Origin of the sequence: Kluyvera sp. CRP (genome assembly GCF_019930565.1) — a bacterium.
Lineage (GTDB): Bacteria > Pseudomonadota > Gammaproteobacteria > Enterobacterales > Enterobacteriaceae > Kluyvera > Kluyvera georgiana_A.
In genome coordinates this window covers 4,995,268-5,050,969 of record NZ_CP082841.1, presented here as the reverse complement: position 1 = coordinate 5,050,969, position 55,702 = coordinate 4,995,268, and the positions used below count along the sequence as shown (strand labels likewise).

Genomic DNA, 55,702 nt, shown 5'->3' with positions numbered 1-55,702 from the left:
CGCGTCGGTCTGCGGCTGGTCAATCAGGGAGAACAGCAGCGACCCATAATCGCGGCGCATCACGCGAGAGCCGACCGGCGTACGCAGAATGTCGCCACAGCTCTGACGGATATGCTCAACGTCTGTGATAGCGCGCCCGGTCTCGCGACTCATGCCGATATAACGGGTCGTCATTTCGTGCCCTCCGTCCAGTCGTTACCGCGCTGAATGCCGCCGTGGTTGTGGTCATCGACCGCTATGCCGTTTGATTTGAACGTGCCGCCGGTGTGCTCGATATCGCCGCTCATCTTCCCGCCTTTGGTGACCTCGAGCGTTGCGGCCGTCAGTTTGTTGGTGCAGACCACTTCCGGGGTATCGAGGGTGATGCGGGTCTCGGCTTTCACCGTCACCAGCGGCACCGTCGCGGTGATAGAATCCGACGCCGTCACGTCTGCGGTTTTGATGCCGCTTACGGTCAGCGCGCCGGTCTCCGGCTCGTATTCGATAACCGCGCCATCAGGAAAGGTGATGTGAAATGCATCAGCCGACGCCGACGGCGCGGGATGGTCATCAGAGAAAATACCCGGCAGCACAAAGGCGGTGTCGAGCTCGCCGCCCACGGCCAGCAGTAAAACCTGCTCGCCCACAGACGGAGCCCACCAAGTGCGAGAGCGACCGGCGCGCGTCGTCAGCCACTGAAGCCAGTCGGTAACGATGCCGCCAGTCTGGACGCGACAACGCCCGTCATCGAGGTCGACTTCGACGATGACGCCAGTGCGTATCATGTTACGCAGGAGGCGCAATACATCCTGAAGAGTTGTGAGAGTATTCATACACTGGATGATGTTGCCTGGGGTACGGAACAGCAACCTAGCAGCGTTTTACCATGGACAGCACAACTTAAGTTAGGCATGCTGATACACATAAATTATGAATAGGAATGTAGGAGTCTTTATTGTGATAAAAGCAATAAGCGATACCCAAATTGATCTGGAAGCAAGTGCAGGATATAAACCCCCAACTATAGAGTCTGGTATAGCCCCATTACCATTTACTGATTTAGGCGATAGGGAGTTTGAACTACTTTCTTATTTGTTGGTGAAGCGTGAAATAGATGAGGGGAAACACCCCCTATTCACAAAAATAGTTTTAATGCAAGGTGTTGGGGAACGAGGTCGGGATTGCATTCTGTATCGTAATGACATTGTTTGCGGAGTTATTCAGTGTAAAAAGATAACCAGCCGAATTAGCAGGCCTGTAGTCATCAAGGAAGTAATAAAATTCTTGCTTTTTTACCTTCTTGATAACTCATTAATGCCTACCCCAGCAACTCATCAATACCACCTCTATGCTGCAATGGATCTATCTGAGCCCGCTGCTATTTTTCTTAATTCTCATATCAGTGAATTAGATGTAGAGGTCAATGAAGGTAGGTTTGACAATTATGTCAAACAAGTCACTGATGATTACGAGTCATTTTCTTGCTTCAGGGAAAACCCACCAGTTGACAATGTGTTGAATTTATTTAAGGGGTTGTCTTTTTCCTTTTCAAACTCTATAGACTTAACTGCTCGCGTTTATAATTATAGCAACCTAGTTTCTTTGTTTTTTAGAACGGTAAGCATAGTGGATATCGAAGGGGCTGATAGAGTATTCAGAAAAGCACTGGATGATTATGGGATTAAATATTTAACAGATGACGATCTTAAATCCGTGCAAGGAAGAATTGGTAATATAGATAAAGAGCATAGAGTTAGTCTTGGAATTGCTGACTTTTACGGTCTTAGTCGGGATTTCTTTAGCCATATGGGAGAAGAGGATTTTAAAGCTGTACTCAGTTCCATTGCAGAAGTTCAACGACTGTTTGACAGACTCATAATAAATATTTCACAAAAAAAGATGAATGAGCTTGTTTTGTCAGAGATTACCGAAAATCTTTTAAATAAAGGTCGCATTCATCCTTTCAGCGTCATTATTGCCCCGCCTTATCTTATTCGTCGAATCTTCCAAGAAACGTTAGGCAAGTCAATATCTAATGAATTTAAATCAAAAGATTTTATGAGAGCGTTGACTAAAAAAGAAACTTTAGAGTTAGTGATAACAGAAACACTCAATAGTAGCAATAGAGTAATGAATGGTGATCTTTCTCATCTTACAGGAAACGAAGATGACATTAATTTCAAAATGAGAATTTTTGAGCGAATACATCAAGGCTTTAGTACAATTACTGATGCTGAGAAACAACTAAGAAAAGATCTTGAAGTCCTACAGCCTATACTCGATGATATTGAAATGAGAGTGACCAAGTTAATTTGTCCACAAAGAACTATTATTATCAATGATACTGCATTTATTGATGACGCGGAAAAATTCAAAAAAGTCATCAATGATTTGATATCCTTTATGTAAAACCAAACATTCAATGATATTTTAATGGGAATGCCGCCAGTCATGCCTGCGGCATTTAATAACTAACGACGTGTTACACATATCTTAAATAGATAATTTGCAGATAATAATATTTTCTATACTTTGTCGGTCTTCAACGTTAAACCCGATGAGCGGTCGGGCGGCGTACTGCACCGGCGAGCTGTTTCGCCCTGGCTTATCCTTCAGACCGTACTGATGCACATTCACCATCCTTTGCACCTTGCCGGTAAATTCCACGACGGCAGCGTCATTTCCCGCCGTGGCTTTCATAAAGCGACTGGTGCGGAGCTTTGCGAACATTTCCCGCTTAACCCGGCCTTTCTTCGCTTTCACCGGCTGGTGTTTTCGTGCGGCGTATGGGGTGCCGTCGGGCGTTTTCTGCGTTTTAATCCGGCGCTGTTGTCGGGCTCTCAGGGTCTTCGCGATATCTGCGGCCATCTTGCGCCGGGCGGTCGGTGACAGCGCCGCAATCAGCCCGGCGAGCTTATCGTCGAACGGTTTAAAGTCATTCATACGAGCGGCTCAGGTGGCTGAGGTTCCGGCACGGTCTCAATATGCAGCTTATTCCCGTCTTCCCTGACGATGGTGCGCTCGGTCAGCATCAGGCTGATACTGATATCGGCGCTGTCGTTGTCGTTGATATCGGCGAAATAGGTGAAGCCTTTTTTACGCCCCTCATCGGTCGTCATGATGTCGGCCTGATGGATGCGCAGCCATGCCTGAATCGGTACGAGCAGCAGCTCGATATCGCCGGTGAAGTCGGTTACCACCACATTGAGCGTGTACTGATTCTCGAAAGACAGTGACGCCGCCAGCGTCGAGGCGAGTTTCCCGTTATCGATAAAGATGCGCATCATTTCGGGATTGCGCGCCAAATCAGGCACGGCGTCAGTTAAGGCTTTTCGCAGACTCTTTGGCTTGTACATCGATTTTGTCCTGGCAGTTTTTTACCGTTCTGACCTGAAGCGCGCAGCGCTCGAGGGCACTTTCGAGCTGGCGTATATCCGCACTCAGATCGCCATTGGTAGTCGGGTCACTTCCCGGCATCGGGCAAAGGCTGACCCTCGGGCAAGCGTTGTAAACAATCACCGGCGTCGGCACAGGCGGCGCGCTGGTGCAACCGGCGCACAGCATCAGGCAAATCAGCACTGTACCAGCGGCGAAGCTGTTCATTCTCATTGAGTAACCTCGTTATAGTCTGTTCCCGGCGTTGCGCCCGAGCCCCGGCATCGATGAGCTCACCACGCAGTAAGACCTGAGCGGTTTCGTTTTCACCACTGATGCGGTGGGCGGTTTTGAGCTGGCTTTTCAGCATGCTGATAACCGTTTTTTGCTCACCCGCGACTTTATTCGCCCGTTCAAAAGAGCGGCTCAGGTTGGTGTTTTCGTGACGCAACCACAGCAGCCCGGCCACGGCCAGCACTAACAGCACAATCAGCGTTTTCATTGCGCCCCCTTCAGGCAGTGAGTACGCTCGCGAAAGCGACGGTTTTCGAGCCCGGTACTACGGACGCCGTTCACATACACCCAGCGGGTGAGCTGGTTACAGGCTTGCCACCATTGCTGGTGCTTCAGGTGATAAACCAGCGTTGAGCGACAGGCCGCGCCGGTGCCGACGTTAAAGGCGAAGCTGACCAGCGCGTCATACACGGCGGGGGGCATTTCCATCGGCACACAGACCGCGAGTCGTTTCTCGACGTTCAGCACGTCGGCAACCAGATTCACGGCGGCTTCTTTCTCGGTGATATCCCGTTTCGGTACCACCCCGGCAGTGTGGCCGATGCCTGACGTCCACACCCCCGCGCTGCACTGGTAAGGGCGCAACCGGCAACCCTCGAGGTCGGCAATCAGCGCGAGCCCCTCCGGCGAGGTGTGAAGCAAACGAAAATCAGGCACCAGTGCCGCCAGCGCCAGCACGACGGCCACACTGCAACGTTTAACGATTGAGGCCACGAATCACCCCCTTATCGATACCCATTGAAACGAGATAGTTATACGTCTTGCGGCGATACCAGAAATTCACCAGCGCGGTGAAGATGGCACAGCCACCGCCGATAACAATCGCCAGCTTTTCGGGCGTCTGCGTACCGAAATACGCCAGCGCCACTGACAGCCAGTAGGTCAGAAAGGTCGTGATTTTTTCCATCGTCAGTCCCATAGGTTCACGGTCTCCGATACCGGCGCGGCGTCGACTTCAGGCAGACTGACCGCCGTGCCGTGCGGCAGGACGACGCCCAGCTCGGCGAGACCCGGATTAGCCAAAAGCACCGCCTCGACCACGCCCTCAGTACGCCCGTAATGGCGCTGACATAACATGTCGAGCGTGTCGCCCTGATGCGCGATGACGTTCATCAGATTTGCCCCACGATGCAGCGCGCTTTGTCCTGGATACGGGCAACCGACCAGCGCATGTCTCGCCACATTTCGTCGATGGTGTCCTCGATGCTGTCGGCCTTTTTGTCACCTTTGGCGCTGGCATCGACGCCGCGATATTTCTCGTACAGTGTCGCGGTTGTCATCGAACAAACGGCGTTGAAGTAGTGGAAGACCCGGACGCTTTCGCCGTCGATTTCATCCGTTGGCACATCCTCGAGCCGCGCATATCCGGCGGCGAGCTGAAGGTCTCGCCAGTCGGTCAGCTCGGCGTTGGTCTCGGCCATCGCGGTTTTAATTGCCCGGCGCAGACGCACCGGCGTCACGGTCTGCTCGAGGCGCATCTCATCGCGTATACGCTTCGGATCAACGTCAGGGAAAAAGGCGTTGTTTTTTATCACCGGCTCTTCAACTGGCACCGGCGGGATGACCATCTGGTCGCGCGGTTGCGTCGGGTTGTTCATCACAATCGTGCTCATGACTACCTCAGTAAATAGGTGGGCGGTGGTCGCCGGTCGCAGTTGCGGTAAATTACCGACATTGACCAGCGAGCCGCCCGGCGCGGGGCGCGTTCGGTTAACCGGCGACTTTCTTCGGGCGTCCTCGCCCTCGTTTCACCGGTGAATCTGGTTTTTTAGCGGGTGCCTTTTTCGCGGCGGTTTTCTTTTCCGCTTTTTTGGTGGCGACCGGCTTCGGGAATACCTCGCGGGTGAGCGTCTCAATGTCCTTGCGAACACCGGCGTTAGTGTCGAGCTGTAAGGCGCGTTTCAGATGTCCTAACGCCTCAGGAAGCTGACCGGCATCACGCAGGGCCAGCCCGGTAACCTTATGCAGTCGGGCGCGGACTTCGTCGGGCATGTCGGCGGCTTCAGTCATGCCGATGACCTCGAGCAACTGAGCGGCGTCGACGGGCTCACCGGCGATACGGGCGCGGGTTGCCGCGAGCGCGACCTCTTCGGCCAGCATGTAAGGCGCGGGGCGGGAATGGTTTTCCGGCATCGAGAGACCGAAGCGCAGCGCATAACGCGCAATCTCAATCGCGCCGGTGATATCCCCCGCATCAAGACGCCAGAGCATCACCGTCATCAGAATGTCATCCTGTGCGCCGGTGCCGCTTTCCAGTACGCCAGCGACCCACGGCAGGTACAGCGGGAGTAATTCGCGTTTTTTATCCGCTTTGCGTTCTTTCGAGCGGATATCTGAAAGCGTCCGGCGGTCTGCGGCCAGCTTAACGAGCATTTGCTCGTAAGCTGAGGCATGACGCAGCGGGGCGTTTTCCCGCTGCGATGCCCTGATAGCCGAGACCCGCATCGCGTGACGCTGTGCGGGGGTTGCCATCGGTTAAGCCTCCGTGCCGTCAGGGGTGTCAGCGTCAGCCGGTGCGGTACCGGTCAGGGACTGCATCGCCTTGACCATTGCCGCCGCGAAGATTTCCGCGCTGGCCGCTTCCGGAGTGTCGGTTTCTTCCGGCTCGAGGATCTCGATATTTTCAATCAGACACCCGGCCTCGTAGTCCTCGATGACGAAATCGACTTTGACCTGTTCGTAGTTTTCCACCTGGTCGAGTTTCGGGTTCTCGACGATGTGGCGGCGGTGGCCGTCCTCGTACAGATAAATCGAAATGTTATCCAGCGTGGTGATGAAAATGCTGTTCGCCGGGAAGAACGGCGCGCGCACCGCCTGAAGCTGGCCGATGGTTTTCTGGCTGATAATCAACTCACCGGCGAGCTGTTCACTGTTCGCCTGGAATTTATTAATCATCGGGAAGTATTTGTCGGTCAGGATGCGGCGACCACAGATGACAACCATTTCCGGGTTTTCGCGGTGAATTTCCGCGACCAGCGATTCAAACGCATCCATGACCAGCGCGTCGAGGTTGGCGTAATGACCGCCTTTGCCCACCTTGATGGTGTTCGAAATCACGGTACCGTCATCGTCGGTGATGCTGGACATCACACGCTCAGGCGCGTCTTCACGGTATTTCTGCAACCAGCCGACGGCCACGTCCTGAAGTAACGGGTTTTTGGTACGGTCAGAGGTCGCCGCGCGGCTCACCCCGTTAAAGCCGATGGTGATGTAGTCCAGCGCCTGACGCTTGATGATGGCGTTGCGAATGCGGATCTGGAAATCCTGAAAACGCGCCCACAGGTCGAGCTTGTTGTATTTCAGGTGATAGTCGAAGTTCACCGGGTGGCAGAAATAACGGTACGCATCCATTTTCGAGAAATCGGCGGTTTTACGCTCGACGCCGCCGTCAGTGTCGGCGGTGCTGGCAATGGAGCCGGTCACATCGATGCCGACTTTCTCTTCGGTCAGCTCGGAGACGGTCACCATGTTGATGAGCTTCAGGAAGCTGGACGACTGCTGGATTTTGTCAAACAGGGTCTGAGTGACCGACGGCTCAACGGTGAATTTCTTGTTCAGGTCGCTGACCTCAATGCCGTTCAGCTCGGCGATACGGCTCAGGTACTGATTGAATTTAAAACGGGTCTCTTTACGCATGGGTTTTGTATTCCTTCGGGTTTATCAGGGGTTAGCAGTCGGTCAGCGTGGAGCCAGCCGCATCACCGTCGCCACCGGCGCTTAATTTGCGGCGCGGCTGCGTTTTGTCTTCGGTGTGTTCCAGCGTGGTTTTGATGGTGCTGAATTGCTGCGTGGTGGCTGCGGCCTGTTCGGTCAGCGCCTTTTTGACGTCGGCGAGCTCGGTTTCAAGCTGACTGAAACGTACCTCGACACTCTCGCCGCCGGTCTGCACCTGCTCGGCGATGGCGGTCACGGCTTCGTGCACGTCACCGAATCGCGCGTCGTCACTGGCCTGTTTACGGCTGAAGATGCTTTTCACGGTGTCGCTCAGCTTGGTGATGATGGTCTCGGGCTGGTCTTCGAATTCCAGCGCGGCGAAGGTCGCCACTGAGAACAGGTCATCAGGCTGGTCTTTCTTCCCGGCTAGTGGGTTTTGGTTGGCACGGGAGCAGAATTGCAGGTATTCGGTACCGAGGCTCGCCGGGTCGTCGGTGACCGCCAGCCCGATGAGGCCGCACTTGCCGGTGTTGGCAAAATTCGGGCGAATTTCCATCGAGGTGTAAACCTTCTGACCTTTCGCCAGCAGCGCGAGCAGGTTGTCGAGGGGGGCGATTTTGCCGAACAGCGCCAGCTTGCCATTGAGCGCCGAATCGTCGTCGATCACTTCCGCTTTCAGCTCCACCACATCGCCATAACGGCAGAACGGACTGTCGGGGTAAATACCGCGAATATGCTCGAGGTTGATGCGACAGCCATAGACGCGCGGGTCAAAGCCGTCGGCCATGTCCTGAATATCGGTCGCACTGATTACGCGACCGTCGCAGGTGTCACCCTCGACGCCGATGCGAAACCATTTCGAAATTTTTTTAGCCATTTTGTCAGGTGTCCTGAGTTGGGTTATCGGGTCGGTTGTAGTTTCCCGACTCAGCCCCTCAGCAGCCACCGGTTACAGAAGTGCAACCCCTGACACAACAGGGGTTTAGCGATTCATCCCCCCTGAATCTTTAGCCTTGCCGTGTACTCATCACGGCGAGGTTTTATGACCACTACAACCGACACAACATTACTCAGCGACCCGCGACGACAGGCCGCGCTTTTGTTCTGGCAAGGGTTCTCCGTGCCGCAAATCGCGGAGCAATTGCAGGTTAAGCGCCCCACGGTGCAGAGCTGGAAGCAGCGTGATAAATGGGAAGAGACCGCCCCACTAACCCGGGTCGAGTTCACGCTCGAGGCGCGACTGATTCAGCTCTACGCAAAGCCCGACCTGACGCCGCACGACTTCAAAGTCGCGGATTTTCTGGCGCGCCAGATGGAGCGCCTCGCAAGGGTTAACCGCTACGGCCAGACCGGCAACGAGGCCGATTTAAACCCGAAGGTGGCCAACCGCAACAAGGGGGAAAAGAAGAAGCCGAAAAAGAATTTTTTCAGCGAAGAGGCTATCGAGAAACTCGAAGAGATTTTTCTCGAGCAGTCTTTCGACTATCAGCTCGAGTGGTGGCGCGCTGGACTGGCGCACCGTATCCGGCACATCCTCAAATCACGCCAGATTGGCGCGACGTTCTACTTTGCGCGTGAGGCGTTACTACAGGCGCTGAAGACCGGCCACAACCAGATATTTTTGTCAGCCAGTAAGACGCAAGCCTATGTATTCCGTAAATACATTATCGCTTTTGCCCGACAGGTGGGCGTCGAGCTCACCGGCGACCCGATTGTACTCGGCAACAATGGCGCGGAGCTGATGTTTCTCGGCACCAACGCCAACACCGCGCAAAGCCACAACGGCGACCTGTATGTCGATGAAATTTTCTGGATCCCCAACTTCCAGAAGCTGAAGCGCGTCGCCGGTGGCATGTCGTCGCAGGAGCATTTACGCACGACCTACTTTTCGACCCCGTCGTCGCTGGCACACGGTGCCTATCCGTTCTGGTCGGGCGAACAGTTCAACCGTGGACGCTCGGACAAGAGCGAGCGGGTCGATATCGATATCAGTCACGCCGCACTCGCGAAGGGTGTCGCTTGCCCTGACGGCCAGTGGCGGCAGATTGTCACCATCGAGGACGCACTCGCCAAAGGGTGCACCCTGTTTAACATCGATACGCTGAAGCGTGAGAACAGCGTCGACGAGTTCCGCAACCTGTTTATGTGCGAGTTCGTCGACGATAAAGCGTCGGTCTTCCCGTTCGAAGAGCTTCAGCGCTGCATGGTCGACAGCCTCGAAAAATGGAGCGATTACGCGCCATTTGCCGACCGGCCATTCGGTCACCGCCCGGTGTGGATTGGCTACGACCCGTCATTACGGGGCGACAGTGCCGGTTGCGTCGTCATCGCGCCGCCGGTTGTCGCCGGGGGTAAATTCCGCATCCTCGAACGTCACCAGTGGAAAGGCATGGATTTTGCCCAACAGGCCGAATCCATTCGCGAGCTCACACAGAAATACACCGTCGAATACATCGGCATCGATGCGACCGGGCTCGGTCAGGGCGTCTTCCAGTTGGTGCGCTCGTTCTACCCGGCAGCACGGGAAATTCGCTACACGCCGGAAATGAAAACCGCGATGGTGCTGAAAGCTAAAGACACCATTCGCCGCGGATGCCTCGAGTACGACGTCAGTGCGACCGACATCACGCAGTCGTTTATGTCGATTCGTAAAACCATGACCAGCAGTGGCCGCAGCTCGACCTACGAGGCCAGCCGCACCGAGGAAGCCAGTCACGCCGATCTCGCGTGGGCAACCATGCACGTATTAATCAATGAGCCGCTGACCGCCGCGACCGGCGAACAGTCATCCAGCATTATGGAGTGGAATTAATGAGCAAAAAACGCAACAAGCGCCAGCAGCAGCCGCGCACCGAAAACCACACCGCCGCACCGGCACAGAGCATGGAAGCGTTCACCTTCGGCGAGCCGACGCCGGTACTCGATCGTCGGGATATCCTCGATTACGTGGAGTGTATCGACAACGGCCAGTGGTACGAGCCGCCGGTGAGCTTCTCCGGGCTGGCGAAGAGCATGCGCGCCGCCGTTCACCACAGCTCGCCGATTTACGTGAAGCGTAACATTCTGGTGTCGACCTACATTCCGCACCCGCTGTTATCGCGTCAGGATTTCAGCCGGTACGCGCTCGATTATCTGGTCTTTGGTAACGCCTTTCTCGAAGAGCGTACCGGCATGACCGGCAAGCCGTTAAAGCTGGAAACCTCACCGGCGAAATACACCCGCCGTGGAATCGAGGATGATGTGTACTGGTACATTCAGAGCTACACGCAGCCGCACAAATTCAGGGCCGGTTCCGTCTTCCACCTGCTCGAGCCTGATATTAATCAGGAGCTTTACGGGATGCCGGAATACCTGAGCGCGCTTAATTCAGCCTGGCTGAATGAGTCGGCGACGCTTTTTCGCCGCAAGTATTATCAGAACGGCGCCCACGCCGGGTACATCATGTATGTGACTGACGCCGCGCAGAGCAGCACCGACGTCGAGGCGCTGCGAAAGGCGATGCGTGATTCGAAAGGGCTCGGGAATTTTAAAAACCTGTTTTTCTACGCGCCGCACGGCAAGCCGGACGGGATTAAAATTGTGCCGCTGAGCGAAGTCGCGACAAAGGATGACTTTTTTAATATCAAGAAAGTCAGCGCCGCTGACCTGCTCGACGCGCACCGCATACCGTTCCAGTTGATGGGCGGCAAGCCGGAGAACGTCGGCTCAGTGGGCGACGTTGAGAAGGTGGCAAAGGTCTTTGTGCGTAACGAGCTGACCCCGCTTCAGTCGCGCTTCATGGAGCTGAACGAGTGGGCGGGTGAAGAGATTATCCGCTTCGAAAAATACACGCTCGGCGACGACGAATAACCCCACCCATAGCCGCCCGTCGTGGCGGCTTTACCCCCACCGCACACAACGCCCTCAGCGCCACGACACGCCGTCGTCACACCTCAACACCTTACGACTCACCCACGACCGTTTAAACGCCACAGCGACGCGCTCAGGCGCTGATAAATAAAAATAAATACCACGCTCAGCGCGCAATGCTATCCCCGCCACGCCTGCCCGCTTTATGGGGCGGTTTTAATGCAGTTGCACAAACTCGCCGGAGGCGCGCCAGCACTGGCGGTGCTCAGGCGCGACAGGGGTGGAAAACGCATGCAATTCGATGCAATAGCGCATGCAGGGCTAAAAATTGCTGGAAATAGGGGAAAAACGCATAAAAAACCGGCATCAGTGTGCCGGTTTGATTAGTCTCTTAACTTTGCTCATCTGATTACAGCCAGTTACGAATCCATGGTTGATAATGGTCCCTGATTCTTCTCAAATAAATGTCTACATCTGTTGTAGTTAGCCCATTTTGATTCGTTAAACAAGAGTTTATTAAGTCCGTTGCAACGGTACGATCAGTCATATGAGATGATGGTGTACCGCTTGGAACAATAAGAAATGCATCTCTTTTTATAATGCGATATACATCCCTGAACTCATCACGGTTAACCCTATGTGTAACCCCCTCAATATTCACATATTTATTTCTGACGTCGTTAGGGTCTAAACAATATCCATTCCATTGAATACAGTAATCTTCATTTGATTGTAATTGATTCCTTGCCTTTATCTTTGATAAGTCCGCTATGTCGTTAAATTCGAAAGGGGGCATCTCATCAGTGATAACGATGAAGAAATTCTTATGTTCATAATGGGGGTCGTAATAAACATTGATTGAGTCTATGCTTACTTCTGTGATGAATCCACCGTAATTTATGGCAAACTCCTTGTCTTGTTTTAATTTTGCTCCGCGATAGTTTAGATCTCCACCATCCGATTTAATCATCCATAGCGCGTCACTTGTGCTTTCTGAGCTAATTGTGTTGTCAATGCATGAAAGGAATAATGCGATATCTATACTTGATGTTAATTTTTCCACTCTGTTGATGTGGGGGACAGACCTTGCTATTGCATCATCAAATGAATGCAGAAAATCCCAACTTTCAGATTCTTCTTTATGTCTGGCGTGGGCCTCTATTAGTCTTTTGTTAGATTCAAGTTTTGATTTGTAATACTCAGATATATCTTCCAATGAAGAGAACCGGTCGTTTGGATTATGCATGATACACTTTCCAATTATCTCATCCAGAATGGCAATGAATTCACTATCATTAATGTAAGATAACTTTTCTCTTCCGTTGCCCTTACTCACATCCCCAGTGCTAAAATATTGCATAATCTGACCAAGAGCGTAAATATCGCTACGAATTGTCACCTCATGATTTCCAGAAGACTGCTCAGGTGCGGAAAATTTATAGTTTGCCAGTCGTTCGCTTTTTCTGGTTTGTGATAAACGAGCAAAGAATTCATCATCGAATCTAGATATTCCAAAGTCTCCGATGACATAAGCATCAGTTCCACTATCAATAAAAATATTTTCGGGCTTAAGATCTCTATGTATAACGCCATGATTGTGAATATGCTTTAAACCATTAAATAAATCACTGAATAATTTTCGAACATCTTTTTCATATTCTTCCACAGAGTTTTTATTGGCAAAGTCATTTTTTAATGATCGACTATATCGCTTCATTATGATAATGAAATAATCAACGTCATCGATTTGTATTTTATCTAAGTGATAGTATTGGACAATGTTTTCGTTGGATGGCATTTGAGACACGCAAAAAAACTCATCTTTAAATCTATCTGTTTTACTATGGTCACTGCTAGGTTTTAAGAATTTTATTGCAAAATCATGATCTGATTTAGAAAAAAGAAATACATTGCTATTACCACCTTCACCAATTTCTTTTTTAAATTCAAATCTCCCTACATTAGTATCAATCCATTGTTTAGCCTTCAAAAGGCTTGATATGCTTTGAGCAGACATGCGAATCAAATTCCTTGTTAAAGTTTAGACCTCAACCACATGCTAACAAACATAGGGCTGAGGTTTGAACATTTTTCAGCAGCTAACGCCAGCTTTCATCTTCCCAGACTTCTTGCAGGATACTATCCAGCGCTTCACGGTCTGAGTCTTTATCGAAAATAGTGGTCGAGTTGAGTTTTTTATCCTCCTTCAAACCATGCCACAGCTAACGTCTTGCGGTGCTTACTGTTAGACCGCGCCGACGCAAAAAATTAATTCTTGCACCAACGCAGTCAATCTATTCGGCCTTGTAGAAAATTTCCTTGCTCTTTTCGTTGTCGTTTTCGCTGTGGGCAAGGTCAGCGATTATAGTCAGTGCGAGCTTTAGATCCGCTGGTTTGCAGTTCGCAATCAAAGACACCTCGGCAATGAATTGTACACATGCCCACTTTTGCTGCGTCCGGGTGATATGTTCCCCAACCATGAAACCCTCCGAATAAACACTGTATATTCATACAGTATCACGTTATGAGAAATAATTGAAAGCAAAAAATCTCTCATTCGTTTTAGGTATGTGCATGATATAGATGTAATTTAGCAATCCACACGTCTTGCGGTTGCAGACAATTCCTCAACACGTTTAAGGATTTTCTCTGTTTTTTCTCTCTGAATGCTAGTCTTTACCTGCCGGGATGGCGCAGAAGGGAAGATCTCACCACTGGCCGAACCTTTTCGCCATTTGCCATTAATGCAACTCGTGCCGCCAGCCATTAAATGCAGAGCTTCACCCCGGCTTATGGTTATTCCGGTGGTCAGGCGAATCTCATCGACAGTCTTCTCTATAGCCGTGTGTTTCTCTTCAGAACCGTGGATGTACGGCGGCTTTTTCGCTGGTTTTGGCTTCCTTAACCGCTTCGTCAGTTCACGCTTTTCATGTCGACTTAGTGGTTTCGATAAATCAAGTACTGGCGGCTCGCTTTCGCTCCCCGTACAGTTATTGACAGAACTCCGAGGGACGGCAAAGCCGTCCTGAAGGTCAACGGCCAAATCAACGACGCGCTTCGGAACAATCTTCCATTGCGTGAGTCTGGTTAAAATTGGAGTGCCGGCACCGACGAGGGAATCGTAAACACCACGGATGGCGACAGTTTCCTCGCCGTACTGATTAAACTCGGCTCGTGGCTCGTACAATGTGCGTACCTGCAAGTCATCACGGCGCACGAATGGCCCACCCTGAGCATTGACATAACCAGCCCAATCACCAGCGTCAGCCGCATCATGAACAGCAGCAAACTCAACGCTGAGGCCGTGCGCGGTCTCGGTATCAGCAAGGCGGCGCAACTCGCGGTAGACAGTCACCGGCGCACCACCGATAAACTGAAATTGACGAATGTGCCACCGTGCAGCCCATGCGGAAACCGCCGGTGCAGTCTCTTTTAACAGCTCGCCGCTTTCATCATCGGTTTCACCATCGAGTGCATAACCATCGATATTTTTCGAAATATATTTCGCGACATAGCCGGTCGCGCTGCCTTTTTCCGGGTCGATAGCTTCAGCGTGAAAGCGCGCTTTTTTGGCTTTATCACTCTTCAGTTCGTGGCGGTCTTCTTCCCACGCATAATGGCGAATGATGAGGCGAACACGTTCGACATCTTCAGGCAACATAAACATCAGCATATGCCAGTGAGGGGTTGCATCATGGTGTGGCTCAGCTACACGGATCCCGAAAATACGGATTTCTTCACGGTGCAGCTTTGCCCGGATTCTCGCCCACAGACCAGTAAGATATCTTTGCGTGTCTGACGGGCTGGAGCCGTTCCATTTACTGTTACGGTAACCCGCTTTAATCGTGGCGTGATATTTAGACGGCGCAGTCAGGGTGTAAAACTCCCCGACATAACCGAGCTCATTACAGATATTTTCAAACCCGCGAATGCGGGTCATGAGTTCACATCGGCGAATAGCAGGGTTAGCAACGGAGCCATCATATTTTTCAATCAGGCTGATGCGGTTGCCGTCTTCGTCTTCGAGCTCCAGCCCTTTGAGAAATTCACGGGTGCGGCGCTTCTGCTCGCGCCAGTCGGTGACGCAGTTTTTACTCGCATACGGGCGTTTTTTCTTGCTGACATTGCCGACGGCAATTTGCAGATGTTCGCGCCATGCAGCCGCAACGCGACGCAGACGACCGCGCCACCATGACTCAGTAAACATACGAATAACGGCGGGAGCGATGTCGTCCTGATTGAAAACTTTGCTTGTCACCCGTTCCCAATGGGGAGGGGTAACATTGAACTGGCGTGAGATATATCCGGCGCGCATATACCAGGTATAAAGCGTTTTGAGCTCGCCGAAATCACTGTCATCAATATTGGCAAGCTCACCACGAATGAAGTTCGCTATATCAGCGGCGAGTAAATCAATGTCGGCACGCGCCATATCTGGAAGGCGGTTGTATCGCGCCACCATATTGACCATACGTGATGCCAGATACTGAATTAACTGCGTATCAAACTGACCACCAAAAACATCATCAGATACATTTTGGTTAATGCCAGCACACTCATATTTTTTTGCGACCAGTTCTAGGCGCGGCAATGTCTTTTTACAGAAGCTGATTAAAAAAGCATTGGCTCGCTGACTACCCTGATTTTGCTCCAACATCGCAGCGGTGCGGTAAACGTCAAAGCGCACACTCTCGGGCTGAAGAGAAAGTGCCTTTCGCGCATGCAGCAAAGCCGCGAACATACGATCGCGGCTTTGTTGTTGGTCATAGGTCAGGTATGGGCTTGCTATTGCTGACCGTGGAGTGTTCCACGGGTAAGCGTAAGCCAACTGAATACTACTCACTACCAACCTCGAGAAGCACAGCTCGTTCGTCAGCTTCCCGGCGCTGTTGCAGCTCTATCAACCCGACCAGCAGACGAGGGTGAAAACCTTCCGCTTTTAGCCCCCAAATCAGGCGAGTCAACTCACTTGCTGTAAGCTGTTGGGTATCATCAGCCATCAGTGCAGCTCCTGAGATTCGTTTTCGTAGCGAGCGGCCTCGCGGCGCAGAAGTTCAGCTGCTTCCTTGCCACTCATATTCATCTTGGTAATGTGAACGGCCAGAGCCTCGAGACGGATGGAAACGGCTAAAGCGCGATCTTTGCGCTCTTCTTTTCTGGCCTCTTCAAACAATGTCGCCAATACGTCTTCGCCAGTACTGCTCGGCGTTGATAAGAAAATAGTTCGACTCATAAAGCCTCCTGAATTTGGGCAAAAGAATGCCCGACGGGTTTACGCCATTAATTTCTGTTGTGGGTTAATTCGGCATGGTTAGCCGTTTTGGAAATAAGCTCACCACTGCACGAAAATGATTCATCGCTGTAATAAGCGCTTTTTTCTCGTCAGTCGTCAGCTCACTTAATTCGAGCTCATGACGAGCTGTCGATATTTTTGCCAGAAAGAATATTGCGGCTAGTGCGCGGCCATTCTCTTCAAACAGTGGATCACGTTTATTACGCATGTCGCGGATAAACTGCTCGACCTCTTTCCAGCCATCACCCCAAAACCGGGCGCGTAACTCAGCGATATGATTCAAACCGGCCAGTCGTTCACCGGCGGTCAGTGGCGCAGACAGTTCAACAGCTTCGAGAGCCATGATTCCCCCTGCTTATTGGTCGACAATCCAGCTAGTAAATCAGCTTGCGAACGGCTCGGATGCCAGCGCTTACCGTTCTCACCTGCAATCCAGCCGTGGCCGTAATGCATCGATGGGCTTTGCTTAACGAGTAGTGATGCAAAAGATGGCTCTTTAGTCAGCATAACCACCTCACACCAAACCAAATGTTGCGCCGATGCCGGTCATGGTATCGACAACGCTCGACATGGCCGGGTTAGCCTGTAGGCGAGCTTGTAAAGCTAGGGCCGAAAGCGACAACATGCGAATCCCTGAATTTACACTCTCAACCATGCTGTATTTGCGGTCAGAGGTCATACGCTCTGTCGACACAGCACCAGTTGCCAGCTCACCGAGTTCGCTCATGGCACGCATGACATAAGTCTGCAGCTTGTCTTTTGCTAATTCATTCACCGGCACACAAGGCAGACAATGAATCTGCGCCAGAAAACCATCAACAAGGGTTGAGTCTTCTGTCAGGTCAGTCAGTAGCCACAATTCAGGTGGCGTAAACTGGTGAGGCTGTTCTGGGTTGAGCTTGTTACGTAACGTTTGAACATTCATCCCGGCGCGCTCTGCCAGTTTTGCCATGTTGTGCCGCTTAGCAAATGCCCGGCACGCTTCGTCATAGTGAGAATGTTTGGAAACTTGAAAATCAAACATGTGCTTTCCCTTCAAATCTTAAATAATCGAGTTTTCAAGCAGTCACATAGCGGCAGTTGAGGCCTTGCGCCAGAAGGCGAGCGCGAAAGGCAACCATATTGATACGTGCAGCACCTCCATCTTTTTTACGAGGCATGAGGAGTAAGTCACCATCGGCAACCATCTGTTTTACTGTGCGAAGGCTGTAGCCATAGCGTTCAGCAAATTCGTCATATGTCATGAGGTCCGCGCCTGACGGGATTGCAATTTGTGGAGTCATAAGTGATTATTCTCAGTTGAGTGTAAGTACAGTGCATTGGCGTGCATTTTTCAGTTTTAAGCAAAATCTAATCTTATTTATTTGAGGTGTCAAATTGGATTTTTGCGATAACTTGGATTTTTAAGATGAAATTGGACGAACTAGAAGGTGGAAAGGCAGTGTTGCAGCGCATGCTAGACGCTTATGGTTTTACTATGCAAAAGCAGCTTGGCGATATGCATGAACTATCATCTGGCACGATCAGTACATGGGTAAGGCGAGATTATTTCCCCGGCGATGTGGTGGTAGCTTGTGCTCTGGATACTGGGGTTTCGTTGCGTTGGTTGGCGACAGGGAAGGGGAGTAAGTTTGATGCCGACTACACACAAAGTAGGATGAAGACGTTAACCCGTTTTGATATTTTGGCGGGCAACTTGATTGAGAATGACAAGTGGATTGTTGATGCATCGCTACTCTCGGATGTTATAACGAGCCCTAAATACATCTGTAAGGGCCAGGATTCTTGGGTTGTCGATTTTGATAAGACTGATATTTCTAATGGTCGTTGGCTGCTCAGTATCGATGGTGATCATGATATCTATGACGTTGCTAGAATCCCAGGCAACAAAATCAAAGTAAGCAACTCGGGCACTGATTTCCAGTGTGCTGTATCAGAGGTTGAATGTATTGGTCTGGTACACCTAACCCTAAGCAGAACTTACTAAAATAATTATGGCAATAAAGAAACTAGCCTCTGGTGATTGGCTTTGTGATTTCCGTGTCGATGGGGCTGATAGCCGTCGTGTACGAAAGAAGTTCACTACTAAAGGGGAAGCTGTTGCCTTTGAGCAGTATTACCGTGAGGAGGCTCAAAATAAGCCCTGGATGGGTGAGAAGGAAGATCGTCGACGCCTGAGTGAACTGATTGAGCTCTGGCATAACCTACACGGGCAGTCACTTGTTGCCAGCAAATCGAGATTGGCAAAACTGCATATAGTTTGTCGGGGTCTTGGTGATCCAATTGCGATCCAACTTACAGCGAAAGATTTTGCACACTATCGCGATAAACGTCTCAAAGGTGAAATTAATAACGGCTATCACGCTAACCCTGAAAAGTGGATTGCCAAGCCTGTCACTGTGAACCGGGAGCAGCAGTATCTTGAGGCCGTGTTCAATGAGCTAAAACGCTTGGGTGAATGGAGTCTGCCTAATCCTCTCGAAGGCGTTCGAGTTTTCAAAGAAGCTGAAAAAGAAATGTCGTGGCTTACCCAGCCGCAGATTCGCGAAGTGCTCAACGCCTGTGAATCCTATGGGAAAATTTACTTAACTCGCATCGTCAAAATATGTCTTGCGACTGGAGCTCGCTGGAGCGAGGCAGAACGTCTTACGCGTTCACAACTTTCACCCAACAAGCTGACCTTCACGAAAACGAAGGGCAAAAAGAACCGTACGGTACCCATCCCTCAGTGGTTATATGATGAGCTTGCTCCTTTGCAGGGAAAAATGTTTCATCCTTGTTATCAGGAGTTCAAAAAAATGCTCGCGCTGACCGATATACAGTTAGCCGAAGGGCAGAAAACTCATGTTTTACGCCATACATTTGCTAGTCATTTTATGATGAATGGCGGGAATATTTTAGTCTTACAACAGATTTTAGGACATGCGAATATCCGAGAGACGATGCGATATGCACATTTTTCCCCTGATCATCTTGAAGATGCTGTAAGTCTAAACCCATTATCAAATTTAAGTTAACTATAAGGTGAAAATATGGATATCGAATCTGTCTCTGATTTTGTTAAAATTGCATTATCATGGCGAAATGAAGGAAAGAGTCCAACTTCATTTAGAGGGCAAAAATATTCAGGTTGGTCTATGCTTCCAAAATTATTTAGACCAGATGTAAGACTTTATGAGCATGAAAATTATACTGTCCGAGACATTGTATCTATTCATCCTGAAGAGTTTTCGAAAGATCAAACTATGTTCGATCGTCTCGTCAGAATGCAACACTTTGACTTACCGACTAGATTACTGGATGTGACTATTAACCCGTTAATAGCATTATGGTTTGCTACTGAAGACTTTAAAAAGGATAGACGGTTACAAGATGGATTGGTTTATGCTTATTTTGTTCCTGAAAGCAGAAAGAGATATTATGACAGTGACCGTGTCAGTTGTATGTCAAACTTAGCAAATCTCAAGATAAAAGATAAATCTGAAGTTTTTGAAATTATATCACGAGATATTGGGAAAGATGCTTTTAATAAAAATAAATCTGTTGATCAGCTTTTATATCATATAAAAATGGAGAAGTCTCATTTTCGAGATATAATAAACCCATATGATCTCGTACATCCAATATATGTTAAGCCAAAAATGTCAAATAAAAGAATAATTGCTCAATCGGGCGCGTTTTTTTTATATGGTGCAAATGGCTTCAAGGGGACTAAACCAGAGGAGTGGATAAAGCGAGAGTATGTAATCATCCAGGCAAAGCACAAGAAAAAAATAAGAAAGGAATTAGAGTCATTAGGTGTCCATGCCAGTTCACTTTTTCCTGAAATTGATAAGACTGCAAATTTTTTAATTCAAAAATATCAAAATGATAGTGCTGTTACCGAATGATCTTTTTTCTGTCTTGAAAATAATATTTTTATTGCCTCATTTTAAGAGGCAATAAAAATAACGTGCTTTAATCTAATTTCTAATTCATTTTGAATAAAAGGTGTGTGTTATTTTAATGAAGATATTAGGGTTTTAATATGCTAATGATACTTTCACCAAAATGAATGTAAAATGTATATATAATAGTTATACTTGGAGGAATGAAATTAGTCAAAGTTGTAATCCACCATTGTTTTTTGTAAGATTTAGAAATCAAATACAAACTTTTAATGTGTAAACCTGATATATCTGTTAATCTGCTTAATTCCTTTATGTCTTCATCGTTTTTTAAATTGTTTTTTTGAACTTTTAATAAGATATGGTTGTATTTTTTTTCATGAAAATCTCTTATTCTTTTTTCCTGAGGTGATGTTTTCAGTGAGGGATTGTGGTTGTTCTTTTTATCTTGGGCCTCATTAAGTTCTTGATTTAATTTTTCTCGCTGCTCATTCATTGATGAGAATGTTGATTTGGTATCATCCATCAAAGAAATATGTTTTCCAATAATATCTCTGCTTAATATTCTAAGCTTATAAGCATTTAATGCACGTTCATATCTATTGTTTTTAATATCGCCAAGAAAGCTTACTATTGCTTTTATAAAAATTGCAACAGCAGAAATAAAAATCAATTTACTCAGTTGATTCGGAACCACACCAAAACTAAAAAAATAAATACTAAGTTCTTTTAAAGTTATTATTTTTGTGTGTAATAATATATAAATTGAGTTTAGAGCGAAAAAAATCCATATTAATTTCGAAGTTTTTTCTGATATATATGATGTCGTGTAAAATCGAGATATGGGTATAATTCGCTCCAAAAATATAACATTTTCTTCTTCTTCTTTCATTTGATTACCTATTTATCAATTTTATCAATTTTATCAATTTTATCAATTTTATCAATTTTATCAATTTTATCAGTAAAATAGCTTCAGAAAAAGATGCTGTAGATTGTAATGAGAAATGACCATAATTTGCCCATGCAGCATGTTTTTGGCTGCACTTCATTGCCCTGTAGATGACTTTAATAGTATGTTTTTAAAGAAATATTTTTAAATATCAATAGCATTAGATAGAAGCGTCTTAACTAAGATTCGCGCAAGCGACATCCTGTTAGAAAAGGGCTGGCCGAAAGGCTGGCCCTTTTTTTATCCTCAAACGCACCATTCGTTAACATTTAGTTGTTAAATCATTTACAATGCCCTCATTCATTGGAGGGTAGTGTGAGCGGCAGAGCATCCAACATCACAGCACTGAAACAGTGGGCCGCCAGGCTTGCGCTGTTAGCTATGGCGCTGATTATCTTTGCTCCGCTGGTCTCTGTATCGCTACAGCAATCGCCGATGAGCGCGATGCCTGGTATGCACCATGACATGACCATGCCGATGCCCACTCATCATTCGATGCCGGACAGCATGCCCATCGACCACGGTGAGGCCTGTGGCTACTGCGTGCTGTTGGCCCATGTTCCCGGCATGATGCTGGCGCTGTGCGTACTGCTGTGCGCGCTGTTGCTGCGCGTGACGATTACCGCTTTCCCGCCTCTGGTGACCCACTGGCGCTATTTCCCCTGGCTCTTCCCCGATACCCGCGCGCCGCCGCGTTTGTCTGCTTTACCTGCTTAAAAATGATAAATGACGCCTTAGCGTCACACCTCTTTTCGCATGTATGAAGGAAGAGTATGACAACCTGCACCTCGCGGGCGGCTTGGGTGCACCTGCTGCGCCGTCTGCATTTTTTTATCGGTCTGTTTGTTGGGCCATTTATTTTCGTCGCGGCCCTGACGGGCACACTGTATGTCGCCACGCCGCCGCTAGAGAACCTGCTATATCGCGATGCGCTACACGGCACCGTTGGCGGAGAGCGGCAGCCAATAGCCGTGCAGATTGCGGCTGCGGAACGCGCATTGAATACGCCGTTGCGTCTGAGCGCCGTTCGACCTGCGTTGGAAGCGGGTGAAACCACACGCGTGATGTTTGCCGATCCGGTGCTTCAGGCCTCGGAAAATCGCGCCATCTTTGTTGATCCGGTAACGTTGGCGGTGAAAGGCGATATGACGGTCTATGGCACCAGCGGTATTTTACCGCTGCGTCAGTGGATTGATTATGCGCATCGCTCGCTGCTGCTGGGGGATATGGGGCGTTTGTACAGCGAGCTGGCCGCCTCGTGGATGTGGGTAGCGGCGTTGGGGGGAATCGCTCTGTGGGCCTTTACCCGCCCTAAGCGGCGCATTAAAAATCGTCTGCAGAATACGCGCCGCGTTCATGTCACCCTTGGCTGGTGTCTACTGGTGGGGATGCTGCTGTTCTCCGCCACCGGCTTAACCTGGTCGCAGTGGGCCGGAGGGAATGTCGATAAGCTGCGCGCTGCTTTTGGTTGGCTGACACCGCAGGTCAATACCCAACTGCACGGTGGTGAGATGATGGCGATGGATCCTCATGCGGAGCATCGCGGCCATGCTGACGAGATGATGCCGCATGCCTCGCCGATCGCCTGGGATCGGATCGATGCCGTCCTTAACGTTGCTCAGCGCGGCGGCATCGATGCAACCCATCTGGAGATCCGCCCGCCGCGCAGCGCCGATCGCGCGTGGACGGTAACTGAGATCGACCGACGCTGGCCCACGCAGGTCGATGCCGTAGCGGTTGATCCGCACTCTCTGGCGATTATCGACTACACGCAGTTTGCTGATTTCCCGCTGATGGCAAAGCTCACGCGCTGGGGTGTTGATTTCCATATGGGGATCCTGTTCGGTTTACCAAACCAGCTTTTGTTGATCGCCTTTGGGCTGGCGCTGTGCGTGGCGATTGTGATGGGCTATCGGCTCTGGTGGATTAAACGTCCTGCTCAGATATCGATCAGCCCGCTGCAAACGCTGACGCAAAGCTGGCTGGCATTGGCGCTGCCTGCGCGTACTGTAACACTCGTCGTCACCGTGGCACTTGGTCTGGCGTTGCCGGTGATGGGGGCAAGTTTGCTGCTGTTTGTTGCCATTGACTGGGTGCGCTGGCGCAGCAGGGTCGCACAGGGATTATCGCGCGTAGCTGAGTAGCGCGCTTAACTCAGGGTGAACGCATTGGCGTTCGCCCTTTTTTATACCTCTTAATTAAAAGTGTAATTATTATTGTACACTTTAATGGCGATTATTTTGCCATTAATAGGGTGGTGTAAATAATAATTTACGTATTTTGGATTGATATCTTTACTCGTTGTGATATTGTGAGTTCACCTCATTGAGGAAACAACTATCGCAAACGAGCCATAACAGGTAATGCCATCATGCAAAAAGACGCGCTGAACAACGTAAATATCGCCGATGAACAGGTTTTGATCACCCCGGATCAGCTGAAAGCTGAATTCCCGCTCACCGTTGAGCAGGAAGCGCAAATCGCCCAGTCACGTAAAACGATTTCTGACATTATCTCCGGTCGCGATCCGCGTCTGCTGGTAGTGTGTGGGCCTTGCTCCATCCACGATCCTGAAGCTGCCATCGAATATGCGCGTCGATTTAAAACACTGGCGGAAGAGGTCAGCGATAGCCTCTACCTGGTGATGCGCGTCTATTTTGAGAAGCCGCGTACCACCGTCGGCTGGAAAGGGCTTATCAACGATCCGCACATGGATGGCTCGTTTGATGTGGAAGGCGGACTGAAAATTGCCCGTCGTCTGTTGGTTGAACTGGTCAGCATGGGGCTGCCGCTGGCAACCGAAGCGCTGGATCCGAACAGCCCGCAGTACCTGGGCGATCTGTTCAGCTGGTCAGCGATTGGCGCGCGTACCACAGAATCACAAACTCACCGCGAAATGGCTTCTGGCCTGTCAATGCCGGTCGGTTTCAAAAACGGCACCGATGGCTCGCTGGCGACCGCCATCAACGCGATGCGCGCAGCGGCGATGCCGCACCGTTTCGTGGGTATCAACCAGGCCGGTCAGGTTTGCCTGCTGCGCACTCAGGGCAACCCGGATGGTCACGTAATTCTGCGCGGCGGTAAAAAGCCGAACTACGGCCCGGAAGATGTCGCGCAGTGTGAAAAAGAGATGGAACAGGCGGGACTGCGCGCATCGCTGATGGTAGATTGCAGTCATGGTAATTCCAATAAAGACTACCGTCGTCAGCCTGCGGTAGCGGAATCCGTTGTCGCGCAGATCAAGGACGGTAACCGTTCCATTATTGGTCTGATGATTGAGAGCAACATTCACGAAGGCAATCAGTCTTCCGAGCAGCCGCGCTGTGATATGAAATACGGCGTATCGGTAACCGATGCATGCATCAGCTGGGAAACGACCGATGCGCTGCTGCGTGAGCTCGACAAGGATTTACGCGGCCATCTGGCGGCTCGTCTGGCGTAAGAGGATTGTATGGTTGCTGAACTGACCGCGCTACGCGATCAAATTGATGAAGTGGATAAGGCGCTGCTGAACCTGCTGGCGAAGCGTCTGGAACTGGTGGCGGAAGTTGGCGAAGTCAAAAGCCAGTACGGCCTGCCGATTTATGTTCCGGAACGTGAGGCTTCAATGCTGGCTTCGCGTCGCAAAGAGGCTGCCGCATTAGGCGTGCCGCCGGATTTGATTGAAGACGTGCTGCGTCGGGTGATGCGCGAGTCCTACTCCAGCGAAAACGACAAAGGCTTCAAAACGCTCTGTCCGTCGCTGCGCCCGGTGGTGATTGTCGGCGGCGGCGGCCAGATGGGACGGCTGTTTGAAAAAATGCTGACCCTGTCCGGCTACCAGGTGCGGACGTTGGAAAAAGAAGACTGGGCAAACGCGCCAGAAATGGTGGCGGATGCCGGTATGGTCATCGTCAGCGTGCCAATCCATGTGACTGAACAGGTGATTGCGAAGCTGCCGCCATTACCTGCGGACTGCATTCTGGTGGATCTGGCCTCGGTGAAAGCCGGGCCGATTCAGGCGATGCTGTCGGCACATTCGGGGCCTGTTGTGGGGCTGCACCCGATGTTTGGCCCTGACAGCGGCAGCCTGGCCAAACAGGTGGTGGTCTACTGCGATGGTCGCCAGCCGGAAGCCTACCAGTGGTTCCTTGAGCAGATTCAGGTTTGGGGCGCGCGTTTGCACCGTATCAGCGCGGTTGAGCATGACCAGAATATGGCGTTTATCCAGGCGCTGCGCCACTTTGCGACTTTCGCCTATGGCCTGCATCTGGCGGAAGAGAACGTGCAGTTGGAACAACTGCTGGCGCTCTCTTCACCGATCTACCGCCTGGAACTGGCGATGGTAGGCCGTCTGTTTGCCCAGGATCCGCAGTTGTACGCCGACATTATTATGTCGTCCGGCAACAACCTGGCGCTGATTAAACGTTACTACCAGCGTTTTGGCGAGGCAATTGGCCTGCTGGAGCAGGGCGATAAGCAGGCGTTTATCGACAGCTTCCGTAAGGTGGAACACTGGTTCGGCGACTACGCGCAGCGTTTCCAGAGTGAGAGCCGCGTCCTGTTACGCCAGGCGAATGACAGTCGGCAGTAACCGAAAACTGTATATACTTGAAAGCCAGGGGAAATCCTCTGGCTTTTTTTATGGGATAAAGACGATGGCTAAAGCAAACCTGCTGTTTGATTACACCGGACATCTGCCGGAATGCCCGACCTGGAGTGACGCCGAGCAGGCGCTGTACTGGGCGGATATCATGGAGTGTGAAATTCACCGCTATGTACCTGCGACGGGCGACCACCAGATCTTACAGTTCCCGGAAGAGGTTGGCTGTTTTGCGCTGCGGGAGAAGGGGGGCTTTATCGTCGCGCTACGCAGCGCAATCTGGCTTGCCGATAGCCGCGGTCTGCTCCAGCATAAAATCTGCGATAACCCAAGCAATCCACAGCTGGCGCGCTTTAATGACGGCGGCACCGATCGCGATGGACGTTTTTATGCCGGTACCTTCTGGGGGCCGGGTGACTACAACGGTGCGCTGTTGGTGAGGGTCGATAACCAACTGAGGCCAAAGGTGATTCAGTGTGATATTCACGGCGCGAACGGTCTGGCATTCAGCGCGGATAAACGCTGGATGTACACCTCGGATACGCCGAACGGGGTGATTTATCGTACGCCGCTGGACGCCGACGGCGAGCCGGGAACTCGGGAGATTTTCCGCTTGTTTAAAGACGGTGAGGGGATCCCGGACGGCGCGGCCATCGATGAAGAAGGCTGTTACTGGAGTGCGATGTTTGACGGCTGGCGAGTGGCTCGCTTCTCACCAACGGGAGAGCAGCTTGCGGAATATCGTCTGCCGGTGCGTTGCCCGACAATGGTCTGCTTCGGTGGCGCGGATATGCGTACGCTGTTTATTACCACGACGCGTGAGAATATGTCGGCTGATGAGGTGGCGAAGTATCCACTGTCCGGCGCTATCTTCACCCTGCCAGTGGCGGTGGCAGGGATGAAGAAACGGCCTTTTATCGAACGTTAGACCGGGTCGACCGGTACGACGTTTTCGCTTGGGTAGCAACCCAGCACTTTCATCGAGCGGGTAATACCGGAAAGCTCTTTGAGCGCCTTTTGCATCGGCAGCGCGTCCAGGTTCGCCTGGACGTCGAGATAAAACATCTCTTCCCACGGATTGCCGTGAATCGGGCGCGATTCGAGCTTGGTCATGATCAGGTTGTGATTACGCAATACCAGCAGCGCTTCAACCAGCGCACCGGCCTGCTGCCCGGTGGCGATCAGCAGGGTGGTTTTCGCTGGCACCTGGTCGGAGACGTTCACCGCCTTGCGCGCCAGAACCAGAAAACGTGTGATGTTCTGCGTCTGATTTGCCTGGCAGTGTTCCAGCACCTGCAAACCATACAGCTTGCCGCCGGCTTCGCTACCCAGCGCCGCGACGGTTGGTGAGTTGGCCTGCGCCACTTTCTCCATTGCTGCCGAGGTGCTCTCGGTGTACTCAATTTTCCACTGCGGATAATGGCTCAGGAACTGGCTGCACTGCTGGAACGGTTGCGGGTGGCTATACACCGTCTCAATGGTGTCGAGTGTGGTTGTACCGTTTACCAGCACGCAGTGGTCGATAGGGACCGTCATTTCACCCACGATCGACAGGCTGGTGTGTTGCAGCAGGTCGTAGACGTCGTTAATACCGCCGGAGCTGGTGTTTTCAATCGGCACCACGGCGTAGTCAGCCTGGCCGGTCTCAACCTGGTTAAAGATATCGGCAAACTTCAGGCAGCCGCTTTCGATGAACTGCTCAAAGTGGCGGGCTGCGTACTGGCGGGCCGCCAGATGAGAGTAGGAGCCTTTCGGGCCCAGAAACGCAATACGCGCTGAATGTGGGTTAATCTTATTCAGGTGCTGCTGGAGCAGCGTTTGCTGGGTAAGCACGGAATCTTCAATGATGAGCTGGAACAGGCGGGTGATGTAGTGCGCGTCAAGCTGGTGGGTTTTGCCCAGCGTAATCAAGCGCTCCAGCAGATCACGCTCGCGGTCGATATCGCGGACCGGGCGGTGAGAGGCCAGCTTGGCTTTACCGACCTCAATGGCCAGACCACGGCGCTCGGCCAGCAGGCTCACTAATTTCTCATCAAGGGCGCTTATCTTATCGCGTATCGCCAGTAACGGGTTTTCCGAAGTCATCATGTTTGCCTTTCTTGTTATCAATAAAAAAGGCCCCCCGGTGCGGGAGGCCTTATTGTTCGTCTTCGCATTCTTTATCACACGACGAAACGCCTCCCATTCAGGGGAAGGTAAAAAAGAATGCGAAGAAAAACGGTAGAAGTTTCACTATCAGGTTAAATCCTTAGCGTGATGAGGTTTTACAGTACTCGTTCTGTTTTCGTTCTGTCAATAAAAAACGCGCCCGAAGGCGCGTTGGCGATACACATTAAAGTACAAAGTTCAGTTTACTCTTCTTCAACTTCTTCTACGAAGCTTGCGTCTTTCACCGACGTTGCGGCGCGACGGGCTTCCCCTTTGTGTTGCACCTTATTGAGCTGCCGTTCCAGCTTGTTGATCAATTCGTTAATGGCGGTATACATATCTTCATGTTTCGCACTGGCGACCAGATGCCCGTTCGGGGTGTTCATCGTGGCGTCCGCTACAAATCCCTGTGGCTCTTTGGACAGAATGATATGCGGGTTGATTAAGTGGGTTTGCCATTTTTCCAATTTTGCGAGACGGTCTGCGACATGCTGGCGAATAGCCGGAGTAATTTCCATTTGTTTACTGGTAATGTTCATTGTCATAAATTTTACCTCTTGTCTTTCCGTCTTGGTGATTCCAGCATACCTCGGATTTGCTTAAAATGTGTGATAAAGATCACATTATTTTGTCACTTTTTGTCAGCGCATTCATTTTGTGAGTCAAGACAGGAAGAAGTGATTTTTTACTTGTCGATTCGGGAAAATACAGCCATATTTGATAGGATGACCTGGCGCTAAACCGCTTCAGCAAGTCATTAAAACGAATAAAAAAACGGCAGCCATCGGGCTGCCGTTTTGCTTTCTAAAAGGTTTGAATCAGGACTGAGTGCTTTTGCCGTTGGCGGCAATGATTTTCGCGACTTTATCAGCCTGTGCCGTCATCTGCATTTCGCGGTAGGCATTTTCCATCTTCGGCAGAGCATCGCGAGTCGCCTGAGTATCCGGGAAGTTACGCATCATGTTTTCGACGCGGTTTACGACAGCAACCCACGCGCCGCGGGCGGTGTAGTAATCAACAACGGAAAGTTCATACTTCGCCAGACGGTCTTTCAGGAAGATAAGACGTTTGTTGGCGTCGGTGACGTATTGACTGTTCGGGTAGCCGCGCACCAGCTTCGAGAAGTCGTTAAATGCGTCACGGGCGTGCTGCGGATCGCGGTCGGAGCGGTCTACGCCGAAGAAGCCCTGCAGCGCGCTATCGTCCAGCGCCATGTTGGTTAAGCCGCGCATGTACATCACGTAGTCGATGTTCGGGTGCGTCGGGTTCAGACGAATGAAACGGTCAATGGCGGCCTGAGCCAGCGGCAGATCGGCATTTTTGTAGTATGCGTAGATCAGATCCAGCTGTACCTGTTGAGAATATGGCCCGAACGGATAGCGGTTATCCAACGCTTCCAGTTGCGTTATTGCCTGTTTCCAGTTACCGTCCTGCAGCTTTTGCTGAGCAGTTGCGTAGATTTCATTAGGCGGATTATCAGGAACCTCTTCCTTTGAACCAGAGCACCCCGCCAAAGCCAGGCTCAACGTGGCCGCTGCCACCAGATATTTCATGCGCGTCATGACGTTTTGACTTTCCTCAAAATGTTTATACGGGATATTCACAGTTCCTGTTCCCGATTAAGACCAGCTACAATAGCACACTATATTAAACGGCGAAGCCGTAAAAACCCAACGTTAACGAAGAAGCTGTATATGGCACAACGAGTACAACTCACCGCAACGGTGTCCGAGTCACAACTCGGTCAACGCTTAGATCAGGCTTTGGCCGAAATGTTCCCTGATTATTCGCGATCGCGCATAAAAGAGTGGATCCTCGACCAGCGCGTTCAGGTCAATGGCAAAGTTTCAGACAAGCCGAAAGAAAAAGTCATGGGTGGCGAGTCCGTCGCTATCGATGCTGAAATCGACGAAGAGATCCGCTTTGAAGCGCAGGATATCCCACTCGATATTGTATATGAAGATGATGATATCCTCGTCATCAATAAGCCGCGCGACCTGGTTGTTCACCCGGGCGCTGGTAACCCGGATGGCACGGTGCTGAATGCGCTGCTGCATTACTATCCGCCGATTGCCGATGTGCCGCGTGCGGGCATCGTCCACCGTCTGGATAAAGACACCACCGGTTTAATGGTGGTGGCCAAAACCGTTCCGGCGCAAACACGCCTGGTTGAATCACTGCAGCTGCGCGAGATTACCCGCGAGTATGAAGCGGTGGCGATTGGTCACATGACTGCGGGCGGTACCGTTGAGGAACCGATTAGCCGTCACCCGACCAAACGTACGCACATGGCGGTTCACCCGATGGGGAAACCGGCGGTAACGCACTATCGTATTATGGAACACTTCCGTGTGCACACGCGTCTGCGGCTGCGTCTGGAAACCGGGCGTACGCACCAGATCCGCGTGCACATGGCGCACATCACCCATCCGCTGGTGGGCGATCAGGTCTACGGTGGCCGTCCGCGTCCGCCAAAAGGCGCGTCGGATGAGTTCATTTCCGTACTGCGTAAGTTTGACCGCCAGGCGCTGCATGCGACTATGCTGCGTCTCTATCACCCGATCTCGGGGATTGAAATGGAATGGCATGCGCCTATCCCGCAGGATATGGTCGATTTGATCGCCGCGATGCGTGCCGACTTTGAAGAACATAAGGATGACGTAGACTGGTTATGACCAAAATCATTGTCCCGGAATGGCCGCTGCCGCAAGGCGTGGCCGCCTGTAGTTCAACGCGCGTCGGTGGCGTCAGTGAAGGCGCGTGGGATTCTCTGAATCTCGGCGCTCACTGTGGTGATAATCCCGAACACGTTGAGGAGAACCGTAAGCGTATGTTCGCGGCGGGCCAACTGCCGTCGAAACCGGTGTGGCTGGAGCAGGTGCACGGTAAAGATGTGCTGCATCTGACCGGCGAGCCCTATGCTTCGAAGCGTGCGGATGCCTCCTACAGTAATACGCCCGGGACAGTGTGCGCGGTGATGACAGCGGATTGCCTTCCGGTTCTGTTTTGCAATAAAGCAGGAACGGAAGTGGCCGCGGCACATGCGGGCTGGCGCGGTTTATGCGACGGCGTGCTGGAAGAGACCGTCGCCTGCTTCAAAGACCGTCCCGAAAATATCCTTGCCTGGTTTGGCCCGGCGATTGGTCCGCAGGCTTTTGAAGTCGGCCCGGAAGTGCGTGAAGCGTTTATGGCCAAAGACGCCAACGCGGTTAGCGCATTTCGTCCAGCAGGCGAAAAATATTATGCCGACATCTACCTTTTGGCACGTCAGCGTTTAGGGAATATTGGCGTCACCGCCGTCTTTGGCGGCGACCGCTGTACTTTCAGCGAAAAGGATGATTTTTTCTCTTATCGCCGCGACCGTATTACGGGTCGTATGGCAAGTTTCATCTGGCTGATATAACCTATAGAATCAAGACGATCCAGAAGGCAGACATTTTTTTCTCATAGACCAGGTCATTTAACCTTGAATAATTGAGGGATGACCTCATTTAATCTCCTGTAGCAAAATTGACCTATATATGGGAGGAGTCATGCGTCTGGATCGTCTTACCAATAAATTCCAGCTTGCTCTTGCCGATGCTCAGTCACTCGCACTGGGGCACGACAACCAATTTATCGAACCTCTTCATTTAATGAGCGCCTTGCTGAATCAGGAAGGGGGCTCGGTACGTCCTTTATTAACATCCGCGGGCATTAATGCCGGCCAGCTACGCACGGCTATCGATCAGGCGCTGAGCCGTTTACCTCAGGTGGAAGGCACCGGGGGAGACGTGCAGCCGTCTCAGGATCTGATGCGCGTGCTGAATCTGTGCGACAAGCTGGCGCAAAAACGCGGCGATAACTTTATTTCGTCAGAACTGTTCGTTCTGGCGGCGCTTGAGTCTCGTGGCACTCTGACCGACCTGCTAAAAACCGCGGGCGCAACTACCGCCAATATCACTCAGGCAATTGAACAGATGCGTGGAGGTGAAAGCGTGAATGACCAGGGTGCCGAGGACCAACGTCAGGCATTGAAAAAATACACTGTCGATCTGACTGAACGCGCCGAGCAAGGCAAGCTCGACCCGGTGATCGGCCGTGATGAAGAAATTCGTCGTACCATCCAGGTACTGCAACGTCGTACTAAAAATAACCCCGTCTTGATCGGTGAGCCGGGCGTCGGTAAAACCGCCATTGTTGAAGGGCTGGCGCAACGTATTATCAACGGTGAAGTGCCGGAAGGCTTGAAAGGCCGCCGCGTACTGGCGTTGGATATGGGGGCGCTGGTGGCCGGGGCGAAATACCGCGGTGAGTTTGAAGAGCGTCTGAAAGGCGTGCTGAACGATCTGGCAAAACAGGAAGGCAACGTCATCCTGTTTATCGACGAGCTGCACACCATGGTTGGCGCGGGTAAAGCCGATGGCGCCATGGATGCCGGTAATATGCTGAAACCGGCGCTGGCGCGCGGGGAACTGCACTGCGTTGGTGCGACCACGCTGGATGAATATCGTCAGTACATTGAAAAAGATGCGGCGCTGGAACGTCGCTTCCAGAAAGTGTTCGTGGCAGAGCCGTCGGTGGAAGACACCATTGCGATTTTGCGTGGTCTGAAAGAGCGTTATGAACTGCATCACCACGTGCAGATCACCGACCCGGCGATTGTCGCGGCGGCGACGCTCTCTCACCGCTATATTGCCGACCGTCAGTTGCCGGATAAAGCCATCGACCTTATCGATGAAGCAGCTTCCAGCATTCGTATGCAGATTGACTCGAAGCCGGAAGAGCTCGACCGTCTCGATCGCCGTATCATTCAGTTGAAGCTGGAACAGCAGGCGCTGATGAAAGAGTCTGACGAGGCGAGTAAGAAACGTCTCGACATGCTGAACGACGAGCTGAGCGATAAAGAGCGTCAGTACTCTGAGTTAGAAGAAGAGTGGAAAGCGGAAAAAGCGTCACTCTCTGGGACGCAAACTATCAAAGCGGAGCTGGAGCAGGCGAAAATCGCCATCGAACAGGCGCGTCGTGTCGGTGACCTGGCGCGGATGTCCGAGCTGCAGTACGGCAAAATTCCGGAACTGGAAAAACAGTTGGAAGCGGCGACGCTGTCCGAAGGCAAAACCATGCGCCTGCTGCGTAATAAGGTGACGGATGCGGAGATTGCCGAAGTACTGGCGCGTTGGACCGGTATTCCGGTGGCCCGTATGCTGGAAGGTGAGCGTGAGAAGCTGCTGCGTATGGAGCAGGATCTGCATAGCCGCGTGATTGGCCAGAACGAAGCGGTTGAAGCGGTCTCTAACGCGATTCGCCGTAGCCGTGCAGGGCTGTCTGACCCGAACCGTCCGATTGGTTCATTCCTGTTCCTGGGGCCAACCGGGGTAGGTAAAACCGAACTGTGTAAAGCGCTGGCTAACTTTATGTTCGACAGCGATGACGCGATGGTGCGTATCGACATGTCCGAGTTTATGGAGAAACACTCCGTGTCTCGTCTCGTGGGCGCGCCTCCGGGATATGTCGGTTATGAAGAGGGCGGCTATCTGACAGAGGCGGTGCGTCGTCGTCCTTACTCCGTCATCCTGCTGGATGAAGTAGAGAAAGCGCATCCGGATGTATTCAACATTCTGCTGCAGGTTCTGGACGATGGGCGTCTGACCGACGGGCAGGGGAGAACGGTCGACTTCCGTAACACGGTGGTCATCATGACCTCTAACCTCGGTTCTGACCTGATTCAGGAGCGCTTCGGTGAACTGGACTACGGGCATATGAAAGATCTGGTACTGGGCGTGGTCAGCCACAGCTTCCGTCCAGAGTTCATCAACCGTATTGATGAAGTGGTTGTTTTCCATCCGTTGGGTGAAAAACACATTGCGTCGATTGCGCAGATTCAGCTGCAGCGTTTGTACAAACGTCTGGAAGAACGTGGCTATGAAACACAGATCTCTGACGAAGCTCTGCAACTGCTGAGTAAAAATGGTTACGATCCGGTGTATGGCGCACGTCCGCTGAAACGTGCTATCCAGCAGCAGATTGAGAACCCGCTGGCACAGCAAATCTTGTCTGGCGAGCTGTTGCCGGGTAAAACCATTCGCCTGGAAGTGAAAGACGATCAGATTGTGGCAGTGCAGTAAGTCACAAAAAGAAGAAAACGAGCCCTACGGGGCTCGTTTTTGTTTAAAAACCAGGCAAAAATAAGATAATTGAATGAAAAGTGAGCGCGTGAAAACTTTTTTCTATTTTATACTTGCGGCTTCTCATTTTCTCCCTATAATGCGCCTCCACTGACACGGAACAACGGCAAACAAGCCGCCGGGTCAACGAGGTTCTCCTGAGAACGTCGGCGAAGAAAGCGAAAATAAACGCTTGACTTCGTAGCAGGGTGGCGTATTATGCACACCCTGCGCCGCTGAGAAAAAGCGAAGCGGCACTGCTCTTTAACAATTTATCAGACAATCTGTGTGGGCACTCGAAGATACGGATTCTTAACGTCGCAAGACGAAAAATGAATACCAAGTCTCTGAGTGAACACGTAATTCATTACGAAGTTTAATTCACGAGCATCAAACTTAAATTGAAGAGTTTGATCATGGCTCAGATTGAACGCTGGCGGCAGGCCTAACACATGCAAGTCGAACGGTAGCACAGAGAGCTTGCTCTTGGGTGACGAGTGGCGGACGGGTGAGTAATGTCTGGGAAACTGCCCGATGGAGGGGGATAACTACTGGAAACGGTAGCTAATACCGCATAACGTCGCAAGACCAAAGTGGGGGACCTTCGGGCCTCACACCATCGGATGTGCCCAGATGGGATTAGCTAGTAGGTGGGGTAACGGCTCACCTAGGCGACGATCCCTAGCTGGTCTGAGAGGATGACCAGCCACACTGGAACTGAGACACGGTCCAGACTCCTACGGGAGGCAGCAGTGGGGAATATTGCACAATGGGCGCAAGCCTGATGCAGCCATGCCGCGTGTATGAAGAAGGCCTTCGGGTTGTAAAGTACTTTCAGCGAGGAGGAAGGCGTTGTGGTTAATAACCTCAGCGATTGACGTTACTCGCAGAAGAAGCACCGGCTAACTCCGTGCCAGCAGCCGCGGTAATACGGAGGGTGCAAGCGTTAATCGGAATTACTGGGCGTAAAGCGCACGCAGGCGGTTTGTTAAGTCAGATGTGAAATCCCCGGGCTCAACCTGGGAACTGCATTTGAAACTGGCAAGCTTGAGTCTCGTAGAGGGGGTAGAATTCCAGGTGTAGCGGTGAAATGCGTAGAGATCTGGAGGAATACCGGTGGCGAAGGCGGCCCCCTGGACGAAGACTGACGCTCAGGTGCGAAAGCGTGGGGAGCAAACAGGATTAGATACCCTGGTAGTCCACGCCGTAAACGATGTCTATTTGGAGGTTGTGCCCTTGAGGCGTGGCTTCCGGAGCTAACGCGTTAAATAGACCGCCTGGGGAGTACGGCCGCAAGGTTAAAACTCAAATGAATTGACGGGGGCCCGCACAAGCGGTGGAGCATGTGGTTTAATTCGATGCAACGCGAAGAACCTTACCTACTCTTGACATCCAGAGAACTTAGCAGAGATGCTTTGGTGCCTTCGGGAACTCTGAGACAGGTGCTGCATGGCTGTCGTCAGCTCGTGTTGTGAAATGTTGGGTTAAGTCCCGCAACGAGCGCAACCCTTATCCTTTGTTGCCAGCGGTTCGGCCGGGAACTCAAAGGAGACTGCCAGTGATAAACTGGAGGAAGGTGGGGATGACGTCAAGTCATCATGGCCCTTACGAGTAGGGCTACACACGTGCTACAATGGCATATACAAAGAGAAGCGACCTCGCGAGAGCAAGCGGACCTCATAAAGTATGTCGTAGTCCGGATTGGAGTCTGCAACTCGACTCCATGAAGTCGGAATCGCTAGTAATCGTAGATCAGAATGCTACGGTGAATACGTTCCCGGGCCTTGTACACACCGCCCGTCACACCATGGGAGTGGGTTGCAAAAGAAGTAGGTAGCTTAACCTTCGGGAGGGCGCTTACCACTTTGTGATTCATGACTGGGGTGAAGTCGTAACAAGGTAACCGTAGGGGAACCTGCGGTTGGATCACCTCCTTACCTTAAAGAAGCGTTCTTTGAAGTGCTCACACAGATTGTCTGATGAAAAGTAAATAGCAAGGCGTCTTGCGATTGAGACTTCAGTGTCCCCTTCGTCTAGAGGCCCAGGACACCGCCCTTTCACGGCGGTAACAGGGGTTCGAATCCCCTAGGGGACGCCACTTGCTGGTTTGTGTGAGTGAAAGTCGCCGACCTTAATATCTCAAAACTCATCTTCGGGTGACGTTTGAGATATTTGCTCTTTAAAAATCTGGATCAAGCTGAAAATTGAAACGACACACTGTGTCTGTTCTCCGTAATAAGAACAGATAAAAGGTGTGTTCGAGTCTCTCAAATTTTCGCAACACGAAGTGAAACATCTTCGGGTTGTGAGGTTAAGCGACTAAGCGTACACGGTGGATGCCCTGGCAGTCAGAGGCGATGAAGGACGTGCTAATCTGCGATAAGCGTCGGTAAGGTGATATGAACCGTTATAACCGGCGATTTCCGAATGGGGAAACCCAGTGTGTTTCGACACACTATCATTACGTGAATCCATAGCGTAATGAAGCGAACCGGGGGAACTGAAACATCTAAGTACCCCGAGGAAAAGAAATCAACCGAGATTCCCCCAGTAGCGGCGAGCGAACGGGGAGCAGCCCAGAGTCTGAATCAGCTTGTGTGTTAGTGGAACGGTCTGGAAAGTCCGACGGTACAGGGTGATAGTCCCGTACACCAAAATGCACAGGTTGTGAACTCGAAGAGTAGGGCGGGACACGTGGTATCCTGTCTGAATATGGGGGGACCATCCTCCAAGGCTAAATACTCCTGACTGACCGATAGTGAACCAGTACCGTGAGGGAAAGGCGAAAAGAACCCCGGCGAGGGGAGTGAAAAAGAACCTGAAACCGTGTACGTACAAGCAGTGGGAGCACCCTTTGGGGTGTGACTGCGTACCTTTTGTATAATGGGTCAGCGACTTATATTCTGTAGCAAGGTTAACCGTATAGGGGAGCCGAAGGGAAACCGAGTCTTAACTGGGCGTTAAGTTGCAGGGTATAGACCCGAAACCCGGTGATCTAGCCATGGGCAGGTTGAAGGTTGGGTAACACTAACTGGAGGACCGAACCGACTAATGTTGAAAAATTAGCGGATGACTTGTGGCTGGGGGTGAAAGGCCAATCAAACCGGGAGATAGCTGGTTCTCCCCGAAAGCTATTTAGGTAGCGCCTCGTGAACTCATCTTCGGGGGTAGAGCACTGTTTCGGCTAGGGGGTCATCCCGACTTACCAACCCGATGCAAACTGCGAATACCGAAGAATGTTATCACGGGAGACACACGGCGGGTGCTAACGTCCGTCGTGAAGAGGGAAACAACCCAGACCGCCAGCTAAGGTCCCAAAGTCACAGTTAAGTGGGAAACGATGTGGGAAGGCTCAGACAGCCAGGATGTTGGCTTAGAAGCAGCCATCATTTAAAGAAAGCGTAATAGCTCACTGGTCGAGTCGGCCTGCGCGGAAGATGTAACGGGGCTAAACTGTGCACCGAAGCTGCGGCAGCGACACTATGTGTTGTTGGGTAGGGGAGCGTTCTGTAAGCCTGCGAAGGTGTCTCGTGAGGGATGCTGGAGGTATCAGAAGTGCGAATGCTGACATAAGTAACGATAATGCGGGTGAAAAACCCGCACGCCGGAAGACCAAGGGTTCCTGTCCAACGTTAATCGGGGCAGGGTGAGTCGACCCCTAAGGCGAGGCCGAAAGGCGTAGTCGATGGGAAACAGGTTAATATTCCTGTACTTGGTGTTACTGCGAAGGGGGGACGGAGAAGGCTATGTTAGCCGGGCGACGGTTGTCCCGGTTTAAGCATGTAGGCGGGTGTTTTAGGTAAATCCGGAACGCTACTAACGCTGAGGTGTGATGACGAGGCACTACGGTGCTGAAGTAACAAATGCCCTGCTTCCAGGAAAAGCCTCTAAGCATCAGGTAACATCAAATCGTACCCCAAACCGACACAGGTGGTCAGGTAGAGAATACCAAGGCGCTTGAGAGAACTCGGGTGAAGGAACTAGGCAAAATGGTGCCGTAACTTCGGGAGAAGGCACGCTGATACGTAGGTGAAGTCCCTTGCGGATGGAGCTGAAATCAGTCGAAGATACCAGCTGGCTGCAACTGTTTATTAAAAACACAGCACTGTGCAAACACGAAAGTGGACGTATACGGTGTGACGCCTGCCCGGTGCCGGAAGGTTAATTGATGGGGTTAGCGGCAACGCGAAGCTCTTGATCGAAGCCCCGGTAAACGGCGGCCGTAACTATAACGGTCCTAAGGTAGCGAAATTCCTTGTCGGGTAAGTTCCGACCTGCACGAATGGCGTAATGATGGCCAGGCTGTCTCCACCCGAGACTCAGTGAAATTGAACTCGCTGTGAAGATGCAGTGTACCCGCGGCAAGACGGAAAGACCCCGTGAACCTTTACTATAGCTTGACACTGAACACTGGTCCTTGATGTGTAGGATAGGTGGGAGGCTTTGAAGCGCGGACGCCAGTTCGTGTGGAGCCATCCTTGAAATACCACCCTTTAATGGCTGGTGTTCTAACGTAGACCCGTTACCCGGGTTGCGGACAGTGTCTGGTGGGTAGTTTGACTGGGGCGGTCTCCTCCTAAAGAGTAACGGAGGAGCACGAAGGTTAGCTAATCCTGGTCGGACATCAGGAGGTTAGTGCAAAGGCATAAGCTAGCTTGACTGCGAGAGTGACGGCTCGAGCAGGTGCGAAAGCAGGTCTTAGTGATCCGGTGGTTCTGAATGGAAGGGCCATCGCTCAACGGATAAAAGGTACTCCGGGGATAACAGGCTGATACCGCCCAAGAGTTCATATCGACGGCGGTGTTTGGCACCTCGATGTCGGCTCATCACATCCTGGGGCTGAAGTAGGTCCCAAGGGTATGGCTGTTCGCCATTTAAAGTGGTACGCGAGCTGGGTTTAGAACGTCGTGAGACAGTTCGGTCCCTATCTGCCGTGGGCGCTGGAGAATTGAGGGGGGCTGCTCCTAGTACGAGAGGACCGGAGTGGACGCATCACTGGTGTTCGGGTTGTCATGCCAATGGCATTGCCCGGTAGCTAAATGCGGAAAAGATAAGTGCTGAAAGCATCTAAGCACGAAACTTGCCCCGAGATGAGTTCTCCCTGACCCTTTAAGGGTCCTGAAGGAACGTTGAAGACGACGACGTTGATAGGTCGGGTGTGTAAGCGTAGCGATACGTTGAGCTAACCGATACTAATGAACCGTGAGGCTTAACCTTACAACGCCGAAGATGTTTTGGCGAAGAGACGAAGATTCAGCTTGATTACAGATGACATCGACATGCTAAGGCGTGTTGATAAACAGAATTTGCCTGGCGGCTGTAGCGCGGTGGTCCCACCTGACCCCATGCCGAACTCAGAAGTGAAACGCCGTAGCGCCGATGGTAGTGTGGGGTCTCCCCATGCGAGAGTAGGGAACTGCCAGGCATCAATTAGTGAAGAAGCCCATCCTGACGGATGGGCTTTTTTGCGTCTGTACGATCCCGTCTCACATGCCGGATGTTGGCGCTAACATCTCCTTATGTGCACGTGATGCACAATACTCCACTTTTTTTCCACTCCATTTCCCTCTATTCCTCCTGCAGCTAATCCTAAATCGTGATCCTGCTAACAGAAAATGTGACTCTCATCACTAATTTGTAAATAACAATTATATAACATTTCATTTACTAAAATATCTGCCTGCGTGACGTGTACGCCCGGTAAGGCAGGAGAGCGCTTTTGGCAGGAGTTAACAAATGGCCGTAACCAGTGTGACCCCAGAAGAATCGCTGACCAACAGCGATACTCGCCGTCGCGTGATGGCAATTGTCGGGGCATCATCAGGGAACCTTGTTGAGTGGTTTGATTTCTACGTCTACTCGTTCTGTTCCCTCTATTTTGCTCACATCTTTTTCCCGTCAGGCAATACCACTACCCAACTGCTACAAACTGCTGGCGTATTCGCCGCGGGTTTTCTGATGCGCCCAATCGGTGGTTGGCTATTTGGCCGCATCGCAGACCGCCGTGGACGTAAGGTCTCGATGCTCATTTCCGTATGCATGATGTGCTTCGGCTCGTTAGTTATTGCTTGTTTGCCGGGCTACAGCGTGATTGGCACCTGGGCTCCCGCACTGCTACTGCTGGCGCGTTTGTTCCAGGGGCTGTCCGTCGGCGGCGAGTATGGTACCAGTGCCACCTACATGAGTGAGGTAGCGGTTGAAGGTCGTAAGGGCTTCTATGCGTCCTTCCAGTATGTCACGCTGATTGGCGGTCAATTGCTGGCTGTACTGGTGGTGGTAATTCTTCAAAATGTGCTTAGCAGCGAAGATCTTCACGCCTGGGGATGGCGAATTCCATTTGCCCTGGGGGCCGTACTGGCGATTGTCGCCCTGTGGCTGCGTCGCCAACTGGATGAAACCTCACAGAAAGAGACGCGCACGCTAAAGGAGGCCGGTTCATTCAAAGGGCTGTGGCGTAACCGCAAGGCATTTGTGATGGTGCTCGGTTTCACCGCCGCAGGCTCGCTGAGCTTCTACACCTTTACGACCTATATGCAGAAATATCTCGTAAACACCGCCGGGATGAGCGCCAATCTGGCAAGCGTCATTATGACTGCCGCGCTGTTCGTCTACATGCTGGTTCAGCCGTTCTTTGGACTGCTGTCGGATAAAGTCGGCCGCCGTACCTCGATGCTCTGCTTTGGCGCGCTGGCAACCCTGTTTACCGTGCCGATTCTCTCCGCGCTGCAGAACGTCACATCACCGTACGCGGCATTTGCGTTAGTCATGTGCGCGCTGCTTATTACCAGCTTCTATACCTCTATTAGCGGGATCCTGAAAGCTGAAATGTTCCCGGCGCAGGTGCGCGCGTTGGGGGTAGGCTTGTCTTATGCGGTGGCTAACGCCTTGTTTGGCGGTTCAGCCGAATACGTGGCGTTGTCGATGAAGTCTGCGGGTATCGAAACCGCCTTCTTCTGGTATGTGACGGTAATGGCGGCGATTGCTTTCCTGGTCTCACTTAAGCTGCATCGCAAAGGAAAAGGTCTACGCCTGTAGTTTAATGTTGCGCGAGCTGCCACACTGCATAGCCGGTGGTGGCGCCGGCAACGTCCCAGGCTAAGTCTTTCCAGCTCCAGCCGCTCCCCGCCGGGCGGCTGTCCCAAAGCTCTTTTGACGCCCCCAGGCTGACGGAAAACATCAGGCCAACCGCCGCGCTGCGATCGCGGCTGAGCCCCTGGTGCTGCGCATACTCATTACCGGCGGCTGAAAGCATGGCCGAGGCAATAAAATGCTGAGCTTTATCCTGCCCGCTCCAGCTATCGTTCGCCATGTGGCTGCAACCGCTGAGCGCCAGCATTGTGCACATCAGAAGAGGACGTAGCATAAAGACTCCAGTCATAAAAAAGCCCCGATGTGCGGGGCTTCAGTTTACAGGATACGGCTAATCAGCCTGTCGATACGAATTCGACGCAGACGGCGAATCAGCTTGCGCACTTTTACCGGATAGTCCGCGATGCTTTGTAGGTCGCGGAAGTGATTAACCACCGTTGTGTGCTTACGGATAAGATCCAGCTCTTTCTGGCGCATCGACGCCAGCTGCTTTTTCGGATCGTGAATCAGCACCGCGTTTTCCAGATCAAGACGCCACGCACGAGGGTTGAGGTTATTGCCGGTCAGCAGAATCCACTCGTTGTCGACCCACATCCCTTTCAGGTGATAGCTATTATCGCCATCTTTCCACAGGCGCACCGTCAGCTGATCGGTATTGATGTAATATTGCAGGCGGCTCAGGAAGCGGCGCAGGTTAATTTCATACAGATAAGGCAGCGCGCCGATAATTTTAAACGGCTCATTTTCCGGAATATAGAAGTCATTCGCCGTTTTGTCACCGACGATAATCTCCACTTTCTTCCCTTCGCGCAGCAGACGAATGATGCTGCGGACCAGCAATGCTGGCAGGTTAAAGTAAGGGGTGCAGATAGTGAGCTTTTCTTCGGTGCACGGCATCAGGTGGAAAATCGCTTTATTCAGCTGGCTGGTTTTCCCCAGACCAACCAGCGGCGTAACCGTCAGCTCATCATCACCGGCATTACCTGTGAAATGGTAGCTGGTATCACGCAGTTCCTGGCGATACTGGCGGATATCATTTTTGATTTCCGGGCTTTTCGGACGCTCAGTGTTGTCCAGACGATTCACGCCACGGCCTTCGACCAGATTCTCCGATACCCAGTTGAACATGATATCGGCCATCTGCGGATTGCGAATACACTGGTAGCGATCATAACGATATTTATCGTGCTGATGCAGATAGACATCATTGATGCTCGCGCCGCTATACAGCACGCAGTCATCAATGATGAAGCCTTTAAAGTGCAGTACGCCGAGCGCTTCACGGGTATTTACCGGCACGCCATAAACGGGAACCTCGACACCTGGGTTCTCTTTTGCGGTGCGGCAGTACCAGTCCGCGTTGGTATTGGATGCGGCAGCACCAATGCGCCCACGCTGTGCGCGATGCCAGTCAACCAGCACGCGAACATCGAGTTCCGGGCGTTGACGTTTGGCATCGTACAGGGCTTGCAGAATCATCTTTCCGGCGTCGTCCTGCTCAAGGTACAACGCGACGATACAGATTCGGCGCGTGGCGCTGGCGATTTTTGCGAGCAACGCTTCACGAAAATCTGCTGGAGCATAAAAAAACTCAATATCATCAACAGACTGTGAAAGCTTGGGTAGTTGGGCAAGGTGTTGTTGATGTTTATTACGCTTAAATTTTGACAACATCACAGTGCGTTTCTTCTCTGGTTTAGTGAAGGGTCCTCTGTACCACGCAGACGACGTAAGCGGTCAATGATACCATCTCTGTCGGGTAAGGGCAGCATTTCCAGCAGCTTAGTCATCACTTAGCCTTAATGACAGCCCGACAATGCCATCTTCCAGCTGAATATCTACGTCAAAACCGAGCTTCCTCGCCAGGGCAATCATTCCACGATTGTTTGGCATGGTAATACCATTCAGGCGCTGTAAACCATGAGATCGGGTGTAGCCAATAAGTTTGTCCAGCAGACGCCCACCCAGCCCCAGACCTTTCAGGTCGGAGCGCACTAATACAGCAAATTCCGCATCAATGTTGTCGGGATCGGAAATCGCGCGAGTCACTCCCAGGATCTCGGTACGATCGCCTGACGAATAGACTGCCACGAAAGCCATTTCTCGATCGTAGTCGATCTGCGTCATATTGGCTAAATCGTCGTGGGTAAATTCGTTGATCTCGCTGAAATAGCGGTAATAAAGATCTTCTTTCGTCACCCGGGCGATAAACTGCTGCAGTAGCGGCTCGTCTTCCGGCAGAATTGGGCGGAACAGGCAGCGCTCGCCGTTCTTCATGGTCACCCACTCTTCAAGGTGCTGCGGGTAAGGCCGCACCGCCAGTCGACTTTCGCTTGACCCGCTAAATGGCGCAATATCCAGCGTCACGTCCAGAGCGGTAAATTCGTTGCCAGAGGCAAGCAGCGGGTGAATATCCAGCCGCTGAATCTCCGGGCAATCCACAATCAGGTTCGACACCTGTACCAGCAGTTGGCTCAACCCCGCAACATCCAGCGGCCGCAGCGCGCTACGCCCGCGGATTTTCTTGTTTTTAATCGCCTGAATGACCAGATAGCGCGCCAGCGTCATATTCAACGGCGGTAAGGCGACAGCGGCCTGATCCTCTGCGCGCCATTCCACACCGCCTTCACCCAGCATAATCAGCGGTCCGAAAACCGGATCGTGTTCGACGACGACGCGCAGCTCCTGAGCGCCAGCGCGGTTAGCCATACTTTGCACCAGCAGCCCGTGAATACGTGCCTGTGGCCAGGTCATTTTTACACGGTCAAGGATGGCGTCCGCCGCCTGCTGCACTTCGCTGGCGGTACGCAGGTAGAGCATGACGCCCTGAACTTCCGATTTATGCGGAATGTCCGGCGAACGAAGCTTAAGCGCGACCGGATAACCAATCTGCTCGGCAATGTGTACGGCCTCGGCGCTGTCTGCGGCAATCCAGGTGGGAAGCGTATTCAGGCCGTAAGCGGCTAAAATTGGCCGTACTTCGTGCGTGTCCAGTGCGCTGATGCCGTTATCAATCGCTTGCTGTAATAATTCATGCGCCTGGCCGGTATTGGCGGTCAGGCTGTGCGGTAGGGCCGGGGTTTCCCGTAGCTGCTTCTGGTTGCGCCGGTACTCCACCATATGCATAAAGGCAGTAATGGTGCCTTCCGGCGTGCGGTAGGTCGGGATCCCGGCATCGCTGAACATCCGGCGCGCTTCTATCGATGAATACTCGCCGCACCAGTTGGTCAGTACGCTGATGTAGTTGCCGCGTGGGTGTTGCTTAATCAGGTCAATCAAGGCCGCGGCGCTTTCGCTGCCTGGCGCGGTGGCGCTGGGTGAGTGGATGACCATCAGCGCATCGAGGTCCGGGCTATTCAGCAATACATTCACCGCCGCCAGATAGTGGCCAATACTGGCATCATCACGTAAATCCAGCGGGTTGTTAGCCTCGACGGTATCGGGCAATAGCTGTTGAAGCTGCTGGCGCGTCTCGTCGCTCAGCGTGGCCAGCTTGCCATTACGCGCCCAGTGTTCATCTAACGCTAGCGCCGCAGGCGCCGCGCCGTTGCTGATGATCATCAGTCGCTCGCCGCGTAGCGGCCGCATATGACTGAGCGTTTCAACGGCAGAAAACAGTTCGTGCGTGTCCTGTACGCGGAGCAAACCCGCGCGCTGGATAGCCGCATCCCAGGCCGGATCCATTCCCGAATTCACGTGCAGTAGCCGCTGTGCCGCTGGGCTACGACCACTTTTAATCACCAGAATGGGCTTATTACGCGATGCGCTACGGGCGGCAGAGACAAAGCGGCGTGCGTCGCTGAGTTGCTCGAGATACAGCAGAATAGCGCTGGTTTTACTATCGCGCGCCAGATAATCGAGCAGATCGTCGACGTCGATATCGAGGCTGTCGCCGAGCGCGATAAAATAGGAGAAGCCCATTTCGCGCTGCTGCGCCCAGTCCAGTATCGTGTTGGAGACGGCGGCGGACTGCGAGATAAAGGCCAGCTTGCCCTTGCGGATGGGCACCGGCGAGAAGCTGGCGTTCAGCCCCTGCCACGGGGCCAGTAACCCGAGGCTGTTCGGCCCCAGTAGCCGCATCTGATAACGGGCGGCGCAAGCTTTTAGCTCGCTGAACTGGTCCGGAGGGGAGGAGAGAATAATACAGGTTTTGCAGCCTTTTTCGCCCAGTGACTCCAGCAGCTCAAGATTGCGGCGCGCATGGGTACACAACACCGCGAGATCGGGGGAGAAGGGGAGGCTTTCAATCGTCGGCCAGGCCAGCACGCCCAGCACGGCTTTCCACGCGGGCGTCACCGGTAATACCGGGCCCGCGAAACCACCCGCCAGCAGGTTTTGCATCATCAGAAAACCGGCGCGCTGAGGTTTCATTGATGCGCCAATCACTGCAATCGATTTGGGTCTCAGCAGTGCTTCCAGCCCACGTTGGCTCATACCGGTCTTCCTTACGCGACAATGACGGTAAGAGTTTAACCGTTTTCCGCCTCGACTGCTGTGACGCTGCCCTGATGCTGAGATTTTCCTGCCAGATAGCGGCTGCGAAAGCGGGTGAAATGCTCACTGAGTGCCGATGCAGCATGGGTATCATTCGCTAAATCGAGCAGCGCAATCGCCACTTCAGCGGTGCAATACTGCCCTTCGGCGTGCACTTCGCGCAGGCTGTAGGCCGATACGCGCGAAAGGTCGACGGAGATCAGCGGCAAATTGTCCAGCCACGGGCTTTTGCGAAACATTTTGCGCGCTTCCGGCCAGGTTCCGTCTAACATAATAAAGAGCGGTGGTTTACCTGATGGCGGGGCGCTCAACACTTGCCTGTCGGCATCGGCGTAGGAGGAAGGAAAGACGACCATCGGCTGATAATCGGGGTTGCTGACCAAATCCAGCAGCGCCTGGGGCGGTTCGGTACGCGACCATTGGAAAGCCTCGGTCTGTGGCAAAATATCGGCGATCAGACGGCCAGTATTACTGGGTTTCATCGGCTCGGTATCAAACATCACCAGGCAGAAACGACTTTTTGCCGGCTGCGGCGTGATGGTGTCACAGAGACAATAGCGCTGTACCAGCAGGCAACGCTGGCAGCGACGAACCCGGTTACCGCGGGCAAGAAAAGGACGAGTCGCGCGGGCAAGACGCTCGGCGCGCAACCGAAGAACGGCGTTATCAATCATGGGATTCGAACGGCAAAAACGCTATTGTCGCAGAGGCGGATTCGGGGCACAAGATGTGCCCCGTGGGTATCAGGCTTGCAGGGCCTCGTTCAGCCAGCTTTCAAACGGCGCTTTGGGGACGGCGCCGTTGAGCATATCGATCACTTCGCCATTTTTGAAAATCATAATGGTCGGGATACTGCGAATACGGAAGCGGGCGCTCAGTTCACGTTCGGCTTCGGTGTTCACTTTTACGAAGCGCATCGTGCTGCTGCGCTCTTCGGCGACGTCTTCAAATATCGGCGCAAAATTGCGGCAGGGGCCGCACCATGGCGCCCAGAAATCAACCACAACCGGGAGATCGTCCTTCAGCAGTTTGTCCAGCGTGCTGTCCGTGGCGTTAATAACATCGCCATCAAACAAGTCTTCACCACAGCGTCCACATTTTGCCGCCTCGTTAATGCGTTCTTCTGGAATGCGATTAAGCGCCTGGCAGTGGGCACAAACGGTATTCATAACTCACCTCTGGGTCTCGTGTTACAGAACGGCAATGTTGCCGGATGTTTCTATAATGTTACGCATTATCGTTCAGAGCGTATTAATCGACAATGCGTTTTATCCAATGGGTACAATAGTCGTGGTCTTTTGTACGAAGTCATAGCTAAGCGCTGGCACATCAGGTAATCTGCGCGCTTCGCGCAGCGCAGGTGGAGAAAAACATGAGCGACGAACTGAAAAACAAAAACGGCAAGGTCAAAGTGATGTACGTCCGCAGTGACGATGACTCGGACAAACGCACCCAAAATCCACGTACTGGTAAAGGCGGAGGCCGTCCAGGCGCATCCCGTGCCGGTACTTCCCGTGCCGAAGGCGGTCGTCGCCCTGCCCGTGATGAGAGAAAGGGTCAAAACAGCGATCGTGGCCGTGAGCGCGGTCGCGATCGGGATGTTGAACGCGATCGCGAACGTGGTGAAGGCTCCCCATGGCGTACGGTTTCCCGTGCGCCGGGTGACGAAACCATCGTTAAGCCCGATCACGGCGGCATCAGCGGCAAAAGCTTTATCGATCCGGAAGTTCTGCGTCGTCAGCGTGCGGAAGAAACCCGCGTCTATGGTGAAAACGCCTGTCAGGCGCTGTTCCAGAGCCGTCCGGACGCGATTGTTCGCGCCTGGTTTGTGCAGAGCGTCACCCCGCGCTTTAAAGAAGCGCTGCGCTGGATGGCGGCAAACCGTAAAGCCTACCACGTGGTGGATGAAGCCGAGCTGGCGAAAGCGTCCGGCACTGAACATCATGGTGGCGTTTGCTTCCTGATTAAAAAACGTAACGGCACTTCCGTACAGCAGTGGGTCGCGAAAAGCGGCGAAGACGATTGCGTACTGGCGCTGGAAGATGCGGGTAACCCGCACAACCTCGGCGCGATGATCCGCAGCTGCGCGCACTTTGGTGTGAAAGGCGTGGTATTGCAGGATGCGGCTTTGCTGGAGTCTGGTGCCGCGATCCGTACCGCTGAAGGCGGCGCTGAGCATGTTGAGCCGATTACTGGCGACAGCTTCATTGCTGCGCTGGAACAGTTCCGCGATGCGGGCTACACCATCGTTACGACCAGCAGCAATGGCCGCGGTCTGCCGCTGTTCAAATCAGAACTGCCTAAGAAAATGGTGCTGGCGCTGGGCCAGGGCCGCGATGGCGTTTCCGAAGCGGCTGCCTCTATTGCTGACATGAGCGTGTCAATCGACGGGACGCGCGCCGTTGAAGGCCTGAACGTCTCCGTGGCGACGGGCGTGCTGCTGGCTGAATGGTGGCGTCAGCATAAAGCGTAAGAACGTGAATGAAAAAAAACCGGTAGAGGCGACTCTACCGGTTTTTTTATGCCTGCTTTAGCTAGACTTGCTCCGGCAGCACCGGCATCCAGTCAATCGGCGTCTCGCCGCGCTGTTCAAGCCACTGGTTGGCCTGCACAAAATGATTACTGCCAAAGAACCCGCGATGCGCCGACAGCGGCGACGGATGTGGCGCTTTCAGCACGCGATGACGCTGAGGGTCAATAATCGCCCCTTTCTTCTGCGCGTGCGATCCCCACAGTAAAAAGACTACGCCTTCACGATGTTCGTTAATCAGCGCAATCACCTTATCGGTAAAGGTTTCCCAGCCAAGGCTGGCGTGAGAATGCGCCTGTCCGGCACGCACGGTGAGCACGGTGTTGAGCAGCAGCACACCCTGGCGCGCCCAGCTCTCCAGATAACCGTGGTTCGGACGGGTAAAACCGGGAATGGTGCCTTCCAGCTCTTTATACATATTCAGCAGCGACGGCGGTATGGCAATGCCCGGCTGGACAGAAAACGCCAGCCCGTGTGCCTGATTGGGGCCGTGGTACGGGTCCTGGCCCAGAATCACCACTTTCACATCGCTCAGTTCGGTATAGCGAAAAGCGTTGAAAACATCTTTTTGCGGCGGATAAATGGTCACGCCCGACTGGCGCTCGCTGGCCACGGTCGCCAGCGTGTTAACAAAATAGGGCTGCTCTTTTTCGGCGGCCAGCACGTCGTGCCAGGTTAATGGGGTTGTCATCTCGCTCTCCTGCGAATTTCTCTCGCTATAGCTTAACTGCTTCTTTCTCCATCACAAAATCGGATAGTGGAAGGGGAAGTCTGTAGAATAAAAAAAGTTGAATATTTACAAATATTTTTAGTGCTTACAGGGTGCGTAACTTGATGCAAAACAAGTATTTTCCTGTATCACCACTTTTATGGTGTGGTTTTTGTTGATTTAAATCAAAGAATCAAGGGTGTTCGAGGGGTATATATACACTCAAGCAACAATGGTTTTACCAATTGGCCGGGAAGCGGCCAGTTAAAAACGAATATAAAGAGCCTAGGGAGGCATCAAATGATTACTGGTATCCAGATTACTAAAGCTGCAAACGACGACCTGCTCAACTCATTCTGGCTGCTCGACAGCGAGAAAGGTGAAGCTCGCTGCCTGTGTGCGAAAGGCGGTTTTAAAGAAGATGACGTCGTTGCCGTTAGCGTGCTGGGCGATATCGAATACCGTGAAATCCCGGTTGAAGCGAAACCAGAAGTTCGCGTAGAAGGTGGTCAGCACCTGAACGTCAACGTACTGCGTCGTGAAACTCTGCTGGACGCCGTTGAGCATCCGGAAAAATACCCGCAGCTGACCATCCGTGTTTCCGGTTATGCGGTACGTTTCAACTCTCTGACTCCGGAACAGCAGCGCGACGTTATCGCCCGTACTTTCACCGAGAGCCTGTAATTTCTCAGGGGTGGGAAATGGAGGCGTTGGGTTAATCCGGTGCTAACAGACAAATCCCCCGCAGGATACCTGCGGGGGATTTTTTTTATCTGGACTGCTCGCGCCCGACCAGAATGGTGGTTAGCGTGAAGGAGAGCACCAGCGCGATGGCCACGCCAGAGATGGCGAAAATAAAGTAAGGGCCGATGTACGCGGGTAGGCTGAAAATACTCGATAAAATATAGCCATACAGTCGTACGCCAAAGAAGGCGATAAACGCTGAAGCCAGTGAGCTGGCGATCGTGGCGGCGATAAATGCTTTCTTGTAGCGGGTCAGCACGCCGAACAGCGCCGGTTCCGTAATGCCCAGCAGCGCGGAGATCGCAGCGGAAAGCGTCACCGTGCGGTTTTCTTTGTTCAGACGCCAGATGGCAAACGTGGCTCCGGCAATCGCCATATTGGCCATAAACATCATCGGCATCAGCATGTCGTAACCGCGATCGCTGAAGTTTTGTAGCGCGATAGGCGTCATCGCGTGATGCATCCCGGTCAGAATAGCGACCGGACGAATGGCGCCCACTACCAGCCCGGCGAAGCTCGCCGAAACGCCAAACAGCCCTTCGATAAACCACGCCAGCATTTTACCCAGCCAGATACCAATCGGCCCAATCACCACCAAGGCCGCCAGCGCGCCGAGGAACAGCGTTAACGTGGGCGTAAAGACGGTTTTCAGCACGTCGGGCATGATCCTGTCGACCGCCTGGTGAATATACTTCAGCGCCAGGATGGAGAAGATCACCGGGATCACGCTGGAGGCGTAGTTGAATACCGATACCGGAATGGCGTTAAACAACCAGAGCGCGGAGGCGGCATCGGCTTGATGCGTGGCGAGCGCTTTCGCTGCGTCAATCAGCGTAGGGTACATCAAGCAGGCGGCGACGGCGGCGGCCAGGTATTCGTTGGTTTTAAAGATCTTCGCCGCCGAGACGGCAAGGAAGAACGGCAGGAAATAAAATACGCCGCTGGCGATAAGATCAATGATCATCACCGTTTCGCTTTTCGGCGATACCACTTTTAGCGCAATCAGCCCCGCAAGCAGGCCTTTGATCATCCCGGCGCCGGCGATGGCGGGGACGATCGGGCCGAATACCCCGGAGACGGTATCCATAAACAGCGAAACCAGGCTTTTGCGTTCTTTGCTTTTGCCGCTGGCAGTCGACTGGCCACTATCGCCGAGGGCTTCCTGCAGCGCTTCATACCAGCTGTTCACCTTCGGGCCGATAATAATCTGGAACTGATCGCTTTGTAGCTGTGCGCCCAACACGCCGGGCAGTTGCTTAATTTCATCCTGCGCCACTTTATTATCATCAATTAAATCAAAGCGCAGCCGGGTCATACAGTGCCAGACTTTATTGATATTCTCCTGTCCACCTACCAGACGAATAATCCTGCTGATAGCCTCTTGCGTCCCCATAATGGCTCCTGCGGTATGTTTGTTGTTTTGTTTGTCTCGCTGAATGGTAAGTAAGCTCATCTTTAAAAACAAACCAATAAAATATGATTTCAATCACAACTTACGTCTATAAGGTGGTTAAAACATGGTTTGTGTTTAAATTGGTTCGTTTTTTAAATAAAAACGAACCTGTTTTTGGACCAAAAAATATATTGAATAAAAAGGTTTACCGAACGCCGAAAATAGAGTGAAGATAATGGCAATCTTATTATTTTCCACAGGGAGCCTTCTGTGAAACCTACGCTGATTACTGCGATAGATTGTTTTATCACGCGTCCGGACCGCCACAACCTCGTGACGGTACGGGTGACGACCGACAACGGCACCATTGGTTACGGCTGCGCCACTTTCCAGCAACGCCCGCTGGCGGTAAAGACGATGGTCGATGAATATCTGCAACCGCTGCTGGTGGGGCGTGATGCCAACAATATCGAAGATCTCTGGCAAATGATGAACGTCAACGCCTACTGGCGCAACGGCCCGGTCATGAACAACGCCATCTCCGGCGTGGATATGGCGCTGTGGGATATCAAAGCAAAACTGGCCGGGATGCCGCTATATCAGCTGCTGGGAGGAAAATCGCGCGATGCGATTGCCGCATACACTCACGCCAGCGGCGAAACGCCGGAGGAACTGTTTGTCTCCGTGGATAAGCTGCTGGAGCAGGGGTATCGCCATATTCGCTGCCAGCTGGGCTTTTACGGTGGGACGCCGCGCGAAATGCAAACGCCGGAAAATCCGACGCCGGGAGCCTGGTTCGATCAGGATGAGTACGTTCGCAATACGGTAGAAATGTTCCGTCTGCTGCGCGCGCGTTACGGTCATCGTTTCCATATTCTGCATGATGTCCACGAGCGACTCTTCCCACAGCAGGCGCTCCAGATGGCAAAGCTGCTGGAGCCTTATCAGCCGTGGTTTATCGAAGATATTTTACCGCCGCAGCAGAGCGCGTGGCTGGCGCAGATTCGCCAGCAGACCTGCGTGCCGCTGGCGATGGGGGAGCTGTTTAATAATCCGGCGGAGTGGCATGACCTCATCGTCAACCGGCAGATTGATTTTATTCGCTGCCATATTTCGCAGATTGGCGGCATCACCCCGGCCCTGAAGCTGGCGGTGCTGTGCCAGGCCTTTGGCGTACGTTTGGCGTGGCATGGTCCGGGCGATATGACGCCTATTGGGGTCGCGGTGAATACGCATCTCAACATTCATCTGCACAATGCCGCGATTCAGGAGTTTATTCCGCGTTCCGCCGCCACGGATGCCGTTTTCCCCGGCGCGCCAGAGGTGAAAAACGGCTTTATCTATCCGCCGACGGCACCGGGTATTGGCGTGGGCTTTGACGAGGCGCAGGCGCTGGCGCATCCGGTCGTTTATCGCCCGCATGAGTGGACGCAGAGCCGCCTGCCGGACGGCGCGATACACACGCCGTAGGCTAACTCTGCGGCTGCTGGCGAAAAGCGAGATTGTCGCGATTATGGGGGATGACGTAGGTGCAGGAGTAGTTGATATCGACGATGTCGCTTATCTCATAAACCTGCCCGCCGTCGAGGATCCCCCGATTGTTGATGTGCATGGCCGGACTGCCTTTTTTACAGCCCAGTAGCGCAGCCTGCTCGCGGCTGACGCTAATCGCCCGATAGCTGGTGAGCAGGTGGGAGATGGGATAACCTTTTTCCAGCACGTACTGCTGAAGCGAGCGTTCAATCACCTCCTGGTTAAGGTCACTGAACATCGCCGCAGGCATCCGTGAGACTTCAATCTGGGTGGCAATATCATCGACGAAACGCAGGCGGCAGAACTGCCAGATAAAATCATCGTCGGTCAGGCCGAAAATCTGCCGGTCCTCCCGCTCGGGCCGTTTCTTGTGCAGGCTGATCATCCGGTAACGCATTTGGTCAAAGCGTTTTTCGGTAATCGAGTTATAGACCAGCGGATTGCCTCGCGTTTGCTCGTTAATCCAGATGCCAGAACCCTGCACGATGCGCACCACGCCAATGCTGGCAAGCTTTTCCAGCGCCTGGCGAATGGTGAAGCGCGAGACGCCGTACTCCTCGGCCAGCTGGCGCTCCGGCGGCAGCTTGCGCGGCCCATCGCCAGGCTGTTGGTAAATTTTGCTGAGGAGATCCTGAGTCACGAACTCTTTTTTCTTCATGGCCGCTGTCCCTTACTCTTCAATATAAAAACGCCGGGAACATGTCCCGGCGTTTGTTTTACTCTTCGGTGCTCTTTTCCGCTGCACCGGTACCGCTCGGCTTGCGGCGCTTGCCAACGTTTTTGAGATCGCGGTGACGTACCTTCACGCGCGGTTTTTCTTTGTCTTTCTCTTTTTTCTTCTCGGCACGTTTCGCCAGCACTTTCTTCGACGGTTTGCCAGTCATCTTCTCGCTTGGCGCTCGCGTAGTGGGGCGCAGCCCATCAATGACGCGCGCTTTCAGCTGTTCTTCGATATAGCGACCAATCTTCAGCAACAGCAGATGATCGTGCGTTTCAACCAGCGAAATCGCCGTGCCTTTACGGCCCGCGCGGCCGGTACGGCCAATGCGGTGCAGGTAGGTATCGGCGCCGCGCGGCATATCGAAGTTAATCACGTGGCTGACGTCAGGGATATCGATCCCGCGCGCCGCGACATCCGTCGCAACCAGCACATTCACGCGGCCATCGGTCAGACGTTTGATACCTTCGTTACGCTTAATCTGCGGCATTTCGCCTTCGAGATAGCAGTTGTTGATCCCGGCCAGACGCAGCGTTTCCGCCAGCTCATGCACGCGCTCGCGTTTGCGCACAAAGACGATGGTACGGGTGGCGTCTTCCTGCTTGAGCAGGTGCTTGAGCAGCTCAACTTTGTGCTCATAGTTGTCGGCACGGTAGTACCACTGGTGAATCTTCTTGCGCTCGCGGGTGGACGGCGTCGCGGAGACTTCCACCGGATCTTCCAGCAGACGCTCGGCGAAGTCTTTAATTGCTTCGCCTTCCAGCGTCGCGGAGAACAGCAGCGTCTGTTTGCGCCAGCGGGTTTCTCCGGCGATGTGTTCGATATCCTGGGCGAAGCCCATGTCCAGCATGCGGTCGGCTTCATCGAGGATCAGCGTCTCAACGGCGCGGCAGTCGAAGTTTTCTTCTTTGATGTACTGCAGCAGACGGCCTGTGGTGGCGACCACGATATCCTGGTTTTCACTGAACACTTCGGCGTGGTTCATATACGCCACGCCGCCAGTAATGGTGGCGATGTCCAGATGGGTGTTTTTCGCCAGTTCGCGGGCATGGTCAGCGACCTGCATTGCCAACTCACGCGTTGGCGTGAGGATCAAAATACGCGGCGGGCCGGATTTTTTACGCGGAAAGTCGAGCAGGTGCTGCAACGCAGGCAGCAAATACGCCGCTGTTTTACCGGTGCCGGTTGGCGCAGAACCGAGAACATCACGTCCATCGAGCGCAGGCGGAATGGCGGCAGCCTGAATGGCAGTCGGGCGTGTAAAGCCTTTACTCTGGAGGGCTTCCAGCAGGCTTTCGTCAAGTTCAAGTTCGGAAAAAGTCGTTACAGTCATGATTACCTCTGTGTGAGGCGCTGATTATAGACGTTACGGCTGTAATCTTCATCTGTTTGTATGGCTATCTGTTCTCGGGTATTGTTCATAGCCGAATGCTTATGTGGATTGGCCTGCAAGGTTACTTATGACGTCTGATTCTAAATCCGCGCTGCGCCGCAACGGATTTACCTTTAAAAAGTTTTTTGTTGCCCACGACCGCTGTGCGATGAAAGTGGGCACCGACGGCATTTTACTCGGCGCCTGGTCGCCGATCGCCCGGGTGAACCGAATCCTCGATATTGGCACGGGAAGCGGGCTGCTGGCGCTGATGCTGGCGCAGCGTACTGAAGATAACGTGACGATCGACGCCGTCGAGTTGGATGAAGAGGCGGCGGATCAAGCGCGGGAAAACGTAGCGGAATCGCCGTGGGCCGGGCGAATTGAGGTGCATACCGCGGATATTCAGCAGTGGGTTGCCGGGCTAACCACGCGCTACAACCTGATCGTCAGCAACCCGCCTTACTACGAGCAGGGGGTTGAATGCGCCACGCCGCAGCGAGAACAGGCGCGCTACACCACCACGCTCGACCATCAGGCGCTGTTGGCCTGTGCCGCGAATGCGGTGACCGAAGACGGCTTTTTCTGCGTGGTGCTACCGGAAAATATCGGCCAGACTTTCACCCAGCAGGCGCTGTCAATGGGCTGGCATTTACGTCTGCGAACCGACGTCGCGGAGACGGAGATGCGCCTGCCGCATCGCGTGCTGCTGGCTTTTTCACCGAAAGGCGGAGAGTGCTATAGCGACAGGCTGACGATCCGTGGGCCAGAGCAGCAGTACTCGGAAGGCTACAATGCGCTGACCCAGGCGTTCTATTTATTTATGTGAACCAGCGGCGAGAGCACCGATGGGCCGGATTCCGCGAGCAGTTCCGGGTAGTCCAGCGTGTAATGCAGCCCACGGCTCTCTTTACGCATCATCGCGCAGCGTACAATCAGCTCGGCCACCTGCACCAGGTTG

Annotated in this window: 56 protein-coding genes, 1 tRNA gene, 3 rRNA genes, 1 pseudogene and 1 other annotated feature (2 of these 62 running past the window's edge); of the genes and pseudogenes, 23 read left to right on the top strand and 38 right to left on the bottom strand. The window is 52.5% G+C overall.

Annotation, left to right across the window (positions count from 1 at the left end; translation table 11 throughout):
* On the bottom strand, positions 1-174 hold the 5' end (the start) of the coding sequence (locus K7B04_RS23910; protein WP_223803186.1) for a GPW/gp25 family protein. The gene continues 174 nt to the left of window position 1, outside the view; 174 of the gene's 348 nt are visible here — the first part of the coding sequence; its start codon is at positions 172-174; its stop codon lies beyond the left edge, outside the window.
* Positions 171-812 (bottom strand): phage baseplate assembly protein V, encoded by a 642-nt coding sequence (locus K7B04_RS23905; RefSeq protein ID WP_223803185.1) that lies wholly within the window; start codon positions 810-812, stop codon positions 171-173. The genes K7B04_RS23910 and K7B04_RS23905 overlap by 4 nt, the downstream gene beginning before the upstream one ends.
* 124 nt (positions 813-936) lie before the next feature.
* On the opposite strand from K7B04_RS23905, the gene K7B04_RS23900 reads away from it, so the two are divergent.
* Entirely contained in the window at positions 937-2,388 is a 1,452-nt protein-coding gene (locus K7B04_RS23900) for a hypothetical protein (protein WP_223803184.1), read from the top strand.
* Positions 2,389-2,472: 84 nt separating this feature from the next.
* Here the strand turns inward: K7B04_RS23900 and K7B04_RS23895 are convergent, their stop codons facing one another.
* The 11 genes from K7B04_RS23895 to K7B04_RS23845 form a co-directional block, all read right to left on the bottom strand.
* Positions 2,473-2,922 (bottom strand): phage virion morphogenesis protein, encoded by a 450-nt coding sequence (locus tag K7B04_RS23895; RefSeq protein ID WP_223803183.1) that lies wholly within the window; start codon positions 2,920-2,922, stop codon positions 2,473-2,475.
* Positions 2,919-3,335 carry a phage tail protein gene (locus tag K7B04_RS23890; protein WP_110140869.1) on the bottom strand — a complete coding sequence of 139 codons (417 nt, stop codon included), beginning with the start codon at positions 3,333-3,335 and terminating at the stop codon, positions 2,919-2,921. Before K7B04_RS23890 ends, K7B04_RS23895 begins: the two co-directional genes overlap by 4 nt.
* Positions 3,298-3,543, bottom strand: a complete 246-nt coding sequence (gene lysC / locus K7B04_RS23885) for an Rz1-like lysis system protein LysC (RefSeq protein ID WP_249221867.1) — start codon at positions 3,541-3,543, stop codon at positions 3,298-3,300. The genes K7B04_RS23890 and lysC overlap by 38 nt, the downstream gene beginning before the upstream one ends.
* Positions 3,443-3,856, bottom strand: a complete 414-nt coding sequence (gene lysB, locus K7B04_RS23880; protein WP_110140865.1) for an Rz-like lysis system protein LysB — start codon at positions 3,854-3,856, stop codon at positions 3,443-3,445. Before lysB ends, lysC begins: the two co-directional genes overlap by 101 nt.
* Entirely contained in the window at positions 3,853-4,362 is a 510-nt protein-coding gene (locus K7B04_RS23875; protein WP_223803181.1) for a lysozyme, read from the bottom strand. The genes lysB and K7B04_RS23875 overlap by 4 nt, the downstream gene beginning before the upstream one ends.
* Positions 4,346-4,567 (bottom strand): HP1 family phage holin, encoded by a 222-nt coding sequence (locus K7B04_RS23870; RefSeq protein WP_223803180.1) that lies wholly within the window; start codon positions 4,565-4,567, stop codon positions 4,346-4,348. The genes K7B04_RS23875 and K7B04_RS23870 overlap by 17 nt, the downstream gene beginning before the upstream one ends.
* On the bottom strand, positions 4,558-4,761 hold the full coding sequence (locus K7B04_RS23865; RefSeq protein WP_223803179.1) for a tail protein X: 204 nt from the start codon (positions 4,759-4,761) through the stop codon (positions 4,558-4,560). Before K7B04_RS23865 ends, K7B04_RS23870 begins: the two co-directional genes overlap by 10 nt.
* Positions 4,761-5,261: a head completion/stabilization protein gene (locus tag K7B04_RS23860; protein WP_223803178.1), complete on the bottom strand. Its 501-nt coding sequence runs from the start codon at positions 5,259-5,261 to the stop codon at positions 4,761-4,763. The genes K7B04_RS23865 and K7B04_RS23860 overlap by 1 nt, the downstream gene beginning before the upstream one ends.
* A 97-nt stretch (positions 5,262-5,358) precedes the next feature.
* Complete coding sequence (locus K7B04_RS23855) at positions 5,359-6,120, bottom strand: terminase endonuclease subunit (RefSeq protein WP_223803177.1); 762 nt, start codon at positions 6,118-6,120, stop codon at positions 5,359-5,361.
* Positions 6,121-6,123: 3 nt separating this feature from the next.
* Entirely contained in the window at positions 6,124-7,284 is a 1,161-nt protein-coding gene (locus K7B04_RS23850) for a phage major capsid protein, P2 family (RefSeq protein ID WP_223803176.1), read from the bottom strand.
* 31 nt (positions 7,285-7,315) lie between these two features.
* On the bottom strand, positions 7,316-8,179 hold the full coding sequence (locus K7B04_RS23845) for a GPO family capsid scaffolding protein (protein ID WP_223803175.1): 864 nt from the start codon (positions 8,177-8,179) through the stop codon (positions 7,316-7,318).
* Between the two features lie 165 nt (positions 8,180-8,344).
* On the opposite strand from K7B04_RS23845, the gene K7B04_RS23840 reads away from it, so the two are divergent.
* Positions 8,345-10,114: a terminase ATPase subunit family protein gene (locus tag K7B04_RS23840; RefSeq protein WP_223803174.1), complete on the top strand. Its 1,770-nt coding sequence runs from the start codon at positions 8,345-8,347 to the stop codon at positions 10,112-10,114.
* Positions 10,114-11,151 carry a phage portal protein gene (locus tag K7B04_RS23835; RefSeq protein WP_223803173.1) on the top strand — a complete coding sequence of 346 codons (1,038 nt, stop codon included), beginning with the start codon at positions 10,114-10,116 and terminating at the stop codon, positions 11,149-11,151. The genes K7B04_RS23840 and K7B04_RS23835 overlap by 1 nt, the downstream gene beginning before the upstream one ends.
* Before the next feature lie 409 nt (positions 11,152-11,560).
* Here the strand turns inward: K7B04_RS23835 and K7B04_RS23830 are convergent, their stop codons facing one another.
* From K7B04_RS23830 to K7B04_RS23785, 10 genes and pseudogenes are all read right to left on the bottom strand, one after another.
* Positions 11,561-13,168: a protein kinase gene (locus K7B04_RS23830; protein WP_223803172.1), complete on the bottom strand. Its 1,608-nt coding sequence runs from the start codon at positions 13,166-13,168 to the stop codon at positions 11,561-11,563.
* A gap of 82 nt (positions 13,169-13,250) precedes the next feature.
* Positions 13,251-13,325, bottom strand: a pseudogene (locus tag K7B04_RS23825) (DinI-like family protein); the annotation flags it as partial.
* A 120-nt stretch (positions 13,326-13,445) separates the two neighbouring features.
* Positions 13,446-13,631 (bottom strand): hypothetical protein, encoded by a 186-nt coding sequence (locus tag K7B04_RS23820; RefSeq protein WP_223803170.1) that lies wholly within the window; start codon positions 13,629-13,631, stop codon positions 13,446-13,448.
* A 110-nt stretch (positions 13,632-13,741) separates the two neighbouring features.
* On the bottom strand, positions 13,742-15,985 hold the full coding sequence (locus K7B04_RS23815) for a replication endonuclease (protein WP_223804217.1): 2,244 nt from the start codon (positions 15,983-15,985) through the stop codon (positions 13,742-13,744).
* A gap of 1 nt (position 15,986) precedes the next feature.
* A complete protein-coding gene (locus tag K7B04_RS23810; protein ID WP_223803169.1) occupies positions 15,987-16,151 on the bottom strand; it encodes a hypothetical protein in 165 nt (54 codons plus the stop codon).
* The gene (locus K7B04_RS23805; protein WP_223803168.1) at positions 16,151-16,384 is read right to left on the bottom strand and encodes a DUF2732 family protein; all 234 of its coding nucleotides are present in this window, start codon (positions 16,382-16,384) and stop codon (positions 16,151-16,153) included. Before K7B04_RS23805 ends, K7B04_RS23810 begins: the two co-directional genes overlap by 1 nt.
* 64 nt (positions 16,385-16,448) lie before the next feature.
* A complete protein-coding gene (locus K7B04_RS23800) occupies positions 16,449-16,787 on the bottom strand; it encodes a DUF5347 domain-containing protein (RefSeq protein ID WP_223803167.1) in 339 nt (112 codons plus the stop codon).
* Positions 16,751-16,951, bottom strand: a complete 201-nt coding sequence (locus K7B04_RS23795; RefSeq protein ID WP_223803166.1) for a phage filamentation protein Fil family protein — start codon at positions 16,949-16,951, stop codon at positions 16,751-16,753. The genes K7B04_RS23800 and K7B04_RS23795 overlap by 37 nt, the downstream gene beginning before the upstream one ends.
* 7 nt (positions 16,952-16,958) lie before the next feature.
* Positions 16,959-17,468: a phage regulatory CII family protein gene (locus tag K7B04_RS23790; RefSeq protein ID WP_223803165.1), complete on the bottom strand. Its 510-nt coding sequence runs from the start codon at positions 17,466-17,468 to the stop codon at positions 16,959-16,961.
* A gap of 34 nt (positions 17,469-17,502) precedes the next feature.
* A complete protein-coding gene (locus tag K7B04_RS23785; RefSeq protein WP_223803164.1) occupies positions 17,503-17,688 on the bottom strand; it encodes a hypothetical protein in 186 nt (61 codons plus the stop codon).
* A gap of 164 nt (positions 17,689-17,852) precedes the next feature.
* Here K7B04_RS23785 and K7B04_RS23780 point away from each other — a divergent pair, with 164 nt between their 5' ends.
* From K7B04_RS23780 to K7B04_RS23770, 3 genes are read left to right on the top strand one after another with little or no spacing between them, the layout of a single operon-like run.
* On the top strand, positions 17,853-18,431 hold the full coding sequence (locus tag K7B04_RS23780) for a phage repressor protein CI (protein ID WP_223803163.1): 579 nt from the start codon (positions 17,853-17,855) through the stop codon (positions 18,429-18,431).
* A 7-nt stretch (positions 18,432-18,438) separates the two neighbouring features.
* Complete coding sequence (locus tag K7B04_RS23775; protein ID WP_223803162.1) at positions 18,439-19,461, top strand: site-specific integrase; 1,023 nt, start codon at positions 18,439-18,441, stop codon at positions 19,459-19,461.
* Between the two features lie 15 nt (positions 19,462-19,476).
* On the top strand, positions 19,477-20,334 hold the full coding sequence (locus tag K7B04_RS23770; protein ID WP_223803161.1) for an FRG domain-containing protein: 858 nt from the start codon (positions 19,477-19,479) through the stop codon (positions 20,332-20,334).
* Positions 20,335-20,458: 124 nt separating this feature from the next.
* Here the strand turns inward: K7B04_RS23770 and K7B04_RS23765 are convergent, their stop codons facing one another.
* Positions 20,459-21,223, bottom strand: a complete 765-nt coding sequence (locus K7B04_RS23765; RefSeq protein WP_223803160.1) for a hypothetical protein — start codon at positions 21,221-21,223, stop codon at positions 20,459-20,461.
* A gap of 375 nt (positions 21,224-21,598) precedes the next feature.
* Between K7B04_RS23765 and K7B04_RS23760 the strand changes: the two genes are divergently transcribed.
* From K7B04_RS23760 to K7B04_RS23740, 5 genes are all read left to right on the top strand, one after another.
* Positions 21,599-22,000 (top strand): DUF2946 domain-containing protein, encoded by a 402-nt coding sequence (locus K7B04_RS23760; protein WP_223803159.1) that lies wholly within the window; start codon positions 21,599-21,601, stop codon positions 21,998-22,000.
* 56 nt (positions 22,001-22,056) lie between these two features.
* A complete protein-coding gene (locus tag K7B04_RS23755) occupies positions 22,057-23,427 on the top strand; it encodes a PepSY-associated TM helix domain-containing protein (RefSeq protein WP_223803158.1) in 1,371 nt (456 codons plus the stop codon).
* Positions 23,428-23,654: 227 nt separating this feature from the next.
* Positions 23,655-24,725 (top strand): 3-deoxy-7-phosphoheptulonate synthase AroF, encoded by a 1,071-nt coding sequence (aroF, locus tag K7B04_RS23750; RefSeq protein WP_064543372.1) that lies wholly within the window; start codon positions 23,655-23,657, stop codon positions 24,723-24,725.
* Between the two features lie 9 nt (positions 24,726-24,734).
* Entirely contained in the window at positions 24,735-25,856 is a 1,122-nt protein-coding gene (gene tyrA / locus K7B04_RS23745) for a bifunctional chorismate mutase/prephenate dehydrogenase (RefSeq protein ID WP_167575208.1), read from the top strand.
* A gap of 64 nt (positions 25,857-25,920) precedes the next feature.
* Positions 25,921-26,793 (top strand): SMP-30/gluconolactonase/LRE family protein, encoded by an 873-nt coding sequence (locus tag K7B04_RS23740; protein WP_223803157.1) that lies wholly within the window; start codon positions 25,921-25,923, stop codon positions 26,791-26,793.
* Here the strand turns inward: K7B04_RS23740 and pheA are convergent.
* The 4 genes from pheA to bamD form a co-directional block, all read right to left on the bottom strand.
* Positions 26,790-27,950, bottom strand: coding sequence for a bifunctional chorismate mutase/prephenate dehydratase (pheA, locus tag K7B04_RS23735; protein WP_163448369.1), 1,161 nt, complete (start codon positions 27,948-27,950; stop codon positions 26,790-26,792). The two genes, K7B04_RS23740 and pheA, sit on opposite strands and share 4 nt — an antisense overlap.
* A 23-nt stretch (positions 27,951-27,973) precedes the next feature.
* Positions 27,974-28,099: a sequence feature (Phe leader region), on the bottom strand.
* On the bottom strand, positions 28,051-28,098 hold the full coding sequence (pheL, locus tag K7B04_RS23730; protein ID WP_121497579.1) for a pheA operon leader peptide PheL: 48 nt from the start codon (positions 28,096-28,098) through the stop codon (positions 28,051-28,053). (Overlaps the previous feature by 48 nt.)
* 117 nt (positions 28,100-28,216) lie before the next feature.
* Positions 28,217-28,558 carry a ribosome-associated translation inhibitor RaiA gene (raiA, locus tag K7B04_RS23725; RefSeq protein ID WP_064543378.1) on the bottom strand — a complete coding sequence of 114 codons (342 nt, stop codon included), beginning with the start codon at positions 28,556-28,558 and terminating at the stop codon, positions 28,217-28,219.
* Positions 28,559-28,831: 273 nt separating this feature from the next.
* Positions 28,832-29,575: an outer membrane protein assembly factor BamD gene (gene bamD, locus K7B04_RS23720; RefSeq protein WP_064543397.1), complete on the bottom strand. Its 744-nt coding sequence runs from the start codon at positions 29,573-29,575 to the stop codon at positions 28,832-28,834.
* A gap of 132 nt (positions 29,576-29,707) precedes the next feature.
* On the opposite strand from bamD, the gene rluD reads away from it, so the two are divergent.
* The 8 genes from rluD to K7B04_RS23680 all read left to right on the top strand — a co-directional run bounded on the left by rluD (position 29,708) and on the right by K7B04_RS23680 (position 41,194).
* Positions 29,708-30,688 carry a 23S rRNA pseudouridine(1911/1915/1917) synthase RluD gene (gene rluD, locus K7B04_RS23715; protein ID WP_163448362.1) on the top strand — a complete coding sequence of 327 codons (981 nt, stop codon included), beginning with the start codon at positions 29,708-29,710 and terminating at the stop codon, positions 30,686-30,688.
* Positions 30,685-31,416, top strand: coding sequence for a purine nucleoside phosphorylase YfiH (gene yfiH / locus K7B04_RS23710; RefSeq protein WP_223803156.1), 732 nt, complete (start codon positions 30,685-30,687; stop codon positions 31,414-31,416). Before rluD ends, yfiH begins: the two co-directional genes overlap by 4 nt.
* Positions 31,417-31,546: 130 nt before the next feature.
* Positions 31,547-34,120: an ATP-dependent chaperone ClpB gene (gene clpB, locus K7B04_RS23705; protein ID WP_167575211.1), complete on the top strand. Its 2,574-nt coding sequence runs from the start codon at positions 31,547-31,549 to the stop codon at positions 34,118-34,120.
* A gap of 437 nt (positions 34,121-34,557) precedes the next feature.
* Positions 34,558-36,096 (top strand): 16S ribosomal RNA (locus K7B04_RS23700).
* An 85-nt stretch (positions 36,097-36,181) separates the two neighbouring features.
* A tRNA-Glu gene (locus K7B04_RS23695) sits at positions 36,182-36,257 on the top strand.
* 211 nt (positions 36,258-36,468) lie between these two features.
* A 23S ribosomal RNA gene (locus K7B04_RS23690) occupies positions 36,469-39,376 on the top strand.
* A gap of 92 nt (positions 39,377-39,468) precedes the next feature.
* Positions 39,469-39,584 (top strand): 5S ribosomal RNA (gene rrf, locus K7B04_RS23685).
* Together the 16S, 23S and 5S rRNA genes with 1 tRNA gene alongside form the textbook arrangement of a ribosomal RNA operon.
* A 311-nt stretch (positions 39,585-39,895) precedes the next feature.
* Complete coding sequence (locus tag K7B04_RS23680; protein WP_167575212.1) at positions 39,896-41,194, top strand: MFS transporter; 1,299 nt, start codon at positions 39,896-39,898, stop codon at positions 41,192-41,194.
* 1 nt (position 41,195) lies between these two features.
* Here the strand turns inward: K7B04_RS23680 and K7B04_RS23675 are convergent, their stop codons facing one another.
* The 5 genes from K7B04_RS23675 to trxC all read right to left on the bottom strand — a co-directional run bounded on the left by K7B04_RS23675 (position 41,196) and on the right by trxC (position 46,911).
* On the bottom strand, positions 41,196-41,522 hold the full coding sequence (locus K7B04_RS23675) for a YfiM family lipoprotein (RefSeq protein WP_223803155.1): 327 nt from the start codon (positions 41,520-41,522) through the stop codon (positions 41,196-41,198).
* Between the two features lie 44 nt (positions 41,523-41,566).
* Positions 41,567-42,922: a CDP-diacylglycerol--serine O-phosphatidyltransferase gene (gene pssA / locus K7B04_RS23670; protein ID WP_064543404.1), complete on the bottom strand. Its 1,356-nt coding sequence runs from the start codon at positions 42,920-42,922 to the stop codon at positions 41,567-41,569.
* A gap of 108 nt (positions 42,923-43,030) precedes the next feature.
* Positions 43,031-45,682, bottom strand: a complete 2,652-nt coding sequence (gene pat / locus K7B04_RS23665) for a protein lysine acetyltransferase (protein WP_163448336.1) — start codon at positions 45,680-45,682, stop codon at positions 43,031-43,033.
* A 35-nt stretch (positions 45,683-45,717) separates the two neighbouring features.
* Positions 45,718-46,416, bottom strand: coding sequence for a tRNA-uridine aminocarboxypropyltransferase (locus K7B04_RS23660; protein ID WP_167575214.1), 699 nt, complete (start codon positions 46,414-46,416; stop codon positions 45,718-45,720).
* A gap of 69 nt (positions 46,417-46,485) precedes the next feature.
* Entirely contained in the window at positions 46,486-46,911 is a 426-nt protein-coding gene (gene trxC / locus K7B04_RS23655; protein WP_064543411.1) for a thioredoxin TrxC, read from the bottom strand.
* Positions 46,912-47,114: 203 nt separating this feature from the next.
* Between trxC and K7B04_RS23650 the strand changes: the two genes are divergently transcribed.
* Positions 47,115-48,215 carry a tRNA/rRNA methyltransferase gene (locus tag K7B04_RS23650; RefSeq protein ID WP_223803154.1) on the top strand — a complete coding sequence of 367 codons (1,101 nt, stop codon included), beginning with the start codon at positions 47,115-47,117 and terminating at the stop codon, positions 48,213-48,215.
* A 61-nt stretch (positions 48,216-48,276) separates the two neighbouring features.
* Here the strand turns inward: K7B04_RS23650 and ung are convergent, their stop codons facing one another.
* Positions 48,277-48,963, bottom strand: a complete 687-nt coding sequence (gene ung / locus K7B04_RS23645) for a uracil-DNA glycosylase (protein ID WP_064543415.1) — start codon at positions 48,961-48,963, stop codon at positions 48,277-48,279.
* 318 nt (positions 48,964-49,281) lie between these two features.
* Between ung and grcA the strand changes: the two genes are divergently transcribed.
* On the top strand, positions 49,282-49,665 hold the full coding sequence (gene grcA / locus K7B04_RS23640; RefSeq protein ID WP_223803153.1) for an autonomous glycyl radical cofactor GrcA: 384 nt from the start codon (positions 49,282-49,284) through the stop codon (positions 49,663-49,665).
* 85 nt (positions 49,666-49,750) lie between these two features.
* Here grcA and K7B04_RS23635 read toward each other — a convergent pair whose 3' ends face one another.
* A complete protein-coding gene (locus K7B04_RS23635) occupies positions 49,751-51,118 on the bottom strand; it encodes a PTS transporter subunit EIIC (RefSeq protein ID WP_223803152.1) in 1,368 nt (455 codons plus the stop codon).
* Positions 51,119-51,388: 270 nt separating this feature from the next.
* On the opposite strand from K7B04_RS23635, the gene K7B04_RS23630 reads away from it, so the two are divergent.
* On the top strand, positions 51,389-52,588 hold the full coding sequence (locus K7B04_RS23630) for an enolase C-terminal domain-like protein (RefSeq protein ID WP_223803151.1): 1,200 nt from the start codon (positions 51,389-51,391) through the stop codon (positions 52,586-52,588).
* Position 52,589: 1 nt separating this feature from the next.
* Here K7B04_RS23630 and K7B04_RS23625 read toward each other — a convergent pair whose 3' ends face one another.
* Both K7B04_RS23625 and srmB read right to left on the bottom strand, forming a co-directional pair.
* Positions 52,590-53,309 (bottom strand): GntR family transcriptional regulator, encoded by a 720-nt coding sequence (locus tag K7B04_RS23625; protein WP_163448327.1) that lies wholly within the window; start codon positions 53,307-53,309, stop codon positions 52,590-52,592.
* Between the two features lie 58 nt (positions 53,310-53,367).
* The gene (srmB, locus tag K7B04_RS23620) at positions 53,368-54,702 is read right to left on the bottom strand and encodes an ATP-dependent RNA helicase SrmB (RefSeq protein WP_163448325.1); all 1,335 of its coding nucleotides are present in this window, start codon (positions 54,700-54,702) and stop codon (positions 53,368-53,370) included.
* 127 nt (positions 54,703-54,829) lie between these two features.
* On the opposite strand from srmB, the gene K7B04_RS23615 reads away from it, so the two are divergent.
* Positions 54,830-55,570: a tRNA1(Val) (adenine(37)-N6)-methyltransferase gene (locus K7B04_RS23615; protein WP_223803150.1), complete on the top strand. Its 741-nt coding sequence runs from the start codon at positions 54,830-54,832 to the stop codon at positions 55,568-55,570.
* Here K7B04_RS23615 and nadB read toward each other — a convergent pair.
* Positions 55,555-55,702 carry the 3' portion of an L-aspartate oxidase gene (nadB, locus tag K7B04_RS23610; RefSeq protein WP_223803149.1) on the bottom strand. It continues 1,472 nt past the right edge of the window, so 148 of the gene's 1,620 nt are visible here — the last part of the coding sequence; the start codon falls outside the window, past its right edge; its stop codon occupies positions 55,555-55,557. The two genes, K7B04_RS23615 and nadB, sit on opposite strands and share 16 nt — an antisense overlap.

What these genes read in the sequence shown, in the direction of transcription:
- K7B04_RS23845 (WP_223803175.1), bottom strand. Translation starts at nt 8,179, where the DNA reads ATGGCTAAAAAAATTTCGAAATGGTTTCGCATCGGCGTCGAGGGTGAC.
- K7B04_RS23680 (WP_167575212.1), top strand. Translation starts at nt 39,896, where the DNA reads ATGGCCGTAACCAGTGTGACCCCAGAAGAATCGCTGACCAACAGCGAT.
- K7B04_RS23860 (WP_223803178.1), bottom strand. Translation starts at nt 5,261, where the DNA reads ATGAGCACGATTGTGATGAACAACCCGACGCAACCGCGCGACCAGATG.
- aroF (WP_064543372.1), top strand. Translation starts at nt 23,655, where the DNA reads ATGCAAAAAGACGCGCTGAACAACGTAAATATCGCCGATGAACAGGTT.
- K7B04_RS23740 (WP_223803157.1), top strand. Translation starts at nt 25,921, where the DNA reads ATGGCTAAAGCAAACCTGCTGTTTGATTACACCGGACATCTGCCGGAA.
- tyrA (WP_167575208.1), top strand. Translation starts at nt 24,735, where the DNA reads ATGGTTGCTGAACTGACCGCGCTACGCGATCAAATTGATGAAGTGGAT.
- K7B04_RS23765 (WP_223803160.1), bottom strand. Translation starts at nt 21,223, where the DNA reads ATGAAAGAAGAAGAAGAAAATGTTATATTTTTGGAGCGAATTATACCC.
- pssA (WP_064543404.1), bottom strand. Translation starts at nt 42,922, where the DNA reads ATGTTGTCAAAATTTAAGCGTAATAAACATCAACAACACCTTGCCCAA.
- lysC (WP_249221867.1), bottom strand. Translation starts at nt 3,543, where the DNA reads ATGCTGTGCGCCGGTTGCACCAGCGCGCCGCCTGTGCCGACGCCGGTG.
- grcA (WP_223803153.1), top strand. Translation starts at nt 49,282, where the DNA reads ATGATTACTGGTATCCAGATTACTAAAGCTGCAAACGACGACCTGCTC.
- K7B04_RS23755 (WP_223803158.1), top strand. Translation starts at nt 22,057, where the DNA reads ATGACAACCTGCACCTCGCGGGCGGCTTGGGTGCACCTGCTGCGCCGT.
- K7B04_RS23855 (WP_223803177.1), bottom strand. Translation starts at nt 6,120, where the DNA reads ATGGCAACCCCCGCACAGCGTCACGCGATGCGGGTCTCGGCTATCAGG.
- K7B04_RS23805 (WP_223803168.1), bottom strand. Translation starts at nt 16,384, where the DNA reads ATGAGTCGAACTATTTTCTTATCAACGCCGAGCAGTACTGGCGAAGAC.
- K7B04_RS23895 (WP_223803183.1), bottom strand. Translation starts at nt 2,922, where the DNA reads ATGAATGACTTTAAACCGTTCGACGATAAGCTCGCCGGGCTGATTGCG.
- K7B04_RS23660 (WP_167575214.1), bottom strand. Translation starts at nt 46,416, where the DNA reads ATGATTGATAACGCCGTTCTTCGGTTGCGCGCCGAGCGTCTTGCCCGC.
- K7B04_RS23870 (WP_223803180.1), bottom strand. Translation starts at nt 4,567, where the DNA reads ATGGGACTGACGATGGAAAAAATCACGACCTTTCTGACCTACTGGCTG.
- K7B04_RS23835 (WP_223803173.1), top strand. Translation starts at nt 10,114, where the DNA reads ATGAGCAAAAAACGCAACAAGCGCCAGCAGCAGCCGCGCACCGAAAAC.
- ung (WP_064543415.1), bottom strand. Translation starts at nt 48,963, where the DNA reads ATGACAACCCCATTAACCTGGCACGACGTGCTGGCCGCCGAAAAAGAG.
- lysB (WP_110140865.1), bottom strand. Translation starts at nt 3,856, where the DNA reads ATGAAAACGCTGATTGTGCTGTTAGTGCTGGCCGTGGCCGGGCTGCTG.
- K7B04_RS23820 (WP_223803170.1), bottom strand. Translation starts at nt 13,631, where the DNA reads ATGGTTGGGGAACATATCACCCGGACGCAGCAAAAGTGGGCATGTGTA.
- trxC (WP_064543411.1), bottom strand. Translation starts at nt 46,911, where the DNA reads ATGAATACCGTTTGTGCCCACTGCCAGGCGCTTAATCGCATTCCAGAA.
- K7B04_RS23795 (WP_223803166.1), bottom strand. Translation starts at nt 16,951, where the DNA reads ATGCTGACTAAAGAGCCATCTTTTGCATCACTACTCGTTAAGCAAAGC.
- raiA (WP_064543378.1), bottom strand. Translation starts at nt 28,558, where the DNA reads ATGACAATGAACATTACCAGTAAACAAATGGAAATTACTCCGGCTATT.
- K7B04_RS23675 (WP_223803155.1), bottom strand. Translation starts at nt 41,522, where the DNA reads ATGCTACGTCCTCTTCTGATGTGCACAATGCTGGCGCTCAGCGGTTGC.
- K7B04_RS23615 (WP_223803150.1), top strand. Translation starts at nt 54,830, where the DNA reads ATGACGTCTGATTCTAAATCCGCGCTGCGCCGCAACGGATTTACCTTT.
- clpB (WP_167575211.1), top strand. Translation starts at nt 31,547, where the DNA reads ATGCGTCTGGATCGTCTTACCAATAAATTCCAGCTTGCTCTTGCCGAT.
- K7B04_RS23650 (WP_223803154.1), top strand. Translation starts at nt 47,115, where the DNA reads ATGAGCGACGAACTGAAAAACAAAAACGGCAAGGTCAAAGTGATGTAC.
- pheA (WP_163448369.1), bottom strand. Translation starts at nt 27,950, where the DNA reads ATGACTTCGGAAAACCCGTTACTGGCGATACGCGATAAGATAAGCGCC.
- K7B04_RS23625 (WP_163448327.1), bottom strand. Translation starts at nt 53,309, where the DNA reads ATGAAGAAAAAAGAGTTCGTGACTCAGGATCTCCTCAGCAAAATTTAC.
- yfiH (WP_223803156.1), top strand. Translation starts at nt 30,685, where the DNA reads ATGACCAAAATCATTGTCCCGGAATGGCCGCTGCCGCAAGGCGTGGCC.
- K7B04_RS23635 (WP_223803152.1), bottom strand. Translation starts at nt 51,118, where the DNA reads ATGGGGACGCAAGAGGCTATCAGCAGGATTATTCGTCTGGTAGGTGGA.
- pat (WP_163448336.1), bottom strand. Translation starts at nt 45,682, where the DNA reads ATGAGCCAACGTGGGCTGGAAGCACTGCTGAGACCCAAATCGATTGCA.
- K7B04_RS23780 (WP_223803163.1), top strand. Translation starts at nt 17,853, where the DNA reads ATGAAATTGGACGAACTAGAAGGTGGAAAGGCAGTGTTGCAGCGCATG.
- K7B04_RS23890 (WP_110140869.1), bottom strand. Translation starts at nt 3,335, where the DNA reads ATGTACAAGCCAAAGAGTCTGCGAAAAGCCTTAACTGACGCCGTGCCT.
- K7B04_RS23800 (WP_223803167.1), bottom strand. Translation starts at nt 16,787, where the DNA reads ATGGCTCTCGAAGCTGTTGAACTGTCTGCGCCACTGACCGCCGGTGAA.
- K7B04_RS23905 (WP_223803185.1), bottom strand. Translation starts at nt 812, where the DNA reads ATGAATACTCTCACAACTCTTCAGGATGTATTGCGCCTCCTGCGTAAC.
- srmB (WP_163448325.1), bottom strand. Translation starts at nt 54,702, where the DNA reads ATGACTGTAACGACTTTTTCCGAACTTGAACTTGACGAAAGCCTGCTG.
- K7B04_RS23830 (WP_223803172.1), bottom strand. Translation starts at nt 13,168, where the DNA reads ATGTCTGCTCAAAGCATATCAAGCCTTTTGAAGGCTAAACAATGGATT.
- K7B04_RS23775 (WP_223803162.1), top strand. Translation starts at nt 18,439, where the DNA reads ATGGCAATAAAGAAACTAGCCTCTGGTGATTGGCTTTGTGATTTCCGT.
- K7B04_RS23785 (WP_223803164.1), bottom strand. Translation starts at nt 17,688, where the DNA reads ATGACATATGACGAATTTGCTGAACGCTATGGCTACAGCCTTCGCACA.
- K7B04_RS23840 (WP_223803174.1), top strand. Translation starts at nt 8,345, where the DNA reads ATGACCACTACAACCGACACAACATTACTCAGCGACCCGCGACGACAG.
- K7B04_RS23790 (WP_223803165.1), bottom strand. Translation starts at nt 17,468, where the DNA reads ATGTTTGATTTTCAAGTTTCCAAACATTCTCACTATGACGAAGCGTGC.
- K7B04_RS23865 (WP_223803179.1), bottom strand. Translation starts at nt 4,761, where the DNA reads ATGAACGTCATCGCGCATCAGGGCGACACGCTCGACATGTTATGTCAG.
- K7B04_RS23770 (WP_223803161.1), top strand. Translation starts at nt 19,477, where the DNA reads ATGGATATCGAATCTGTCTCTGATTTTGTTAAAATTGCATTATCATGG.
- rluD (WP_163448362.1), top strand. Translation starts at nt 29,708, where the DNA reads ATGGCACAACGAGTACAACTCACCGCAACGGTGTCCGAGTCACAACTC.
- K7B04_RS23810 (WP_223803169.1), bottom strand. Translation starts at nt 16,151, where the DNA reads ATGGCTGATGATACCCAACAGCTTACAGCAAGTGAGTTGACTCGCCTG.
- bamD (WP_064543397.1), bottom strand. Translation starts at nt 29,575, where the DNA reads ATGACGCGCATGAAATATCTGGTGGCAGCGGCCACGTTGAGCCTGGCT.
- K7B04_RS23850 (WP_223803176.1), bottom strand. Translation starts at nt 7,284, where the DNA reads ATGCGTAAAGAGACCCGTTTTAAATTCAATCAGTACCTGAGCCGTATC.